47 protein-coding genes and 3 pseudogenes are annotated in these 46,549 nt (G+C 59.8%); 28 read left to right on the top strand and 22 right to left on the bottom strand.

What is annotated here, in order from left to right; all coding sequences use genetic code 11:
• Positions 1–110: 110 nt before the first annotated feature.
• A complete protein-coding gene (locus Q7C20_RS22385; protein ID WP_375070295.1) occupies positions 111–986 on the bottom strand; it encodes a LysR family transcriptional regulator in 876 nt (291 codons plus the stop codon).
• Positions 987–1,066: 80 nt separating this feature from the next.
• On the opposite strand from Q7C20_RS22385, the gene Q7C20_RS22380 reads away from it, so the two are divergent.
• Positions 1,067–1,774, top strand: coding sequence for a CTP synthase (locus Q7C20_RS22380; RefSeq protein WP_375070293.1), 708 nt, complete (start codon positions 1,067–1,069; stop codon positions 1,772–1,774).
• Positions 1,771–2,094, top strand: a complete 324-nt coding sequence (locus Q7C20_RS22375) for an antibiotic biosynthesis monooxygenase family protein (RefSeq protein WP_375070291.1) — start codon at positions 1,771–1,773, stop codon at positions 2,092–2,094. The genes Q7C20_RS22380 and Q7C20_RS22375 overlap by 4 nt, the downstream gene beginning before the upstream one ends.
• A 66-nt stretch (positions 2,095–2,160) precedes the next feature.
• Here the strand turns inward: Q7C20_RS22375 and Q7C20_RS22370 are convergent, their stop codons facing one another.
• Positions 2,161–2,484, bottom strand: a complete 324-nt coding sequence (locus Q7C20_RS22370; RefSeq protein WP_375070290.1) for a DUF2025 family protein — start codon at positions 2,482–2,484, stop codon at positions 2,161–2,163.
• Between the two features lie 231 nt (positions 2,485–2,715).
• On the opposite strand from Q7C20_RS22370, the gene Q7C20_RS22365 reads away from it, so the two are divergent.
• The 3 genes from Q7C20_RS22365 to Q7C20_RS22355 all read left to right on the top strand — a co-directional run bounded on the left by Q7C20_RS22365 (position 2,716) and on the right by Q7C20_RS22355 (position 5,586).
• On the top strand, positions 2,716–3,843 hold the full coding sequence (locus Q7C20_RS22365; RefSeq protein WP_375070288.1) for a glycerophosphodiester phosphodiesterase: 1,128 nt from the start codon (positions 2,716–2,718) through the stop codon (positions 3,841–3,843).
• A gap of 91 nt (positions 3,844–3,934) precedes the next feature.
• Positions 3,935–4,240: a PepSY domain-containing protein gene (locus tag Q7C20_RS22360; RefSeq protein ID WP_375070286.1), complete on the top strand. Its 306-nt coding sequence runs from the start codon at positions 3,935–3,937 to the stop codon at positions 4,238–4,240.
• Positions 4,241–4,413: 173 nt separating this feature from the next.
• Positions 4,414–5,586 (top strand): ATP-binding protein, encoded by a 1,173-nt coding sequence (locus tag Q7C20_RS22355; RefSeq protein WP_375070284.1) that lies wholly within the window; start codon positions 4,414–4,416, stop codon positions 5,584–5,586.
• Here Q7C20_RS22355 and Q7C20_RS22350 read toward each other — a convergent pair whose 3' ends face one another.
• A complete protein-coding gene (locus Q7C20_RS22350; protein ID WP_375070282.1) occupies positions 5,587–7,215 on the bottom strand; it encodes a methyl-accepting chemotaxis protein in 1,629 nt (542 codons plus the stop codon).
• A 263-nt stretch (positions 7,216–7,478) separates the two neighbouring features.
• Between Q7C20_RS22350 and Q7C20_RS22345 the strand changes: the two genes are divergently transcribed.
• Entirely contained in the window at positions 7,479–8,501 is a 1,023-nt protein-coding gene (locus tag Q7C20_RS22345; protein WP_348060816.1) for a transporter, read from the top strand.
• 250 nt (positions 8,502–8,751) lie between these two features.
• Positions 8,752–10,368 carry an inorganic phosphate transporter gene (locus Q7C20_RS22340; RefSeq protein ID WP_375070280.1) on the top strand — a complete coding sequence of 539 codons (1,617 nt, stop codon included), beginning with the start codon at positions 8,752–8,754 and terminating at the stop codon, positions 10,366–10,368.
• A 124-nt stretch (positions 10,369–10,492) separates the two neighbouring features.
• On the opposite strand, the gene Q7C20_RS22335 is transcribed toward Q7C20_RS22340, so the two are convergent.
• The 3 genes from Q7C20_RS22335 to Q7C20_RS22325 are packed head-to-tail and all read right to left on the bottom strand — an operon-like array spanning position 10,493 to position 13,156.
• Complete coding sequence (locus tag Q7C20_RS22335; protein WP_375070278.1) at positions 10,493–11,467, bottom strand: biotin-dependent carboxyltransferase family protein; 975 nt, start codon at positions 11,465–11,467, stop codon at positions 10,493–10,495.
• Positions 11,464–12,342, bottom strand: a complete 879-nt coding sequence (locus tag Q7C20_RS22330; RefSeq protein ID WP_375070277.1) for an allophanate hydrolase subunit 1 — start codon at positions 12,340–12,342, stop codon at positions 11,464–11,466. Before Q7C20_RS22330 ends, Q7C20_RS22335 begins: the two co-directional genes overlap by 4 nt.
• A 55-nt stretch (positions 12,343–12,397) precedes the next feature.
• Positions 12,398–13,156: a 5-oxoprolinase subunit PxpA gene (locus Q7C20_RS22325; protein ID WP_375070275.1), complete on the bottom strand. Its 759-nt coding sequence runs from the start codon at positions 13,154–13,156 to the stop codon at positions 12,398–12,400.
• A gap of 105 nt (positions 13,157–13,261) precedes the next feature.
• On the opposite strand from Q7C20_RS22325, the gene Q7C20_RS22320 reads away from it, so the two are divergent.
• Positions 13,262–14,179 carry a LysR family transcriptional regulator gene (locus Q7C20_RS22320; protein ID WP_375070273.1) on the top strand — a complete coding sequence of 306 codons (918 nt, stop codon included), beginning with the start codon at positions 13,262–13,264 and terminating at the stop codon, positions 14,177–14,179.
• Positions 14,180–14,383: 204 nt separating this feature from the next.
• Here the strand turns inward: Q7C20_RS22320 and Q7C20_RS22315 are convergent, their stop codons facing one another.
• On the bottom strand, positions 14,384–15,280 hold the full coding sequence (locus tag Q7C20_RS22315) for a LysR family transcriptional regulator (protein ID WP_375070272.1): 897 nt from the start codon (positions 15,278–15,280) through the stop codon (positions 14,384–14,386).
• Between the two features lie 104 nt (positions 15,281–15,384).
• Here Q7C20_RS22315 and Q7C20_RS22310 point away from each other — a divergent pair, with 104 nt between their 5' ends.
• Positions 15,385–16,143, top strand: coding sequence for an SDR family NAD(P)-dependent oxidoreductase (locus Q7C20_RS22310; RefSeq protein WP_375070270.1), 759 nt, complete (start codon positions 15,385–15,387; stop codon positions 16,141–16,143).
• Between the two features lie 65 nt (positions 16,144–16,208).
• Here the strand turns inward: Q7C20_RS22310 and Q7C20_RS22305 are convergent, their stop codons facing one another.
• Positions 16,209–16,649 carry a multidrug/biocide efflux PACE transporter gene (locus Q7C20_RS22305; protein WP_375070268.1) on the bottom strand — a complete coding sequence of 147 codons (441 nt, stop codon included), beginning with the start codon at positions 16,647–16,649 and terminating at the stop codon, positions 16,209–16,211.
• A gap of 89 nt (positions 16,650–16,738) precedes the next feature.
• Between Q7C20_RS22305 and Q7C20_RS22300 the strand changes: the two genes are divergently transcribed.
• The 4 genes from Q7C20_RS22300 (at position 16,739) to Q7C20_RS22285 (ending at position 19,729) form a co-directional block, all read left to right on the top strand.
• The gene (locus Q7C20_RS22300; RefSeq protein WP_375070266.1) at positions 16,739–17,617 is read left to right on the top strand and encodes a LysR family transcriptional regulator; all 879 of its coding nucleotides are present in this window, start codon (positions 16,739–16,741) and stop codon (positions 17,615–17,617) included.
• Between the two features lie 95 nt (positions 17,618–17,712).
• The gene (locus tag Q7C20_RS22295) at positions 17,713–18,231 is read left to right on the top strand and encodes a GNAT family N-acetyltransferase (protein ID WP_375070264.1); all 519 of its coding nucleotides are present in this window, start codon (positions 17,713–17,715) and stop codon (positions 18,229–18,231) included.
• Positions 18,232–18,273: 42 nt separating this feature from the next.
• On the top strand, positions 18,274–18,528 hold the full coding sequence (locus tag Q7C20_RS22290) for a helix-turn-helix domain-containing protein (protein WP_348057851.1): 255 nt from the start codon (positions 18,274–18,276) through the stop codon (positions 18,526–18,528).
• A complete protein-coding gene (locus Q7C20_RS22285; RefSeq protein WP_375070261.1) occupies positions 18,521–19,729 on the top strand; it encodes a type II toxin-antitoxin system HipA family toxin in 1,209 nt (402 codons plus the stop codon). Before Q7C20_RS22290 ends, Q7C20_RS22285 begins: the two co-directional genes overlap by 8 nt.
• 60 nt (positions 19,730–19,789) lie before the next feature.
• On the opposite strand, the gene Q7C20_RS22280 is transcribed toward Q7C20_RS22285, so the two are convergent.
• Positions 19,790–20,272: a GyrI-like domain-containing protein gene (locus Q7C20_RS22280; RefSeq protein WP_375070259.1), complete on the bottom strand. Its 483-nt coding sequence runs from the start codon at positions 20,270–20,272 to the stop codon at positions 19,790–19,792.
• Between the two features lie 196 nt (positions 20,273–20,468).
• Here Q7C20_RS22280 and alaC point away from each other — a divergent pair, with 196 nt between their 5' ends.
• On the top strand, positions 20,469–21,680 hold the full coding sequence (gene alaC / locus Q7C20_RS22275; protein WP_375070257.1) for an alanine transaminase: 1,212 nt from the start codon (positions 20,469–20,471) through the stop codon (positions 21,678–21,680).
• Between the two features lie 153 nt (positions 21,681–21,833).
• Here alaC and Q7C20_RS22270 read toward each other — a convergent pair whose 3' ends face one another.
• Positions 21,834–23,186: a GntP family permease gene (locus Q7C20_RS22270; RefSeq protein ID WP_348057843.1), complete on the bottom strand. Its 1,353-nt coding sequence runs from the start codon at positions 23,184–23,186 to the stop codon at positions 21,834–21,836.
• An 84-nt stretch (positions 23,187–23,270) separates the two neighbouring features.
• A complete protein-coding gene (locus Q7C20_RS22265) occupies positions 23,271–23,804 on the bottom strand; it encodes a gluconokinase (protein WP_176998014.1) in 534 nt (177 codons plus the stop codon).
• 212 nt (positions 23,805–24,016) lie between these two features.
• Between Q7C20_RS22265 and Q7C20_RS22260 the strand changes: the two genes are divergently transcribed.
• The 6 genes from Q7C20_RS22260 (at position 24,017) to Q7C20_RS22235 (ending at position 29,467) form a co-directional block, all read left to right on the top strand.
• Positions 24,017–25,048 carry a LacI family DNA-binding transcriptional regulator gene (locus Q7C20_RS22260; RefSeq protein WP_375070297.1) on the top strand — a complete coding sequence of 344 codons (1,032 nt, stop codon included), beginning with the start codon at positions 24,017–24,019 and terminating at the stop codon, positions 25,046–25,048.
• Positions 25,049–25,455: 407 nt separating this feature from the next.
• Entirely contained in the window at positions 25,456–25,689 is a 234-nt protein-coding gene (locus Q7C20_RS22255; RefSeq protein ID WP_375070254.1) for a DUF6124 family protein, read from the top strand.
• A 191-nt stretch (positions 25,690–25,880) separates the two neighbouring features.
• Positions 25,881–26,513, top strand: coding sequence for a glutathione S-transferase family protein (locus Q7C20_RS22250; RefSeq protein ID WP_375070252.1), 633 nt, complete (start codon positions 25,881–25,883; stop codon positions 26,511–26,513).
• Positions 26,514–26,529: 16 nt separating this feature from the next.
• Entirely contained in the window at positions 26,530–27,267 is a 738-nt protein-coding gene (locus Q7C20_RS22245) for an NAD-dependent epimerase/dehydratase family protein (RefSeq protein ID WP_375070251.1), read from the top strand.
• A 141-nt stretch (positions 27,268–27,408) separates the two neighbouring features.
• On the top strand, positions 27,409–28,824 hold the full coding sequence (locus tag Q7C20_RS22240; protein WP_375070249.1) for an MFS transporter: 1,416 nt from the start codon (positions 27,409–27,411) through the stop codon (positions 28,822–28,824).
• Positions 28,825–28,957: 133 nt separating this feature from the next.
• Positions 28,958–29,467, top strand: a complete 510-nt coding sequence (locus tag Q7C20_RS22235) for a hypothetical protein (protein ID WP_375070247.1) — start codon at positions 28,958–28,960, stop codon at positions 29,465–29,467.
• Between the two features lie 164 nt (positions 29,468–29,631).
• On the opposite strand, the pseudogene Q7C20_RS22230 reads toward Q7C20_RS22235, so the two are convergent.
• The 3 genes and pseudogenes from Q7C20_RS22230 to Q7C20_RS22220 form a co-directional block, all read right to left on the bottom strand.
• A pseudogene (locus Q7C20_RS22230) lies at positions 29,632–30,048 on the bottom strand (methyl-accepting chemotaxis protein); the annotation flags it as partial.
• A gap of 126 nt (positions 30,049–30,174) precedes the next feature.
• Positions 30,175–30,846: pseudogene (locus tag Q7C20_RS22225) on the bottom strand (PAS domain-containing protein); the annotation flags it as partial.
• Between the two features lie 273 nt (positions 30,847–31,119).
• Positions 31,120–31,989 carry a LysR family transcriptional regulator gene (locus Q7C20_RS22220; RefSeq protein ID WP_375070245.1) on the bottom strand — a complete coding sequence of 290 codons (870 nt, stop codon included), beginning with the start codon at positions 31,987–31,989 and terminating at the stop codon, positions 31,120–31,122.
• Between the two features lie 96 nt (positions 31,990–32,085).
• On the opposite strand from Q7C20_RS22220, the gene gstA reads away from it, so the two are divergent.
• Entirely contained in the window at positions 32,086–32,688 is a 603-nt protein-coding gene (gstA, locus tag Q7C20_RS22215; protein ID WP_375070243.1) for a glutathione transferase GstA, read from the top strand.
• A gap of 261 nt (positions 32,689–32,949) precedes the next feature.
• Here gstA and Q7C20_RS22210 read toward each other — a convergent pair whose 3' ends face one another.
• Positions 32,950–33,879 carry an aliphatic sulfonate ABC transporter substrate-binding protein gene (locus tag Q7C20_RS22210; protein ID WP_348057827.1) on the bottom strand — a complete coding sequence of 310 codons (930 nt, stop codon included), beginning with the start codon at positions 33,877–33,879 and terminating at the stop codon, positions 32,950–32,952.
• A 106-nt stretch (positions 33,880–33,985) separates the two neighbouring features.
• Positions 33,986–34,195: pseudogene (locus Q7C20_RS22205) on the bottom strand (RNA polymerase subunit sigma); the annotation flags it as partial.
• A 622-nt stretch (positions 34,196–34,817) separates the two neighbouring features.
• On the opposite strand from Q7C20_RS22205, the gene Q7C20_RS22200 reads away from it, so the two are divergent.
• Positions 34,818–35,255 (top strand): GNAT family N-acetyltransferase, encoded by a 438-nt coding sequence (locus Q7C20_RS22200; RefSeq protein WP_375070241.1) that lies wholly within the window; start codon positions 34,818–34,820, stop codon positions 35,253–35,255.
• Between the two features lie 59 nt (positions 35,256–35,314).
• The gene (locus Q7C20_RS22195; protein ID WP_375070239.1) at positions 35,315–36,133 is read left to right on the top strand and encodes a class I SAM-dependent methyltransferase; all 819 of its coding nucleotides are present in this window, start codon (positions 35,315–35,317) and stop codon (positions 36,131–36,133) included.
• Between the two features lie 72 nt (positions 36,134–36,205).
• Here the strand turns inward: Q7C20_RS22195 and def are convergent, their stop codons facing one another.
• From def to Q7C20_RS22180, 3 genes are all read right to left on the bottom strand, one after another.
• Positions 36,206–36,745: a peptide deformylase gene (gene def, locus Q7C20_RS22190; RefSeq protein ID WP_348057821.1), complete on the bottom strand. Its 540-nt coding sequence runs from the start codon at positions 36,743–36,745 to the stop codon at positions 36,206–36,208.
• Positions 36,746–36,748: 3 nt separating this feature from the next.
• On the bottom strand, positions 36,749–37,699 hold the full coding sequence (locus Q7C20_RS22185) for a YihY/virulence factor BrkB family protein (RefSeq protein ID WP_348057819.1): 951 nt from the start codon (positions 37,697–37,699) through the stop codon (positions 36,749–36,751).
• A gap of 178 nt (positions 37,700–37,877) precedes the next feature.
• Positions 37,878–38,063, bottom strand: a complete 186-nt coding sequence (locus Q7C20_RS22180) for a CsbD family protein (protein WP_375070236.1) — start codon at positions 38,061–38,063, stop codon at positions 37,878–37,880.
• 198 nt (positions 38,064–38,261) lie between these two features.
• On the opposite strand from Q7C20_RS22180, the gene Q7C20_RS22175 reads away from it, so the two are divergent.
• Positions 38,262–38,639, top strand: a complete 378-nt coding sequence (locus Q7C20_RS22175; protein ID WP_348057815.1) for a hypothetical protein — start codon at positions 38,262–38,264, stop codon at positions 38,637–38,639.
• A gap of 174 nt (positions 38,640–38,813) precedes the next feature.
• Here the strand turns inward: Q7C20_RS22175 and fadD1 are convergent, their stop codons facing one another.
• Positions 38,814–40,505 (bottom strand): long-chain-fatty-acid--CoA ligase FadD1, encoded by a 1,692-nt coding sequence (fadD1, locus tag Q7C20_RS22170; protein WP_375070234.1) that lies wholly within the window; start codon positions 40,503–40,505, stop codon positions 38,814–38,816.
• 383 nt (positions 40,506–40,888) lie between these two features.
• Entirely contained in the window at positions 40,889–42,577 is a 1,689-nt protein-coding gene (fadD2, locus tag Q7C20_RS22165; protein WP_375070232.1) for a long-chain-fatty-acid--CoA ligase FadD2, read from the bottom strand.
• 209 nt (positions 42,578–42,786) lie between these two features.
• Here fadD2 and Q7C20_RS22160 point away from each other — a divergent pair, with 209 nt between their 5' ends.
• Complete coding sequence (locus tag Q7C20_RS22160; protein WP_375070230.1) at positions 42,787–43,731, top strand: alpha/beta hydrolase; 945 nt, start codon at positions 42,787–42,789, stop codon at positions 43,729–43,731.
• A 58-nt stretch (positions 43,732–43,789) separates the two neighbouring features.
• Complete coding sequence (locus Q7C20_RS22155) at positions 43,790–44,260, top strand: MaoC family dehydratase (protein WP_348057807.1); 471 nt, start codon at positions 43,790–43,792, stop codon at positions 44,258–44,260.
• Positions 44,261–44,317: 57 nt separating this feature from the next.
• Here the strand turns inward: Q7C20_RS22155 and Q7C20_RS22150 are convergent, their stop codons facing one another.
• Complete coding sequence (locus Q7C20_RS22150) at positions 44,318–44,785, bottom strand: PA2169 family four-helix-bundle protein (RefSeq protein WP_375070228.1); 468 nt, start codon at positions 44,783–44,785, stop codon at positions 44,318–44,320.
• Between the two features lie 205 nt (positions 44,786–44,990).
• Between Q7C20_RS22150 and Q7C20_RS22145 the strand changes: the two genes are divergently transcribed.
• Complete coding sequence (locus tag Q7C20_RS22145) at positions 44,991–45,227, top strand: DUF3820 family protein (RefSeq protein ID WP_010208204.1); 237 nt, start codon at positions 44,991–44,993, stop codon at positions 45,225–45,227.
• Positions 45,228–45,241: 14 nt separating this feature from the next.
• Positions 45,242–46,417 carry an aminotransferase class V-fold PLP-dependent enzyme gene (locus Q7C20_RS22140; RefSeq protein WP_375070226.1) on the top strand — a complete coding sequence of 392 codons (1,176 nt, stop codon included), beginning with the start codon at positions 45,242–45,244 and terminating at the stop codon, positions 46,415–46,417.
• The last annotated feature ends 132 nt before the right edge of the window (positions 46,418–46,549 follow it).

The following is a 46,549-nucleotide window of genomic DNA, read 5'->3' as shown; positions in this document are numbered from 1 at the left end:
GTGGTGGGGCGAAGACCTTTTGGTTACTTTTGGGGCGTTTGCCAAAAGTGACCCGCTGTAAGAGCGGAACCATAAGCAGCCATCACCGCAGCAACGGATATGTACTCATATCAAAGCCTCACACACCGCCCCAACTCATCAAACAACGTCACCACCGACCGCAGCGCCCTGCAATCAGGCCGCGTCAACAACCACAACGCAGTATCCCGCCCCGGCAAAGCAGCCCCCAACGGCTCCAACCCCTCACCCAACAGAAAATCCGGCAACGCCGCCACCCCCAACCCCGCACGCACCAGCTCAGTGACCGACAACATACTGTTACAGCGATAACTCGGCCGCACCCCCGGCAACTGCTCACGCCGCCAAACAACCGTCGGGTGATCCGGCAAAAAATCATCCGGCGCAATCCACGCCAAGTCGGCCAGCTCCCGGCCTGCATGCTGCCGCGCAAACCCCGCGCTGGCGCACACCTGATACCTCACCACCCCCAAACAACGCCCCACAAGGTGCTCGGGCGGCGTCTTGGTCAAACGCAAAGCAATGTCCGCATCGCGACGGCTCAAGTTGGCGAAATCATTAGACGTACTCAACTCCAGCGTCAACGCCGGATAAGCCGGCATAAACTGCGCCAGCGCCGGTAACAGCAACCCTTGCAGCACCGAGTCGGTACAGGTCAGACGCACCGTCCCGCTGATCACCTCCCCGCCCTGCTCCACACCCACCCGCGCAGCCTCCAGGGCTTGTTCAGCGCATTCGGCCTGCTGCGCAAGGTTGCTGGCCAGGCCCGTGGGCAGATACCCCGCGCGGCTTTTTTCAAACAGCGTCTGGCCCAGCGCAGCCTCCAGCCGCCGCACCGCACGAAACACCGTCGACACATCCACCCGCAACAACGCCGCCGCCCGCCCCAGCGTGCCACCGCGCACCAGCGCGAGCACCAGCGACAGGTCAGCGTAGTCAATTTGATAGTGCGTGGCTGCATTGAGCATATGGGTAAACGCCAATATTGATTGCGTGAGCGCCAATCTATAGTGCCCACCAAGACACCACAAGCCATGGGACGTACACGATGAAAACCACCACTTTGCACCTCGCCCTGATCGGCGATTACAACCCTGACGTGGTTGCTCACCAAGCCATTCCCGTCGCCCTGCAACGGGCGGCCGACAGCCTGGGCGTCAACGTTCACGTGCAATGGCTGGATACGGATTCGCTCACCTCCACCACCCCGCTGCATGCCTTCGACGGCTTCTGGTGCGTACCCGCCAGCCCCTACCGCGACACCGACGGCGCACTGCGGGCGATCCGCTTTGCCCGCGAACAGCGGCGCCCTTTCCTCGGCACCTGCGGCGGTTTTCAACACGCGGTGCTGGAATATGCCCGCAACGTATTGTGCTGGGCTGATGCCGAACACGGCGAACTGGCCCCGCAGGCAAAACGCGCCGTCATCACGCCGCTGACGTGTTCACTGGTTGAGGCCACCGACACCGTGCGCCTGGCGCCATACACCCGCATTGCCGACGCCTACGGCACTGCCGATATAGAGGAAGGTTACCGCTGCCGTTATGGGATCAACCCCGAATTCGCCAGCGCGCTGCTCGACGGCAATCTGATTGCCACTGGCCATGACTCGGCGGGTGACCTGCGCGCCGTCGAGTTGCTGGACCATCCATTTTTCGTCGCCACCCTATTTCAGCCGGAACGCGCAGCGCTCAAGGGCATCACGCCGCCATTGGCGATTGCGCTGCTCAAGGCGTGCCAGGCGGTGTCGGCATGATCGCCACCACGCCCGCGCCGCCGTACTACGCGGTAATTTTCAGTTCACTGCGCACCGAGGGCGACCAAGGCTACGGCCAGGCCGCCACGCGCATGCTCGAACTGGCACGCGAGCAGCCGGGATTTCTCGGGGTGGAGTCAGCGCGGGAGGATGGGCTGGGGATCACCGTGTCCTATTGGGACAGCGAAGCAGCGATTCTGGCCTGGAAACAGCAGGCTGAGCATCGAGCGGTGCGTGAACAAGGGCGTACCACTTGGTATTCGGCGTTTCATACGCGTGTTTGCAAGGTCGAGCGGTCTTACAGCTTCAACGCCGTTTAAAAACGGTGGGAGTTGGCTTGCCAGCTCCCACCGTTTGATCTTCGTTTGACCTGCAAAAATGTCGAGCTAGCTCACCAAACTGCGCAACGCACTGATCTGCGGGATCTCCACCCGGCGCATGTACGCGCGTAGCGGCTCGGTAATGTTGATGCGCTCATCAATATTGTGGTCCAGCAGCAACTGAATACGCTCGCGCGACAGAGTCATGGTGTGCTCCGCAGCCGGCAACCAGACAAATTCAGCGGTGGGAATAATGCCGTCATCGGCCACGTCCATGCCGAAGGCATCTTCGCTGAAACGCACGATGTAGTGGCCGGTCTTGCGGTTCAGGCCAACAAAACCGTGGAGGTCGTCGGCAGCCTGGCAGATGAGTTCGGATGTGATGCGCATGGTAAACCTCACTGAAAAGTCCCACAGGGACTGGAAAGATGGTTTACACGCGTGGCAGAAATGACTGCCCTCTAACGGGGCGGCTTCGGCCAAGAGTACTGCAACACTGCACAAAAAAACCAAGAAAATGGGCCGTGCGCACGTTATTGTCGGTTTGGTGATAGCGCCTTTCGCAATCAATTGTTAAAAAGGACGCCTTCTCAAAGTTACCTCCACGAAAGGACTTCGCATATGCCTGTCACGTTTACCAAGAGTGCCTTGCTGCTCGCCCTGATGCTCGGCTTCTCCCAGGCACAGGCCGCCGACCCGATCAGCCCGGCTGAATTGGCAACAAACGAAGGCATTCCGTACCCGGCCGTCATCGCCCACCGTGGCGCGTCCTTTGATGCCCCCGAATCCACCGCCGCTTCCTACAAGCTCGCCCGCGACCTCGGCGCCGACTACCTGGAAATGGACCTGCAACGCAGCAAGGACGGCGTGCTGTTCGCCCTCCACGACAACAACCTGCAACGCACCACTGACGTGGCCACCAAGTTCCCAGACCGCAAGGACGCCCCGGCCAACGAGTTCACCTGGGCCGAACTGCGCACCCTGGACGCTGGCAGCTGGTTCAACGCCGCCTACCCGGACCGCGCCCGCCCGGCTTTCGTCGGCCTGAAAATCCAGAGCCTGGACGAAATCATCAAGATCGCCGAAGGCAACCCGCAGCACAAACCCGGCCTGTACATCGAAACCAAGGAGCCCAAGCAGTTTCCGGGCATCGAAGCCGACCTGAAAAACAAGCTGCTGGACAAAGGCTGGTTGAGCTCCGCCGGCTCCAAGCTGGGCAAGAGCAACACTGGCGTGGGCCAGGGCAAAGGCCGCGTCGTGCTGCAAACGTTTGAAAAAGACAGCTTGAAAGAGCTGCAGAAAGAAATGCCCAACACCCCGAAAATCCTGCTGTTGTGGGTTGGCCCAGGCAGCATCGAGCCAAAGTCCACGCAGACGTTCGCTGAGTCCGGCGAAGCCACCAAAGCCGCCTACTACGCCAAGCAAGAGCCAAAAGACGCAGCCGAGTTCGAAAAATGGGTCGACGAAGCCAAGAGCCTCGGCGCCATCGGCACCGGCCCTTCGGCTGAGCTGACCAACCATGGTGATCAGAGCTACACCGACCTGGTGAAGCCTGAAATGAACAAGCTGACCCACGACAAGGGCCTGCTGGTGCATGTGTACACCGTGGATGAGCCGGTGGACTTCGACAAAGTGATGAAGGCCGGGGTCGATGGCATCTTCACCAACCGCGCCGCCGAGCTGCTGAAGTACTTCAAGCGCTGGCCGTCCTCGAGCGTGTCGGACCTGCTGAAGGACAACGGCTACTGAGTCGCTGGTGTCAGTGCGCCATTAAGGATGAATTAAGTTGCGCTGGTTAATCTGGCGCCACTTAAACAGCTCACCCACAAGGACACTGACCATGAAGACACTGACTGCCCTGTTCGCCGCTACCGCCCTGACCCTGACTGCCGGCCTGGCCCAGGCTGATGTCCGTCCGGACCAGATTCCAGCCCTGCTCAAATCCGGCGATGTGATGGCGTTCGAGAAACTCAACGCCGCTGCCCTGGCCAAACACCCCGGCGCGACCATCGCCGACACCGAGCTGGATCACGAAGCCGGTCGCCTGGTCTACGAAACAGACCTGACTGACACCGCCGGCAAGAAGTGGGACGTGAAGCTCGACGCCAAAACCGGCGAAGTGCTGGAAAACAAGCAAGACACATAATTCCAACGCCAAAAAAACCGCGTCACTTTTAAGAGTGACGCGGTTTTTTTATGCGTGCTCGTCAGCTAATTGTAGGAAAAGCACCTAATACGCTGAATGAAATTACACCTACAAGGTGTAAGGTCGCTAAAATCCCCCTCTATAGCCAGCACCTTTCGGATCGAGATTACTTAATGGGGCAAAAAGCCGCCGACATTGCCACCATTGGCCGCATCAGCGCTGTACCTGCGATGCTCAAAGTCATCAGCGACATGACCGGACTGCGCTTTGCGGCCGTCGCGCGCGTCACCGAAGAGACCTGGACTGCCTGCGCCGTGCTGGATCAACTGGAATTCGGCCTTGGCGTCGGTGGCGAGCTGGACCTGACGACCACCCTTTGCCACGAAATTCGCGGCTCGCACCGCTCGGTAGTGATCGACAAGGCCAGCGAAGACCCGCTCTTTTGCGACCATCACACCCCGCGCATCTACCAATTCGAAAGCTATATTTCGGTGCCGGTTTTCCGCACCGACGGACGCTTCTTCGGCACCATTTGCGCGCTAGACCCCAACCCCGCCCAACTGCGCAGCAGCACGATCCAGTCGACCATGGAATCGTTTGCGCGGGTGTTGTCGCTGCAAATCGAAGCCGAGGAAAACCAGCAGAGAACCGAAAACGACCTGCTGGAAGAACGCGGCACCGCCGAGCTGCGCGAGCAATTTATCGCCGTACTCGGCCATGACCTGCGCAACCCGCTGTTCGCCATCAACTTTGGCGCCGAACGGCTGTTGCGCAAGCACCCAAACCCGACCACCGACCCGCTGGTGCGCCACATCCTCACCAGCGGCCGACGTGCTGCGCAGTTGGTCGAAGACGTGCTGGATTTCGCCCGGGGCCGCATGGGCAGCGGTATTCCACTTCACTTGGGCGACTGCAAGGATTTGCAGGAGGCGCTGCAACATGTGGTGTCCGAGGTGCAAAGCGTGCACCCGCAGCGCCTTATCTATGCCGATATCGGCGACCTGCGCGGCGTGTACGGCGACCGCAACCGGCTGGCGCAATTGCTCTCCAACCTGGTGGCCAACGCCATCCACCACGGCAGCCACGATGGCCCGGTGGAAGTCACCGCGCACATCGAACGCGGCCATTTCAACCTGACAGTGAAAAACCCCGGACAGATCGACGATCAGGCCCTGCCGCAATTGTTCCAGCCTTATTCACGTCCGACCCACCATACGCCCCAGGCCGGCCTGGGCTTGGGGCTGTATATCGTCAAGCAGATTGCTGACGCCCACGGCGGTGAACTGAGCGTGTCTACCACCGAACAGCAAGGCACGGTTTTTACGTTCAGTTTGCCGACAGACTGATCAAGCACCCAAACGCGCGGTTACCTCATTCAGCTCACTCGACAACCCGCGCAAGTTCTGGCTCGCCACTTCGGTGCGCTGCACATTGTCCATATTCGTGGTGGCGACGGCGGTGATCTGCGTGATGTTGCGCGAGATATCTTCGGCCACCGAGGTCTGCTCCTCGGCGGCGGTGGCGATCTGGCGGTTCATGTCACGGATCGCTTCCACGGCTTGGGTGATATGGGTGAGCATCGCGCCAGCCTCGGTGACTTTCGACACGCTCTCATCGCTGCACGACTGCCCGCTCATAATCGCCTGCGCCGCATCCACCGCGCCGGTTTGCACGGCATGAATAATCTGGTTGATCTCGATGATCGATGCCGCCGTGCGTTGCGCCAGGCTGCGCACCTCATCGGCCACCACCGCAAAACCACGCCCGGCCTCACCAGCGCGTGCGGCTTCAATGGCCGCATTGAGAGCAAGCAGGTTGGTCTGCTCGGCGATCCCACGAATCACCTCCAACACTTTACCGATGCGCACGCTGTCGGTTTCGAGGCGGCGGATGATAGTGCCTGTGTTGAGGATTTCGTTGCGCATCTGGCCAATGGTGGCGATGGTGACCTGCATCACTTCACCGCCCTCCCGCGCCGATTGATCCGCCTCATCGGCAGCACGCGATGCGCTGGCCGCGTGGCGTGCAACTTCCTGGGCGGTGGCCGACATTTCAGTCATCGCCGTGGCCACCTGATCGGTGCGGTTAAATTGATCATGGGTGCCGGTGGCCATTTGCCCGGCGATCGAGTTCAACTCGCCGCTGGCGCCGACAAGGTCCGTGGCGCTGCGTTGCAGGCGGCTGAAGGTTTCGGCAAGGAAATCTCGCAGGGTATTGGCGGCGGCGGCCAGATGGCCCAATTCATCCTGGCGGCGACTGGCGACACGTTCGGCAAAGCGGCCGTGGCTCAATTGAGTCACGTAGTCGATCAAACCGCGAATCGGCAAGATCAAGTTACGGTTGATCAGCCACAAGCTGAACAGACCGATCAACACACCTGACAGCAACATGATGGCCAGCCCGACCATGACTGTGCGCTCGGCGTAAGCGCTGATGGCCACCGATTGCTTCGCGCCTTGCTCGCGCAAGTCACTGACTAACGCGCTCATCTGCTCGCTGGTGGCGCGGTCCACACCCTTGACCGCAGCGTCACCCGCGCTCGCTTCGGCGCCGGCAGCCAGGTAGGCATCGCGCCCTTTCTGATAAGCCACGCCCAGTTGTTGGTGCGCCTGACGCAAGGTTTCGATGCGCTGGTTCAGCGCCGCGTCGTCATGCGTGTGAGTCACCAGACGCGCGAGGATGCCTTGCACATCGCGCTGCCGGTCCTGGAACTGGCCCCAGTATTTCTCCATGTCTTGCGGTTGCTTGCCGCGCAGCAACACGTTTTTCCATTCCTGTACCTGCACTTTGAATTGCAGGTTGGCCTCATCGATTAATTGTGAGGTGAGCAGCGGCCCCTCGATCAGGCTGCGATAACTCTGTACGCCATTGGAAAGGAAGTTGAAACAGGCCAGGGCGATCAACAACATCGCCAGCAGGCTGCCACCGAGCAGCGACAAGATCTGGGCTCTCAAGGAGGTTCGCAAAACATTCATCGGGAAAAGCCTCGATACAAGGGAAAGGGTGCATGCACGCCGTAACTTCCTTGTTATCGAAACCACCGCCTATTCACAGCAGTTCGTTATGCCTTGAATCGGCCATTCCAGACGCTTCTTGAACGGTTGCTGACAAACGGTCAATAAAATGTCACCGCGTCGAAATAAATTCAAAACCGTCACAAAAATGTCAAATTTCCTTGCAATGATTCGCACACGCGAACCTGTGAAACGTCCTACAGGCGCTCTTTCTGCGAGCCTCCATGAACCACAGCATTGATCACAGCCACCAGGATCCCGATCTGTTTGGCTTGCTTTACGGTTTTCGTTTTCGCCCCGGCGAAAAGGGCGAGCAGATTGACTCAGCCACGGCGCTGGCCGCCTTGCAGGCGCCGCAAGACCCGGAAGAATTCCTCTGGTTGCACCTGAACCTGGCTCACGCCGCGTGCGAGCGCTGGATGCAGGCGCACCTGTCGTTGCCGGAGGAGTTTTTCGAAGCGTTGCACGAAGGCTCGCGCTCAACGCGCATCGAACACGTGGACTCGGCCTTGCTGGCGGTGGTTAACGACGTGGTGTTCAATTTCAGCAGCATGGTGTCCTCGGATATTTCCACGCTGTGGGTGTGCGCTCGCAGCCGCTTGCTGGTGAGTGCGCGCCTGCAACCACTGCACTCGGTGGACAAACTGCGCTCGTCGGTGAAGGCCGGTGAACGCTTTCGCTCACCGCTGGAGTTGCTGGTGCATCTGCTGCGCGACCAGGGCGAAGTGCTCACCCAGATCGTGCGCAAGACCAGCATCAGCGTCGACCATATCGAAGACCAGTTGCTGTCCTCGCACCTCTCCACCAACCGCGCCGAACTCGGTGCCGCACGCCGGGTGCTGGTGCGCCTGCAACGCCTGCTGGCGCTGGAACCGGGCTCGTTGCTGCGCCTGCTCAACCGCCCGCCGCAGTGGCTGCAAAAGGAAGACGTGAAGGAGCTGCGCAAATCCACTGAGGAGTTCGCGCTGATCATCAACGACCTCACGGCCCTCGGTGAGCGCATCAAGCTGTTGCAGGAAGAGATCGCAGCCAACCTCAATGAACAGAGCAACCGCACGCTGTTTACACTGACCGTAGTGACGGTGCTGGCGCTGCCGATCAACATCATTGCCGGATTTTTCGGCATGAACGTGGGCGGTGTACCGCTTTCAACCGACCCGGAAGGCTTCTGGATTCTGGTGGCGCTGGTGGCAACTTTCACCGTAATTGCCGGGCGCTGGGCCTTCAGAAAGCGCAAAGACTATTAACCTGGAATGCAATCAAACTGTGGGAGCTGGCTTGCCTGCGATGGCCATCTATCAGCCACTTTTTCAGTGCCTGACAGCCAGCAATCGCAGGCAAACCAGCTCCCACATTGATTGCACTATGACATTAGTTATGCAGTGTTTATTGGACAAGTGGCACCCCCAATTCCCCAAACACTGACTCACCGCAGCATCTCTGTAACATTCTGCAATGATCATGACAAACATCCTTCACAACACTGGATGCTCCGGCATGGCCACCCCTTCCCTGACTGCCTCCAATACCGCTTCACCCACAGACGCCAAACCACGGCTGGACAAAAAACCGGGCCTGGTGACGGTGATCATGTTCTTCGCCGTGCTCGCCATGGGCCTGCTGTTTACCGCCTACAGCCTGATGCACGACATGCACGAACTCGGCACGGTGGTCACCACCTGGACGCCGTTCCTGCTGCTCGGCGTGGCGCTGTTGATTGCCCTGGGTTTCGAATTCGTCAACGGGTTCCACGACACGGCCAACGCCGTCGCCACGGTGATCTACACCAACTCGCTGCCACCGCATTTTGCGGTGGTGTGGTCGGGGTTCTTCAACTTTCTCGGGGTGCTGCTCTCCAGCGGCGCGGTGGCGTTCGGCATCATCGCCTTGCTGCCGGTCGAGCTAATTTTGCAGGTAGGCTCGTCGGCGGGTTTCGCAATGATCTTCGCCCTGCTGATCGCCGCCATCCTGTGGAACCTCGGCACTTGGTGGCTGGGCTTGCCGGCTTCGTCTTCGCACACGCTGATCGGCTCGATCATCGGTGTCGGCGTCGCGAATGCCTTGATGCACGGGCGTGACGGCACCAGCGGTGTGGATTGGGGCCAGGCGACCAAGATTGGTTACGCGCTGCTGCTGTCGCCGCTGATCGGTTTTGCCTTTGCTGCGTTGTTGTTGCTGGCCCTGCGCGCCTTTGTGAAAAACCGCGCGCTGTACAAGGCGCCGAAAGGCGACACCCCGCCGCCATGGTGGATTCGCGGCATGCTGATCGCCACCTGCACCGGCGTGTCGTTCGCCCACGGTTCCAATGACGGCCAGAAAGGCATGGGCCTGATCATGTTGATTCTGGTCGGCACCCTGCCGATGGCCTACGCGCTGAACCGCGCCATGCCCGCCGAGCAATCGATGCAGTTTGCGGCAGTGGCTGAAGTGACCCAGGTGGCCCTGGTGAAAAGCGCGCCGCAACCGTTGGCAGGTGACCCGCGCCCGATTCTTTCGACCTATGTGCGCACCAAGGAAGCCACGCCGGAGCTGGTGCCTGCCCTCGCCGCGCTGGCCGGGCACATCGGTGACGAAGTAAAAGGCTATGGTTCCCTGGCCAAAGTGCCCGCCGAAGCCGTCGGCAACGTGCGTAACGACATGTACCTGACCAGCGAAACCATTCGCTTGATGGACAAGGGCAAGGTCGGCAACTTTGACGCTGACACCCTAGGCAAGCTGAAACTGTTCAAGGAACAGCTCGATAATTCCACGCGCTTTATTCCGCTGTGGGTGAAGATCGCCGTGGCCATCGCCCTGGGCCTTGGCACCATGGTTGGCTGGAAGCGCATCGTGGTGACGGTGGGCGAGAAGATCGGCAAGACCCACCTGACTTACGCCCAAGGCGCCTCGGCCGAAATGGTGGCCATGCTGACCATCGGCGCGGCAGACATCTATGGGTTGCCGGTGTCGACGACGCACGTGTTGTCGTCGGGTGTGGCGGGCACCATGGTGGCCAATGGGGGTGGCTTGCAGATGAGGACCATCCGCAATCTGGCGTTGGCGTGGGTGCTGACGTTGCCGGCGGCGATTTTGCTGTCGGGCAGCCTCTACTGGCTGTTCACCAAACTGTTCTGACCCAACAGAGGTTCAAAATGTGGGAGGGGGCTTGCTCCCGATGGCGGTGGATCAGTCAGCTTATCTGTAGCTGACCCACCGCTATCGGGAGCAAGCCCCCTCCCACATTTGGTTCTGCGTTACGTCAGTTGTTGAAGAGTCCGGCCATCGCTTTGAGCCGTTTTTTGTAAACCCGCCGCGCCTCCAAGGCTTCCTCCAGTGTCACCGCCACAAACCCCGCCCGTTGATTCGGCTGCATCTGCCCGATCAAATCCAGGTCCGCACTGATCACCGTGCCAATCATCGCGTACCCACCGCCCGACACCGCATCGCGGTGCAGCACAATCGGTTCCAACCCCGCAGGGACTTGAATCGACCCGATCGGGTAGCAACTGTCGACGATATTCGATGGATCCGACCCCGCGCCAAACGGCTGCTCCCGTGGCTGAAAGCTCAACGCACTGCCGCCCTTGAAGCGGTAACCGATGCGGTCCGCCTCGGAACCGACCGTCCAGGGTTCGGCAAAAAAACTGCTCTTGGCCGCAGAAGTCAGGCGCTCGTAATACAGCCCCGGCACCACGCGCAAGGTCACATCGCCGCCCACCGAGCGGCGCAAGGCCATGGGCAAACTGTTGCCCGCGCGGCCCTGGCCGCTGGCCTCGCCGATGGGCAATTCATCGCCTTCCTGCAAACGCCGCCCCTGAAACCCTCCGAGCGCGCCCAGCGTGTAGGTCGAGCGGCTGCCGAGCACCAGCGGCACATCAATGCCTCCGGCCACCGCGAGGTACGTCCGCGCGCCGGCCTTGGGAAATTCAAAACGCAGCACCTGCCCGGCGCGTACCTGGAACGCGGTGTCCTGGTGCACCACTTCGCCGTCCAGGCGCGGCGACATCAAGGCACCGCTCAGAGCCACCAGCGCGTCCTCCTGGAACTCAAGCTCAGGCCCGATCAGCGTGCATTCCAGGCCCGCCGCGCCGACCGGGTTGCCCACCAGGTGGTTGGCCGCACTCAAGGCGTATTGGTCCAACGCGCCGGAGGGCGGGATGCCCAAGTGGTAATAGCCTTCGCGGCCCAGGTCTTGTACGGAGGTGGCGAGGCCGGGTTTGAGAACCTTGATCATGCCAGCGCCTCCTGCAGGGTTTTCGGGTAGCCGATGGGATCGGCGAGAAAGGCGTCGAGGGAGAATTCCACCGGGCGAATCCGCAGGTCGAAACGGCCCGCGTCTACCTCCGCGACAGCCAGGTCATAGGCATCGCGGTCAATAGGTTTGAACTGCACGATGTCGCCGGGGCGGAAGAACACCATGTGTTCCTTGAGGTAGGCCAACTGCTGCGCCGGGTCGTAGATCGGTGCCGGGGTTACGCCGAACATCTGGTAACCGCCGGCGCCGCGTACCGAGTAGATGCAACCAAAACAACCGCCATGGCCGAGGGTGAGTTTCGGCGTGTCGGTGCGCGGGCGCAGGTACTTGGGCACCTGCAACTGCCGCGCGCGCGCGACCATCTGGAACATGAACGGCAGGCCCGCGACAAAGCCAACCATCGACACAAACCACGGCGCGCCACTGTGAGCGGCGATGAATGCGTCGACGTCGGCCAGCCCGTTAATGCGTGCGGCGTATTCCAGGTCAGTGCCCGTAGGGTCTTGGTGGCGGTCGCGAAAGCGCATCAGGGTTTCATGGGTCCAGGGGTCGTTGTAGAGCACCGGAATTTCGATAATGCGCGTGTGCAAGGTGCGTTCGGTCACGGCCTGGGCTTCGGCGCTTTGCACGGCGTCGAGCAGCACATGGGGCGCAATGCGGTCGGGGTCAAAGCGAATCTGGAACGACGCATTGGCCAGGCACACATCCAGCACACCTTCCAGGGCCAGGCGCTCGACGGCGCGGGTCACCGCCATGCCTTTGAAAAAGGCCTCCAGGGACATGCTGTCGCTGACCTCGGCAAACAGGTGTTCATCACCGCCGAAGCTGTAGCGAATGGGGGACGTTTGAGCCATGTCTGTTCCTCTTGGAATCATTGTAGAAAGGCAGGCAAAAAATGACGGATCGATCTTATTGGGGGGTTCTGACGTCAATGCCCGCCTTGTCCAGAGCTTCACGCGTGGCTTCCACCAGTTCCAAGGCGCCGGGGGTGTCGCTGTGCAGGCAGATGGAATCGAATTCAATAGAAAGGTCTTCGCCCTCTACCGTTTTTACCAACCCGGTCTGACATGCACGCAAGACGCGCGCCGCCACCGTTGCCGGGTCCAATGCACGAACAGTGCGGGTAAACACGATGGAGCCCGTAAGGTCGTACTCACGGTCAGCGTAAAACTCGCGCACTACCGGCTGCCCCAGTTCGGTGGCAACCCGCCAGATGACCGAGTTCGGCATGCAGTACAGCAACAGCGTCGGCTCGATGATTTGCAGGTTTTGCACCAGCAACCGCGCCGCTTCTTCGTCACGGGCCAGGTGCATGTAGAGCGCGCCGTGGGGCTTGATGTGTTGCAGGGTCACGCCTTGGGCACGGGCGATTTCCCGCAGGGCGCCGAGTTGGTAGAGCATGTCGTCCACCAATTCCTGGGCCGGTGCGTTGATGTGCCGACGCCCGAACCCGACCAAATCCCGAAAGCCCGGGTGCGCGCCGATGGCCACACCCAGTTGCTTGGCGCGCTCGACGGTGCGGCGCATGGTGCCGGGGTCGCCGGCGTGGAAGCCGGTGGCGATATTGGCTGAGCTGATATAGGCCATCAGCTCGGCGTCGACGCCGTCGCCAATGGTCCAGGGGCCGAAGCCTTCGCCCATGTCTGAATTGAAATCCACTGCCTGCATCGGGGCTGCTCCGCCAAAAAGGTGATGGCTGAAAGTAGGCCGCGGCTTGACCCCTTGGGAAGATCTATTATCAGATGGCCCATCTTCTGAAAAACAGATAAAGCCATGTCCCTGACCTTGCGACAAGTCCGCTATTTCATCGCCACCGCCGAAATCGGCCAGATTTCCCAGGCGGCGATTCACTTGAACATTTCCCAGTCGGCGGTGACCACCGCGATCAAGGAGCTGGAAGCCATGCTCGGCGTGCAGCTGTTCGTGCGTTCGGCCCAGGGCATGAACCTGACCGACGCCGGGCGGCACTTTCTGAACCGCGCTTATGTGATCGTGCGCAGTGTGGACGATGCGCTGAACAGCCCTCTGCCGGATTACCGCGCCAGCGGCGTACTGCGTGTCGCCGCCAGCTACACCGTGTTGGGTTATTTCCTGCCCCACCACCTGCAACGCATGGAGCACTGGCACCCGGACGTGACCATTGAAGTGTTCGAGCAGGAGCGCCAGGCCATTGAGCACGGCCTTCTCGACGGCCAATTTGACATGGCCGTGGTACTCACCGCCAACCTGACCCACCCGGATATCGTCTCCGAAATCCTCTTCAACTCGGAACGCCGCCTGTGGCTGCCCAGCCATCACCCGCTGTGCGACCGCGGCGCCGTGAGCCTGGCGGATGTGGCCCGGGAACCCTACATCTTGCTCACCGTCGACGAGGCCGAACACAGCGCCATGCGCTATTGGGAACACGCCGGGCAAACGCCTGACGTGCGGCTGCGCACCAGTTCGGTGGAAGCGGTGCGCAGCATGGTCGCCAACGGCAGCGGCGTGGCAATTCTGTCGGACCTGGTGCACCGGCCCTGGTCACTGGAAGGCAAACGCATCGAAACATTGACCGTGACTGACCCGGTCACACCGATGAGCGTGGGCCTGGCCTGGCACCGCGAGCGCGCGTTTACCCCGGCGATGCAGGCGTTTCGTGATTACTTCCACGACGCCTTCCTGGCGCCGCAGCAATTGTCGGCGCGGCGCTAGTCACTGTGGCGACTGGATTTGCTGTGGCGAGCGGGCTTGTTGTGGCGAGCGGGCTTGCCCCGCGTTGGGCTGCGCAGCGGCCCTGAAACCAGGCTCAGAGGAGTGTCTGACCTACCGCATTCTTCTATTTTGGGGCCGCTTCGCAGCCCAACGCGGGGCAAGCCCGCTCGCCACAATGACCGTATTCACCTTAGCTGACGGGCGTTAGAGCTGGGATTGCAAGGTGGCGGCCAGCCAGTCCATAAACACCCGCACTCGCTGCGGCAGATGCCGCTGACCCGCGTAAAGCAACGACACATCCAGCGCCGGGGCCGGGTACTGCGGCAATACCGCCACCAGCTCGCCGCTGGCGAGTAGATCGCGAACGCCCAGGGCTGGCACCTGAGTAATGCCGAAGCCGCCCACGCAGGCCGCCCTGTAGGCATCGGTGCTGTTAACCGTAACCCGCCCGGCCATGGGCACTCGCTGCACTTTGTTGCCCTGCACGTATTCAAACCCCGGCGAGCGCGAGCCCAAGGGGCGCACGTAATGCACCAGATAATGATGGGCCAGGTCGGCCAGAGTTTCGGGCTTGCCGTAGCGTTGCACGTAGCCTGCGCTCACGCAGTTGATCATCGGCATGTTGCACAGCAACCGCGCGACCACCGACTGGTCGGGCTGCGCGCCCACGCGTAATACGCAGTCGAACCCTTCGGCGAGCAGGTCGACCTGGCGGTCGGTGCTGCTGACTTCCAGCTCGATCAACGGGTGCGCGTCCATGAACGCTGGCAGGCGCGGCAGGATCAATTCCCGCGCCATCACGTTGGGCATGTCCACGCGAATACGCCCGCTGAGCTGCGCCTCGTCCTGGCGAAACAGGCCTTCGAGTTCTTCCATGTGCGAGAGCAAATCCTTGCTGCGCTCGTACAACACTCGCCCGTCCTGGGTCGCCTGCACCTTGCGCGTGGTGCGTTGCAACAAGCGCGCGCCGAGCAGTTCCTCCAACGCCTGCACATGCTCGGACACGGTAGAGCGCGGCAAGCCCAGGCTCTCTCCCGCTTGAGTAAAACTCGACAATTCAGTGACCCGCACGAAGGTGCGCAACAGCTCAAGCTTGTTCATGGGATTGTTCGCCTTATCCGGCCAGTGTTTCCGATATAGCGCTGTTTATCACGTTATGGGCGGACAAATACACTCAGTCCCACGATCACTCAGAGGAATCCACCATGTCTCGTAAAATCGCACTGATCACTGGCGCCAGCCGCGGCCTCGGTAAAAGCGCAGCATTGCACCTGGCAGCCCAAGGCGTCGACATCATCGGCACTTACCACAGCGCTGCGGCCGAGGCTCAAGCCGTGGTCGAACAGGTTGAAGCCTTGGGCGGTCGCGCCGCCATGCTGCAACTGGATGTGGGCCAGAGCGGCACCTTCAATGACTTTGTCGGCGAAGTCGGCCGCGTCCTCAAGGATGTTTTCGCACAGGATCACTTCAACTTTCTGATCAACAACGCCGGTGTGGGCGCGCATACCAGCTATGCCGACACCACCGAAGAACAGTTCGACACACTGGTGGCGATCCACTTCAAGGCGCCGTATTTCCTTACGCAAAAACTGCTGCCGCTGATCAGTGATGGCGGGCGCATCATCAATATCTCCAGCGGCCTGACGCGCTTCACCCTGCCGGGGTCTTCGGCCTACGCCTCGATGAAAGGTGCCGTGGAAGTGCTGTCGCGCTATCAGGCCAAGGAGTTGGGCCCGCGCGGGATCACCGTCAACACCCTGGCGCCCGGCGCGATCGCCACCGACTTCAACGGCGGCACCGTACGCGACAACACGCAGGTGAACAGCATGGTTGCCAACAACACGGCCCTGGGCCGCGTCGGTTTGCCGGACGATATCGGCGGCGCGCTCTCGGTTCTGTTGGCCGACGGCAGCAACTGGATCACCGGGCAGCGCATTGAAGCCTCGGGTGGCATGTTCCTTTAAACAGGCTGCGCCAGCCTTCATGCCTGCAGATTCCTGACAGGCGTTTGTTGATTTCGTGGCCTCGTTCACGCTTGACTCGGCACACGTTGCTGTACGACTTTTTCCCGAATCACGTCATACACCCAGTGATACACGTAGGTGTACGGCAGGAAAAACAGCAACACGCCGATGTCGAGGATAAACGCCTGCATCAGGCTGATGTTCATCCACGCCGCGATCAGCGGCACGGCGACAATAATCAGCCCGCCTTCAAACATCAGCGCGTGCAACACCCGAGTCCGGGCGCCACCGGACAATTGCAGGCGCACTTTCAAGCGGTCAAACAGGCTGTTGAAAATGATGTTCCAGGTCAGCGCCAGCAGGCTGAGGCCCAAGGTTACCGCACCCATTTCCAGGGCAGGTCGGCCGGTAATCCAGACCAACAGCGGCGTACAGATCAACAAGGCCAAGCCTTCAAACCCCAAGGCTTGGCAAACGCGTTCAGTAATCGACTTGTTAGGGCTCATAACCAGCGCTCCGTGAGTGACGATGGTTGCCATGATTACCCTTTGACTCGATACTTCATAACCAATTACCATCGACCAAGGCGATAGTCATGGCTTCAAACGAAGTGCTGCAGGCGTTTGTGCAGGCCGCCACCCAAGGCTCGTTTTCTGCGGCGGCGCGCAAGCTCGGCAAAAGCCAGTCCACCGTCAGCGCGGCGGTGGCAAGCCTGGAGATTGACCTGGATGTGGTGCTGTTTGATCGCAGCAGCCGCAAACCGACGCTGACGCCAGCCGGGCATGTGCTGCTGCAACGGGCCGAACAGGTGCTGGAAGCCAGCAGCCGATTAGAGATGGCGGCGAGCCAGTTGTCGCAAGGGTTGGAGCCGAAAGTCAGTATCGCCATGTCCGACACCTACCAGTCGGAGCGCTTCGAAATCGCCCTCAAGGCTTTTGAACAACGCTACCCGGACCTGGAGCTGGAATGGCTGATTGCCGAGTGCGAAGACTTGATCGACCTGGTGCAAAGCGGCCGGGCGCAGATGGCGTTTATCGAGGCCCAGGAGATCTATCCACCCGACCTGAGCCGTGCCCCGGTGGCGGAGCGCGCGGAACTCGCGCTGTTCGTCGCCCCCACGCATCCGCTGGCCAGCCTGCAGGGCATCGACCCGCAAACCTTGCAGCAACACCGCGAACTGCGCCTGGCAAGCGTCATCAACCCCAACGAGATACGCCCCACTGGCCGCGTGTGGTCGGCACCGAGTTTTCTGATGCTGATGGAGATGGCTCAACTCGGTTTCGGCTGGGCGGCGCTGCCGCGCTGGCTGGTGGAGCGGTTTGGCAATGCGGGCTTGGTTGAACTGACAGTGCGCAGCTGGCCACGCTCGGTGGCGGTGGATGTGCTGTGGTCGCGCCACCATCCGCCGGGGCCTGCGGGGAGCTGGATGTTGGGGCTGATGCTCGAGTCATCGATTCCAGACCCGGCACTTTAAACATGTGGTACACCTCGGGTTGAAAAACCCGGAAGCCCGCCTGCGGCAAACCCGATAGAATCCAGCCTCTTTGTAGGATTCTGGATGCACCCCCGATGGAAACCCGCCTCGTCCCCTATGAGACGCTGAGCCTCGTGCAAAAACAGCAACTCGACACCCTGCAAGTGCACCCCGAACAGCTGGCGTATTCCGGGGATATCTACTGCGCGCTCAACAGCCTGCTGGTCAATCCCAACCCTGCCAGCGTCAAAGGCTTCGCCCTGCTCGCCGACGCAATACCCGTCGCCTTCCTCCTGCTCAAACGCCCGCCGTGCCTGCCCCATTGGGCGGATGAACACAGCGCCACGCTGCACGCGCTGCAAGTGGATCGCGCGCAACAGGGCCGAGGGTTTGGCAAGTCGTGTTTGCAGGCACTGCCCGAGACGGCATTGCAGGCGTGGCCAGAGATCAAGGCGCTGGAGTTGTCGGTGGACGCGGACAATGTGGCGGCGATGCGTTTGTATCTGGGGGCTGGCTGGGTGGATAACGGGGAGGCGTATAAGGGCAGAATCGGGTATGAGCGCAGGCTGAAATGGGTATTTGGTCGGGGCAATATTGACAACAATAAAATGTAACGTATACGTAACTTATGATTATCAAGGTAATGAATACGTGACATGGACACTTCCGTTATTACTCAGCGACTCGGTCAGCAACTAAGAGCCCTGCGCCTCAATCGTGGCTATAAACAGGCGGATCTGGCGAAGTTGGCGGGGATTACCCGGCAAAAACTGATCGACATTGAAAAAGGAAGCCTTTCAGTGTCGATGAATGCCTATGCCCGGGCCATCGCAGCCTTGGGCAGCGAATTCAAATTGGTACCGGTAACCCTGCCAACGCTGGAGGAGCTGGAGGATTTGTTCAATGAATAACCCTCATTTGCGCGTGCATACTCCTCAAGGCGAAAGCGGTAGTGTGCTGGTGAGTGCCGAAGACTATTTGTTTCGCTACGGCTCCGAAGCGCAGGCACAAAACGCAGTCAGCCTGACGATGCCGGTTCGGGCAGAAGAATATCGCCGCCGAGAACTCCACCCCATCTTCCAGATGAACTTGCCGGAAGGCTACGTGCTGGAGCAATTGCGCAATCGCCTCGCCAAGACCGTGAAAGTCGACCCCATGCTGTTGTTGGCATTGTCGTGTAGCAGTGCCCCGATCGGCCGGGTGTTTGTGTCGTCAGACCAGGTCAACGCGTTGATCCAGCGCAACAGCCCTCCCGCAACGGGAGAGAATCTCGACGAAATTCTCGCCTGGGACGGCGCGGAAGATCTGTTCGTCGAACTGGTAGACCGCTACATCCTGCGAGCGGGCATTTCCGGCGTACAGCCCAAAGTGCTGGTGCCGGAAAAACCTCAAACGCCCGATCAAAAATTCACCTCAAAAACAGACGATCTGATCATCAAAAGCGGGCGCGAAGAGTTTCCGGGGTTGGCCATTAATGAATACCTGTGCATGTCAATTGCTCGGGACGCTGGCCTTCACGTGCCGCCGTTTTACCTGTCTCAGAACCACAAATTGTTCATCATGCGACGCTTTGACCGGGACGAGCAGCTCAACCCGTTAGGCTTCGAAGACATGACTACGCTCATGGGCCTGTCTACCGAACAGAAATACACCAAGAGCTACGCCGCCGTTGCCAAAGCCGTGCGCGTGTTCTGTTCACCAGAAAACATCCATAGCTCGCTCGCGCAATTGTTCGACAGCGTGGCACTGAGTTGCATCGTGGGTAACGGCGATGCTCATTTGAAGAATTTCGGCGTGCTTTACAGTGATCCAATCAAAGCGGACACGCGGCTCGCGCCGGCTTACGACATTGTGAACACCACTGCCTATATTCCCGAAGACTCGCTCGCGTTGACTTTGTCCGGTAACAAATCTCTGTTTGCCTCACGTTTGGGCATTCTTGAGTTTGCGCGAACCTGCGAAGTCGAAAATCCCGAAGCGCGCATCCAGGCGTTACTTCAAACCCTGGAAGTGGTGCTCAAACGCGAAGACGAGTACTGCCGGTTAGCCCCCGAAGTCGCGAGAGCTATCCGACAATCTGCGCAGGGTTACCAAAACAGCTTCGGCGGCTGAATGAGTTCCCTGGAATCATCCCAGGACAAGGTAACTCCCATGCTTCTACAGGGGCGGCGGTCAGCCTCTTTCGCCAACCGGCAACCAGATTTCCACGCTGCCAGTGCCTTTGCGCGCATCAAAATCGGCGCTGTAGCGCTCGAAATCTGCGCCCATCACTTTGTAGCCCGAGTGCGGCAGCCATTCGAACATGATGCGCTCGTACGTCTGCTCAAGCGCCTGCACCGGCCCGTGATGGGGGAACACGGCATAGTTGAGCGGCGGAATTTCGACGCACTCGAAGTTGCCGGGCACGTCGCTCTTGCCTGGCACTTCAACCCCGGCCAGGTAATCGAATTCGCCGTGGCTGGGGTTATGGCACACGCCGTAGGTCACGCCGCCGACGCGCTTTTTGATGTCTTTGATACAGGTGTCGAACAGCTCCCACAGCTTGGGGATATCACCAATGGTGGCCTTTGAATAACGCCCTTTTACACCGGCGATGACCAGTGCCTTGCCGGCTTCCATGCGTGGCTCTAACGGTTGTTTTGTCTGCTGATCCATACGAACAGTCTCCTTCTTATGAGGGAACAAACCCGCATCGAGTATAGGGGGATATCCACCCTGCACTCCAAGCAGAAAATTTTCCTACGCATCTGGACAACTGGCCATCATCGACCGTATTGTCTGCTCCGCAGGCCACCGCAGTGGCCGACGTCGCTCGGACGGTTCCGGGCGCTTACGTACTCTCGAGGCAACAATGGCCGACCAAGGTTTGCCGCGCCGCTTTGCGCGCATAGATCGACTCCCCCCTTACGTTTTTAATATCACTGCCGAGCTGAAGATGGCTGCGCGTCGGCGCGGCGAAGACATCATCGACTTGAGCATGGGTAACCCTGACGGCCCGACTCCACCGCATATCGTGGAAAAAATGGTCACCGTCGCCCAGCGTGAAGACACCCACGGCTACTCCACCTCCAAAGGCATTCCGCGTCTGCGCCGGGCGATTTCGCGCTGGTACAAAGACCGTTATGAGGTGGACATCGACCCGGAAACCGAGGCCATCGTGACCATCGGATCCAAGGAAGGCCTAGCGCATTTGATGCTGGCCACCCTGGACCAGGGCGACACCGTCTTGGTGCCCAACCCCAGCTACCCGATTCACATCTACGGTGCCGTGATTGCCGGCGCCCAGGTGCGTTCGGTGCCGTTGATCCCTGGCGTGGACTTCTTTGCCGAGCTGGAACGGGCGATTCGCGGCTCGATTCCCAAGCCGAAAATGATGATTCTGGGCTTCCCGTCCAACCCCACCGCGCAGTGCGTGGAGCTGGATTTCTTCGAACGCGTGATTGCGCTGGCCAAGCAATACGACGTGCTGGTGGTGCACGACCTGGCCTACGCCGACATCGTCTATGACGGCTGGAAAGCCCCGTCGATCATGCAGGTGCCGGGCGCCAAGGACATTGCGGTGGAATTTTTCACCCTGTCCAAAAGCTACAACATGGCGGGCTGGCGCATTGGCTTCATGGTCGGCAACCCGGAACTGGTCAACGCCCTGGCGCGGATCAAGAGTTACCACGACTACGGCACCTTCACCCCGCTGCAGGTTGCGGCTATTGCGGCGCTGGAAGGCGACCAACAGTGCGTGAAGGACATCGCCGAGCAGTATCGCCAGCGACGTAATGTTTTGGTGAAAGGCCTGCATGAGCTGGGCTGGATGGTCGAGAACCCGAAGGCGTCGATGTACGTCTGGGCGAAGATTCCCGAAGCGTACGCCGCCATGGGTTCGCTGGAATTTGCCAAGAAACTGCTGCTGGAAGCGAAGGTGTGTGTGTCGCCGGGGATTGGTTTCGGGGAGTACGGCGATGATCACGTGCGCTTTGCGCTGATCGAAAACCAGGACCGGATTCGCCAGGCCGTGCGCGGGATTCGCGGGATGTTTCGGGCGGATGGTTTGGTTAGCAAAGCCTGACCATTAACCACCTGAAAAAACCCAATTAATGTGGGAGCTGGCTTGCCTGCGATGCAGACACCTCGGTGTTTCAGATGTACCGAGGTGATGCTATCGCAGGCAAGCCAGCTCCCACATTTGGCACGGTTCCCACAGTAGTTCAGGCGGTGTGGCTTACACCACCAACGACAGCAACATGATAAAGATCAGCGCCACCACCGACAGAATGGTCTCCATCGCCGTCCAGGTCTTGAACGTCTCGACCACGGTCATGTTGAAGTACTGCTTCACCAGCCAGAACCCCGCATCGTTGACGTGAGACAGCACCAACGAGCCCGCCCCCGTCGCCAACACCAGCAGTTCACGGTTAACCCCCGGAATCATCCCCACCACCGGCACCACAATGCCCGCGCCGGTAATGGTCGCCACGGTGGCCGAACCGGTCGCCACACGAATCACCGCCGCCACCAGCCACGCCAGCAAAATCGGGTTGATTTGCGCGTTCACCGCCATATGGCCGATCACGTCACCCACGCCGCTGGTTACCAGCATCTGCTTGAAACCACCACCGGCTCCGATGATCAGGATGATCGCGGCGGTTGGCGCAAGGCTGGCGTCGAGCAGCTTGAGGATTTGCTTGGAGTGAATGCCCTGGCGATGGCCGAAGGTGTACAGCGACAGCAACAACGCCAGCAGCAGTGCGGTGATCGGGTGGCCGATCATGTCCATCCAGTTGCGAATGGCGTGGCCGTCCGGCAGCGCGACGTCAGCGAAGGTTTTGAGCAGCATCAGGAACACCGGCAACAGCACGGTGATCAGGGTGATGCTGAAGCTTGGCAGGTTCTTGTTTTCTGTCTCGCGGGCCAGTTGGTCGACCAGTTCCTGGGACGGGTTGCCCGGGATGTACTTGGCGATAAACGTACCGAAGATCGGGCCGGCAATGATGGCGGTCGGCAGGGCAACGATCAGGCCGTACAGAATGGTCTTGCCGATGTCCGCGCCAAACACGCCGATGGCCAGCAGCGGGCCCGGGTGCGGTGGCACCAGGCCGTGGACTGCCGAAAGACCGGCGAGCAACGGGATACCGATCTTGATCAGCGACACGCCGGTGCGGCGCGCGACGATAAACACCAGCGGAATCAGCAACACAAAGCCGATCTCGAAGAACAGCGGAATGCCCACCAGGAACGCGGCGAACATCATGGCCCACTGGACTTTCTCTTTGCCGAAGGCGCGGATCAGGGTCTGGGCGATCTGATCGGCGCCGCCGGATTCAGCCATCATTTTGCCGAGCATCGTGCCCAGCGCGAGGATGATGCCGACAAAGCCGAGCACTCCGCCGAAGCCGTCCTGGAACGCCTTGATGATCTTGTCCACGGGCATGCCCGAGGTCAGGCCGAGAAAGCCGGCCGCGATGATCAGTGCAATGAACGGATGCACCTTGAACTTGGTGATCAAAAAGATCAGCCCGATGATTGTGACCACTGCGTCTAGCAGCAGGTAGGACTCGTGGGACATGCCAAACATGGGGGGTCTCTCCTGTTTGTTGTTGTTATTAAAGCCGGTGTTGAATTTTTCGCCGGGGATAGCGCTATCTTTTCCGGCAAAAAATTAATGGGTTGGTTCAAAGCCGTGTTGCAGCCACCAGGCATTGGTTTGCTCGGCCAGCTCCTCAACGCTGTCTTCGCTGGCGTTCAAAGCCAGGGTCAGCGGCTCGCCCACGGGCGATTCAAGGGTGGCGAACTGGCTGTCGATCAGGCTTGCCGGCATGAAATGGCCGGGGCGATGGGACACACGGTCAGCGGCGACGGCACGGGTCAGCTCCAGAAACACAAAACCCAGGCCCGGCGCAGCTTCGCGCAGGTGGTCGCGGTATTTCTTTTTCAGGGCGGAACAGGTGAGCACCGGGTGTTCGCCGGCTTTTAGCGAACGGCGCAGTTCATCGCAGAGGATGTCGAGCCAGCCGGCGCGGTCGTCGTCGTTAAGGGGGTGGCCGGCGCTCATCTTTTCGATGTTCGCGGCGGGGTGAAAGCTGTCGCCTTCAATGGCGGTGGCGCCGTTGAGGCGGCACAGGGCTTCGCTGACGCTGGACTTGCCACAGCCGGAAACACCCATGATGACTAGGGCAGTAACAGGTTGACTCATGAAACACCTCAGGACGCAGATAGCGCTACCTTTGCACGCTGTAAGGCTAGTGCAAAAACAGGCTTTTCCCGCGCCGTCTTGTCATTTTTATGGAGTGACGCGTGCATCCGCTCCAATCATTTGAACGGGATCAGGCAACCCAACGTTCAAGCATTTGCAGCCATTTGGAGACAGCGCTACCTTAGTGCCTCGATTTTTGTTTGGCAAGCCGCCTGATGACCTCCAAGAACGATAAAAAATTGCGCACCACGGGTCGCCCGACCCTTAACGAAGTTGCCCGCTTGGCCGGCGTCAGCCCGATTACCGCCTCCCGCGCCTTGCGTGGCATCAACACCGTAGCCACCGAACTGGTGGAAAAAGTGCAGCGGGCCGCTGCCGAACTGAACTACGTGGTCAACCCTGCCGCCCGCGCGTTGGCGTCGGCGCAGAGCCATTCAGTGGTGGTGATCGTGCCGTCGCTGTCCAACCTGTTGTTTATCGAAACGCTGGAAGCCATCCACCAAGTGCTGCGGCCCAAGGGCTTTGAAGTGCTGATCGGCAACTCCCATTATTCGCGCGACGAAGAAGAAAACCTGCTGCGCAACTACATGGCTTATCAGCCACGCGGCTTGCTGTTGACCGGGTTTGACCGCACCGAAAGCGCACGACGGATGGTCGAGGCCAGCCATGTTCCCTGCGTGTACATGATGGACCTAGACCCGAATGCCGGAGTGAACTGCGTAGGGTTCTCGCAGTTGAACGCCGGGGAGACGGCGGCAGCGCATTTGCTGTCCCGTGGGCGCAAGCGCCTGGCGTATATCGGCGCGCAGCTGGACCAGCGCACCTTGCTGCGCGGTGAGGGTTTCCGCCGCGCATTGCAGCAGGCGGGCATGTATGACCCGGCGCTGGAATTGCTGACGCCGCGCCCGTCGTCCGTGGGTTTGGGCGGCGAGTTGTTCTTGCAGTTGCTGGCGGCGCATCCGGATGTGGATGCCATCTTCTTTGGTAACGATGACCTGGCCCATGGCGCGCTGCTGGAAGCGCTGCGCCATGGCATCAACGTGCCGGAACGCGTGGCGGTGCTGGGGTTTAACGACTTGCCGGCGTCATCCTTTATGGTGCCGCGCTTGAGCAGCATCAGCACACCGCGTGAAGCGATCGGGCGCAGGTCGGCGGAGCATTTGTTGACGATCATGGCCGGCAACAAAATCGCCAAGCCGGTGGTGGATATGGGGTTTGAGTTGCAAGTGCGCGAGAGCACGTAGCGCAAACACCGCGATTCTAAAGACCTGCTCGGTTAAACAGGTGGGAGCTGGCTTGCCTGCTCCCACATTTTTGACACTGCGCGCTTGAACTGTAGGACGTCTGTAGGACCCGGCTGACATTGGGGTAAGCGCCTTGCCCCGTTGCCTACGCTTACGTCAGAATCGGCCGGCTTGTGCGCTTGGGTCGGGGGCCACTAAGGTTGGCCGGTCGCCGAATTTCTCGGTGATCGGGTTTAGTAGCCTGAATGTCCCCACACTATATGCATAAGCCATCATGGTGGCTGTGCGTAGGGCGCCTTCGGGCGCGCCGGGTTTGTGTGGGATTACCGGTCTACTAACCTGCGTGCAGCTGCCACCCAATCGTTTAGTAGCGAAAAGGGTGAAGGCACAAGTCAGGTACTTCAACTATGCAAAGCGTCAATCCCCCGAATACGCTCTTCACCGTCATCCCCGATACCCCTACCGAAACCCTGCTGATCAACGGCTACGAAGCGGTATCTTCCGTCACCACATTATTACTTGACCTGTCCGACGACCTCACAGGCAAACAGCGCGATGTCGCCTTGGCGATTCATCAATTAAGCGAGCTGAGCGTACTGCTGGTCGGCCAGGCCATGGATCAGCAAACACCGCGAATCTAAAGCCCTGCTCGGTTAAACAGGTGGGAGCTGGCTTGCCTGCGATGGCGGTGAGCCAGCTAACACTTCATTGCCTGACACACTGCCATCGCAGGCAAGCCAGCTCCCACATTTTTGACCCTGCCCGCTTGGAAGCATCGCCGTGGCTGGCGGCCCCTGTTAGATTGGCTGCTCTCCCCCGCAAGGAAAGCACCATGGGACATTCTCTGAAAATCTTGGGTCGCACTTCTTCCATCAACGTGCGAAAAGTCTTGTGGACGTGCCAGGAACTGGGCATCGACTACACCCGCGAAGACTGGGGCATTGGCTTCAAGCCCACTCAATCGCCTGAATTTCTGGCCCTGAACCCCAACGCTCAGGTGCCGGTGTTGATCGACGATCACGGCGTGCTGTGGGAATCCAACACCATCTGCCGCTACCTCGTCGGTCTTTACCAGCGCTACGACCTGCTTCCCGCCGAACCTGCGCCACGCGCGCGGGTCGAGCAATGGGTGGACTGGCAAGCCGTCGAGCTCAATCGCGCCTGGGGCGACGCCTTTACCGCGCTGGTGCGCAACAATCCGAACGGCCTCGACGCGGCGCAGATTGCCGCCGCCGTAAAGCAGTGGAACGACAAAATGGGCCTGTTGGAACAGCAGTTGGCGAACACCGGCGCCTATGTTGCCGGCGACGAGTTCACCCTGGCCGATATCCTCATTGGCCTCTCGGTGCACCGCTGGCAAAACACACCCATGGAGCGCCCGCCCTACCCCGCCATCGCGGCGTATTACGCGCGCCTCAGCGGGCGCCCCGGCTTTAAAACATTCGCCCTCGACGGCCATAACTAACAACAAGGATTTCACCGTGAAAGGACTCAACGTATTACTCACCGGCGCCTGCGGCAGAATCGGCAAGACGTTTTTCGACGCCTCAAGAGACCGCTACCGCTTCACCCTCACCGACCGTATCGCACCGGATTTCGCCCTCGGCGAGCACCGTTTCATCAGCGCCGACCTCAGCGATAAAACTGCGCTGGCCGCCTTGCTCGAAGGCATCGACGTGGTCGTGCACCTGTCGGGCATCCCCCACGCCAGCGCCTCGTTCGACGAACTGCTGCCGAACAACATTCTCGCCACCACCTACCTGTTCGAAGCCGCCGTGGCCGCCGGCGTGCAACGCGTGGTGTTCGCCAGCAGCGCGCAAACCATCGAGGGTTACCCGGTAGACCGGCAGATCACGCCCGGCATGCCGGTAATGCCCGCCAACCTGTATGGCGTAAGCAAATGCTACGGCGAGGCACTGTGTGGTTACTACGCGGCGAAAACCGCGCTGTCGACGATTGCCCTGCGCATCGGCGCCTTCGAATTCCCCGAAACCCACGACCTCAACAATGCGCGCGACCTCAGCGCCTGGCTCAGCCCGCGTGACGCGGTGCAGCTGTTGCAACGTTCGGTGGAGGCCGAGGGCGTGAAACACTTGATCGCCCATGGTATTTCCAATAATCGTTTCAAGCGCCTGGACCTCAGCGAAACCACGCGGGTGCTGGGCTATCAGCCAGTGGATGACGCCTTCCAGACCTTCGACATTCCCGTCACCGACTGAGACCCTGCGCCATAAAACCTTGGAACCTGAGGTTTTGGCGCAATAAATCGGCGAATGTGTGGCCGGCCGCACGCAATTTCACAAGCGCCGATTTCCGTTAGCCCGCTAAGATCCCAGGTCACCGCCCCTGGAATTCGCCCCATGTCGACTCTTACCGCCTCAAATACCGACGGCATCGACCCGGTTCGCGCCGCCCATATCAGTGCACGCATCGACCGCCTGCCGGCCGTCGCCACGATCTGGCGCCTGGTGGCGCTGCTCTCGATCGGTGGTTTTTTCGAGCTGTATGACCTGTTCCAGACCGCCTACATCAGCCCAGGCTTAATCAGCGACGGGATTTTCCACACCGGCAGCGAGGGCGTGTTCGGCTTCTCCGACCAGGCGGCGTTTGCCTCGGCGACCTTCCTCGGCCTGTTCCTCGGCGCCAGCCTGCTCAGCCCCATCGCCGACCGTTTCGGGCGCCGGGCGATCTTCACCTTTGCGTTGATCTGGTACACGGTAGCCACGGTGCTGATGGGCATTCAGACCTCGGCGCTGGGCATCATCTGCATGCGCTTTCTGGTGGGCATTGGGCTGGGCATCGAACTGGTGACCATCGACGCCTACCTCTCGGAACTGGTGCCCAAGCGCATGCGCAGTTCGGCGTTTGCCTTTGCGTTTTTTATCCAGTTTCTGTCGGTGCCAGCGGTGGCGTTGATGTCGTGGTGGCTGGTGCCCCAGGCGCCGTTCGGCATTTCCGGCTGGCGCCTGGTGGTGTTGAGCAGTGCGGTGTTTGCGCTGTTTATCTGGCAACTGCGCAAGCGCTTACCGGAGTCGCCGCGCTGGCTGGCACAAAAAGGCCGCTTCGATGAGGCCGGCAACATTCTGGACACGATTGAGGAACGCTGCCAAAAGGATCACGGCAAGCCGCTGGATGATCCGGAACCGGAAGCCATCAGCGTGCAAGGCAGCGGGCGTTTTGCCGATATCTGGCAACCGCCCTACCGTCGCCGCGCGTTGATGCTGATCGTGTTTCATGTGTTCCAGGCCATCGGCTTTTTCGGCTTCGGCAATTGGCTGCCGGCGTTGCTGTCGGGCCAGGGCGTCAGCGTGACCCACAGTTTGCTCTACGCCTTCATTATCACCCTCGCCTACCCGCTGGGGCCGTTGCTGTTTGTAAAGGTGGCCAACCGCTTCGAAAACAAATGGCAGATCGTCGGCTCGGCCATGGGCGCGATGATTTTCGGCAGCCTGTTCGCTCTGCAAACCACGGCGGTGGGGCTGGTGATTTGCGGGGTAATGATCACCTTCTGCAACGCCTGGCTGAGCTTCAGTTACCACTCCTACCAGAGCGAACTGTTCCCCACCAACATCCGCGCGCGGGCGGTGGGGTTTTGCTATTCGTTCAGCCGTTTGTCCACGGTGTTCAGCAGCCTGTTGATCGGTTTTATCCTCGAACACCTGGGCACGCCGGGGGTGTTGGCGTTTATCGCCAGCAGCATGTTGATCGTGATGATTACCATCAGTTGGTTCGGGCCGCGCACGCGTAACCTGGCGCTGGAAAACATCGCCGACTGACGGCAACGGTTCGCCGCTGGCGGGACAACTGTTGCCGCGGCGGCGGCGCCATCCCCAATAAAACCGGGGGCATCACCTTCGGCATGCTAATTGCTCCACCTGTGGGACCGAACCTATCCGCAGGTGAATGATCATGCTGGTTAACAACAATCCCCAGGCCCAGGCGACGATCCAACAGCTCAAGCGCTCCGACATGGACCCGGCCAACGCCGCCGCCAGCGCGCTCTACAGCGGCGCCGCGCAAGCTGCGCAGCAAAGCGTCACCGTGCCGACTGCACAGACCGACCTGAACAAGGCCAACGACCGCGTCGACGAAGCCTTCGCCAAGACCCGCGTGCAGTTGCAAGCGAGCACAACGGCCACCGCGCCGACCACGGGTTTACCGGCCACCGATTCCACCAGCGGCACCGCGCGCGCTGAGTTCACTGAGTTCATGAATAAATCCCCGGCCGAACGCATCCGCGAGCAATTGCTCAAGGAGCAGGGTTTGACCGAAGCGCAAGTGCAGGCGATGCCGCAGGATAAGCAGGACGCTATTTCCAAGGAAGTGGCTGATCGGGTGAAGCAGCAGGCCCAGCAGCAGGTAGCGGCAAAAGCCACTGACCCTGCGCAGTCGGTGAAAGAAACCCTGGCGGCGATCTAACAGACACCACTGAACCAATGTGAACGCTGGCTTGTGTGGGAGCTGGCTTGCCTGCGATAGGATCAACTCGGTTTACCTGATACACCGAGGTGCCTGCATCGCAGGCAAGCCAGCTCCCACACAAGCCAGCTCCCACAGAGGCAGGTTTCACATTAAGCGTGTGTTTACTGCAGTTGCAGGGTGGAGTTGAACTGACTGATCGCATCCACCACATGCCGTGACCCTTGCTGAATCTCCAGGATCACCTGCCCCGCCTCGTTCGCCAACTCCACCCCCAGCCCCGTGCGGGTCAGGCTCGACTGCATGCTCGACACCGCACTCACCGACAGGTCGTGGTTCCTGCGCACCACGTCGACAATCTCCACCGTGGCCTGGCTGGTACGCGCCGCCAGGCTGCGCACCTCATCGGCCACCACCGCAAACCCGCGCCCGTGTTCACCGGCCCGCGCGGCTTCGATGGCCGCATTGAGCGCGAGCATGTTGGTTTGCTCGGCAATGCTGCGGATGGTCTGCACCATAGAGCCAATGATGTCCGACTGCTTGCTCACCGCATCGATGCTCTGCGCAGCCTCGTTCAGGTCGTGGGAAATTTCTTCGATGATCTGCACGGTTTGCTGCACAACCTCCGAGCCCTTGCGCGCGCAAGCGTCGTTTTGTACCGAGGTGGCGTGGGCCGAGTCGGCGGCAGTGCGCAGGGTGGTGACTTGGTCGGTGATGTCACTGGCGAATTTCACGACTTTGTACAGACGCCCGTTGGCGTCGAAGATCGGGTTGTAGGACGCTTCCAGAAACAGGGTTTTGCCGTACTTATTCTTGCGTTCAAACCGGTGTGAGTGGTATTCGCCGCGATTCAGCGAGGCCCAAAACTCCTTGTACGCCGGTGACTCAACCTCGGCGCGGGGGCAGAACAGGCTGTGGTGCTGGCCGATGATTTCTTCGCGAGAGTACTGCACGGTGCGCAGGAAATTGTCGTTGCCGTTGAGGATTTGGCCTTGCGGGCTGAACTCGATCACCGCCATGGAGCGGCTAATGGCGTCGATCAGGCTCTGGTTTTCATGTTCGTGGTGCACGCGCGCGGAAATATCCGACGCCACTTTGATCACACTTTGCACCTGATGGTTGCTGTCCAGCACTGGCATATAGCTGGCTTCAAGCCACACTTCTTCGCCGCGTTTGTTCAGGCGCGTGAAGGTGCCACTGAGCGACTCGCCCCGCGCCAGGTCGCGCCACAGCGTGGTATAGGCCTCGGTTTGGGTGTAGGCCTCGTCACAAAAGATTCGATGATGCTGGCCGCGAATTTCCTCGACGTTGTAACCCATGGCGTTGCAGAAATTGTCGTTGGCATCGAGGATCACACCGTTGCGGTCGAACTCGATCATTGCCATGGAACGGCCGATGGCGGCGATTTTGGCATTGGCTTCGGTAAGGGCGCAGGAGAAACGCTGGATTTCTTGCAGGTCGAATTTGCGCTGGCGGTTAAACATGGTCAGATCACCCTTGATTCCCGGCGCCCGAAAGGCGCATTCCATTCAATTGTTGGTTAGTGCTGGCAAACCTTCATGGGGAAATAACCATCCGAAACGCTTTTATACGCCAAACGTAATCATCGGTTCTGGGTGAGCATAGACAGGGCTTGGCGCTATGCAAGGCCACTAGTCAGCCAGCATTTTTAGCAATGCATTGACCGCCGCAGATGGCGCACGGCTGGGTGAGCCGACCAAAGCAAACTCGCGGTGCAACGGCACCGTCAGCGGCATGACGCGCAGGCCATTGCGCTGGGCTGGCAAGGCCATTTCCGGCACCAATGTAACGCCGACGCCTTCGCGCACCAGGCTGTAGGCGCTGTTCCATTCGCGCACTTCCACGCGGACATCGCGCAGCGTCAGCCCTGCCGCCGCTCCCAGGCTGCGCGCGTTGGCGGTGCAGCCGCCGGTGGCGAGGACGAAGGGTTGTTCCAGCAGCTCGGCCAGCGTCACCGTCGCATCAAACGGGCGCTGTGCGAGAGGATGGCTGACGGGCAGCACCGCCATCCAGAAGTCACGGCCCAACACCGTAGCGTTGCGCTCGGGCTTGGGGTTAAGGACCACGCCGAGGTCGATCAGCTCGGCGTCGAGCAAGGTGTGCACTTCGCTGTCGGTGACGTCCAGGGTGGTGACCTCGATACCCGGATTCAACTGACGGAAGCGCTGCAACAGCGGCGTCAGAAACGTCGCCAACACCATGGGGAAACTGGCGATGCGAATGCTCCCACGCAGCAAGGGCCGCGCTTCATCCACGGTGGCGCGAATGCTCTGTAGCGCCGCCATCATCACCCGCGCCTGCTCGATCACGCTTAGCCCCAGCGCAGTGGGCAACGTCTTGCGCGGTTCGCGGGTAAACAGTTGCGCACCCAGCGTGGCTTCCATGGACGCCATGGCCTGACTGGCAGCGGACTGGGTCATGCCCACCCGCTCGGCGGCGGCGGTAATGCTGCCGTGATCGGCCACGGCCACCAGCAGGCGCCAGTGCATCAGGTTCATCATGGCAGTAGCTGTCCTTATGGATAGGGTCTGAAGGTTTAATTTTACGCACGGTGCCATGGCCGTGAGACTGGCGCAAATCCTACCGAGTAGCCCTAGATGAAACTGTATTTCTCCCCACACGCCTGTTCCCTCGCCCCGCATATCGCGTTGCGGGAACTGGGCGTGCCATTTGAGCTGGTGCAGGTGGATAACCAGGCGAAAACCACCGCCGATGGCCAGGATTTCCTGCAGATCAACCCCAAGGGTTACGTGGCGGCGCTGCAGCTGGATAACGGTCAGGTACTGACGGAGGCGAGTGCGATCTTGCAATACCTGGCCGATTTGAAGCCGCAAGCAGGGTTGGCGCCGGTGAATGGCAGCTGGGAGCGTGTGCGGTTGCAGGAGTGGTTGAATTTTATCGCCAGTGAAATTCATGGCGGGTTGGCGGTTTTCTTTAATGACGCGATTCAGGGTGACGTGCGGGCGATGTTCCTGGCCACGTTATTCAAGCGTTTTGCGATTCTGGTGCGCACGCTCGAGAAGCAGGATTATTTGTTGGGTGAGCAGTATTCGGTGGCTGATGCGTATTTGTTCGTGGTGCTGCGCTGGGCGGCGTTTCACGCGATTGACCTGGGAGAATGGCCGGCGTTGGCGGCGTTTCAGCAAAGAGTGGGGGAACGGTCAGCTGTAGCCGCTGCACTGGCCGCCGAGGCCGGCTGACCTGCAATTCACTTAGGCGGCGGGCTTGTCGTGGCGAGCGGGCTTGCCCCGCGTTGGGCTGCGAAGCAGCCCCATTCAAGACCACCCTGCTTTTCCAGATGTACCTAGGTGAATGGTTTTAGGGCTGCTTCGCAGCCCAACGCGGGGCAAGCCCGCTCGCCACGACAAGCCCGCTCGCCACAACAAGCCCGTTCATCTCAACAAGCCAGCTCATCCACAACACGTCAGTTCATCCTCAAGAAGCCCGCTCGCCACATACACTCACGGGCCCTTGAACACTATCTGCTGCACATCGACCTTCTTCGGGATCAGGCCGTTGGCGAAAAACAGGTCGGCCGTGCGCTGCTGGTTGGCCACATCCACGGCTTCCAGAGGGCGGATCGGCGCGGGCGAGCGGTGTTCGAAGTAGCTTTTCACCACCGCAGGTTGCAGGCCGAGGGTCTTGGCCATCAAGGCGATGCTCTGCTCCGGCTGGTCGAGGGACAGGCGCTGGGCCTTGGCCAGGGTCTTGATAATGGTGGCGATGGCCTGGGGGTGCTGTTTGGCAAACGGGCTGTTGACCACGAAGAAACTGCCGGCCGGGTTGAGGCCCTGGCCGTCTCCCAACACACGGGCAGCCCCGTCAACCACGGCGGCCGAGTAGTACGGGTCCCACACCACCCAAGCATCGACTTTGCCCTGCTCAAACGCGGCACGCCCGTCGGACGGCGACAGGTACACCACGTTCACGTCCTTCCACTGCAAACCGGCGCGCAGCAGGCTCTTGAGGAACAGGTTGTGCGCGCTGGAGCCTTTGAGCAGTGCCACGCGTTTGCCCTTGAGTTCGGCCACGCTCTGGATCGTGCTGGCTTTTGGCACCAGTACCGCTTCGGTCTTGCCGTCGTTGGGCTCCACAGCGAAGTACTGCAAATCAATGCCGGCGGCCTGGGCGAAGATCGGCGGAATGTCGCCGATATTGCCGATGTCCAGGCTGCCGCCGTTCAGCGCTTCGATCAGCGGCGGCCCGCCGAGGAATTCGACCCACTGCACTTGAGTGCCGGGCAGTGCCTCTTCAAAGAGTTTGTGCTCACGGGCGAGCACCATGCTCACCGAGCTTTTCTGGTAGCCGATGCGCAATGTGCCGGGGTCAGCCGCTGATGCCAGGCCAGAAAACACCATTGAAGCCAGGATCGTGCTGAAAAACTTAAGCATATCTACCACCTCTGATCGTTCATCGGTTACAGGCCTGCCTCGACGCTGGCCGCCACGTCCGCCAGCGCCCAGCGACTTGGCGCGGCGGCTCACGCTTCTCGCCCATCTGCGCGAGGGTGGTGTTGAGCAAGGCGCGGGGCTGGCGGATGGGCGTCAGACTCGGCGAGTTCAGCAACTGGGCGAAGGTGGCGGCGGCGATGTCTTCGGCGTGCGCACGGGAATCAACGTGGCGGTGCAGACGGCTGCACAGCCAGTCGTAATGACTGCGGAATAATCCGCCCACGTAACCGTGGTGAGAAATGTCGGCGCCGGACATGGTGGCTCCCTCTGAGTAGGCTGCGCGTTATGTCCGGTGTTCCGGTGGGGGCGATCCTAGCAAGACCGTTTATTCTTTAATAATATTTAAAAGGCATTTTTATATAACTTAAAGCATGCCGGGGAGGACCTCGCGCAGGCCGAGATTTTCGGCCGGCTATATCTGGCTGATACCGGCGAATACTGTGCCTGTGGCGAGCGGGCTTGTCGAATCGTCGCACCGCCCGCGTTGGGCTGCGCAGCGGCCCCAAAACCAGCGGCCGAGGAGTATCTGACTCACCGCATTTTTCCTTTCTAGGGCCGCTGCGCAGCCCAACGCGGGGCAAGCCCGCTCGCCACAGGGACAGTGTTCGCCCTTAACGGGCTGGTAAAACCCTGAAAGGGCGGGTTCTAAGCGTCTAACTCAGTGACCGAAAAGGCCGGTCTCGGACTTTTTGGTTTTCTTGTCGGCGCGTTTTTCATCGGCGGTCTTTGCCGGTTTTTTCTTCGCGGCTTTCTTTGAATCCATACCTTTGGCCATGATGCGTGCTCCACTGAAAGGGGATGTAGCACTGGGTATACCACCTATTGCCCGCCAGAAGGCGCTTATAATCCGCGGCCCTCGATTACGTTTGCTGAACCTCATGCCCGAGCTGAATATTGAACTGCTGGCAGAGCCGTTGTGGCCGCTGCTGAACAAGTTTTATCGCCACCACCATTCGTCGATGAAAGCGCTCAAGGGCGGGCGTTTGTGGGTAGCTCGGGAGAGTGAGATTGTGGCCGGGTTGTGCCTGACGCCCGTGGTGGGCGGGCAGTGGTTGACCGGGGTGTTCGTGGCCCCGGCGTATCGCGGCCAGGGGTTGGCGGCGCGCTTGATTCTTCAGGCCGTGGCGTCGTGCGAAGGGACGGTATGGTTGCTGTGCCATCCCGACCTGGAAGCGTTGTATCAACGCATGGGGTTCACGCAAGACACGCTGTTGCCACAATCGCTGAGCGAGCGGCTGGTGCGCTACAAGCGCAACAAGCCGATGATCGCGATGGGCTTAGACCGTTTGGTGAGGTCGACTGTGGATAATGTGTGATCAGCCCGCGCAGGGCACGTGCTAGCCTCAATCGCACCGTGGCCCCTTCCAGGACGATCATGAAAAGCACACTTGCAGCGCTGTCCCTCACCGCCCTCCTCTTCCCGGCCTTGAGCCAGGCAGCCGACGCCCCGATCAGCGCGCAGCAATATGCCAGCGTGCTCGCCGGCAGTTGGCGCGACCCGGCCAACAGCGCCCGCGACGGCTATCGCCACCCGCAGCAGACTCTGGAATTCTTTGGCCTGGGCGCCCGGCAGCGCGTTCTTGAAATAACACCCGGCGGCGGTTGGTACAGCGAAGTGCTGGCGCCGTTGCTCAAGGATCACGGGCACTACATTGCCGCCGTACAAGCCGCCAGCAGCAGCGCTTACGCGGCGACCTCCGAAGCCAACCTGAAAAAGAAATTCGCCGCCGACCCAGTGCGTTATGGCAAAGCCGAGGTGGTCGAGTTTGACCCCAAGGCCCCGGTGTTCGGCAAACCCGATTCGGTGGACGCCGTACTGACCTTTCGCAATGTGCATAACTGGGTGGACGCCGGCACCGCACCGGCCACGTTCAGCGCGTTTTACACGGTGCTCAAACCCGGTGGCGTGCTGGGCGTGGAAGATCACCGAGCCAAGGATGGGGCGGATCTGGCGGCGATCAAGAACAGCGGTTACCTGACCACCGCGCAAGTGGTGAAGCTCGCGACGGATGCCGGGTTCAAACTGGCCGGGCAGAGTGAGGTGAATGCAAACCCGAAGGACACCAAGGATTACCCGGGAGGGGTGTGGACGTTGCCGCCGTCGCTCAAGCTTGGGGAGCAGGATAAGGCCAGGTACCTGGCGATTGGGGAGTCGGACCGGATGACGTTGCGGTTCGTTAAACCTGCCAAATAAGCCGATTCAACCCAAAACAACTGTGGGAGCTGGCAAGCCAGCTCCCACAGTTGTTTTGGGTGTGTCAGAGGGTTACTCGTCCGCCGCGGGATCCATTTCCGGGAACATCACTTCGATATACCCGAACTTGCTGAAGTCGGTGATCCGCGACGGGTACAACCGACCAATCAGGTGATCACACTCATGCTGCACCACCCGCGCATGAAAACCCTCGGCAATCCGCGTGATCGGCTCGCCTTTGGGATCAAACCCTTCGTAGCGAATTTCCTGATACCGGTCCACCGCCCCGCGCAAGCCGGGCACGGACAGGCAACCTTCATAACCCTCTTCCATCACTGGGCTCAGCGGCGTAATCAGCGGGTTGATCAGGATGGTCTGCGGCACCGGCGGCGCATCCGGGTAGCGCTCGCTGGCCTCAAAACCAAAAATCACCAGTTGCAGGTCAACGCCAATCTGCGGTGCGGCCAAGCCTACGCCGCCCACGTGTTCCATGGTCTGGAACATGTCATCAATCAATTGCCACAGCTCGGGGCTGTCGAACATTTCCGGCGGAACCGGCGGTGCAATTCGCAGCAGGCGCTCATCGCCCATTTTCAGGATTTCACGGATCATCGATCAGGCTTCGTCAGTGGTGGGCTTGGAGTGGTCACGGCCTAGGCCGGAGACGTGCTGTTTTTCATCTGTGCCGGCGTGCTCATCGAACTCCTTTTCACCAGGGTCCTTGCCTTCGGCCGACATGTGTTCGATCACCGCGTTCATCTCAGCCCCCAGCAGCAACACGGCGGCAGAAATATAGAAGTACAGGAGCAGGACGATGATCGCGCCGATACTGCCATACATGGCGTTGTAATCGGCAAAGGTTTTGACGTAATAACCGAAGCCCAGGGAGGCGACGATCCACACCACCACGGCCAGTACCGAGCCTGGGGTGATGAAGCGAAATTTCTGCTCGACGTCGGGCATCACGTAATACATGAGGGCCACGGCGAACATCAGCAAAATCACGATCAGCGGCCAGCGCACGATGGTCCACAGGGTGACCACGAATTCCTGCATACCAATCTGCCCGGCCAGCCATTCCATGACCTGCGGGCCGAGTACCATCAGCGCAGCAGCGGCGAGCAGCATGCCGGCGATGCCGATGGTGTAGAACACCGACAGCGGGAAACGCTTCCAGATCGGTCGGCCTTCAACCACGTCGTAGGCGGCGTTCATCGCGCTCATCATCAACCGCACACCCGCGGACGCAGTCCACAGCGCGATCACGATACCCACCGAGAGCAAGCCACCCTTGGATTGCTGTAGCTGGTCGATCACCGGGTTGACCTGCTCCAGCGCCTGGGGCGGCAATACCAGTTCCGACTGCAGACGCAACCAGCTGAAAAAGTCCGGCAGGTGCAGGAAACCGATCAACGCAATCAGGAACAGCAGGAAGGGAAACAGCGAGAACAGCATTTGGTAGGCCAGCGCCGAAGCGTACGTGGGCATCTCGTCATCGAGAAACTCGGTGACGGTGCGCACCAGCACTTTATGGAGCTTGAGGCCTTGTAAAACCGGAAAAATCATAGCGTCTCCTTTCGCCGCAAAAGGTAGAGTTTGTGGGCGACTCAGGGGCCGTTTTCTACATCAAGGTAGCCTATTTGGCGACCTTGAAACAATTTCGAACTTTAACCGCATCAGGTGACACAAAAACGGCCATCCGTGGATGGCCGTTTGGCTGCTGAAACCAGCCAGCGAATCAGGGTTACTTGGTCGCTTTTTTTACCGCGTCCTTGGTGTCACCCACCGCTTTTTCGACTTCGCCTTTCTTTTCCTGCACTACGCCTTCTGCGCGCAGTTTGTCGTTGCCGGTGACTTTACCAACGCCTTGCTTAATGTTGCCGACCAGCTCGTCCTTCAAACCTTTTGCCTTATCCGATGTGCTGCTCATGGTATTTCTCCTGGAACAATCGATGGTTTTTGGTCATTACGTAACGATTGACCCAAGGCATTTGCGCAGAGTTTCAATTATTTTCAGCGAGCATTTCATCGCCATGAACAGGTTTGGCTTTATGTTTTGCGGCCAACCCACGAGAATGCGCGGCACATTCAGGCTATAACGCTGAATAACAGATCCCGTAGGAAGGTTATGAAACTCAATAAAGCACAGGCTATCGCCCGCAGAAACCTGGAACTGGGCGGTGCCGTACTCGGCATGAACAACTGCCACTTCACGGACCTGGACCGCAAACGCAACATCTGGTGGTTCGACCTGCCGGTGGGCCGTATTTCGGTGGGCCAGTACGAGTGGCTTCACTTGTTGATGCACAACGCCGAGACCGACCAGTTGCTGCACCTGAAGGTGCCAACGGCGTTTATGCGCGAAAAGCTTGAAGGCTTGGTGGTGCGCAACGCGGGCAAGCGCAGCCCGGAAATCACCCTGGAGCTGAGTGCAGACAAGGATTCGTTCCTGAAGGATGTGCGCCCGGCGGGTGCGGGTGTGAGTTTCGCGCAGTTCGCCCTGTAACAATTCGGTTAAACCTGTGGGAGCGAGATTGCTCGCGAACGCGGTGGTTCAGCCAGTAAATCTTTATCTGACCCACCGCATTCGCGAGCAAGCCCGCTCCCACATGGGACTGCATTTCAAATCGGCTAATCAGCAAGTCGTAAAAAACCCCGCATTCGCGGGGTTTTTTTCGGTTTACTTTTTAAGACCGAGCTTCTTCAACTCTTCATCCCGCAATTCACGGCGCAGGATCTTGCCCACGTTGGTGGTCGGCAATGCATCGCGGAACTCCACGGCCTTGGCCACCTTGTAGCCGGTGACGTTGGCGCGCATGTGTTCCATCACCTGGTTTTTGGTGAGGGTGGCGCCTGGCTTGACCACGATGAAAATCTTGATGTGTTCCCCGGACTTTTCGTCCGGCACGCCGATGGCTGCACACTGCAACACGCCCGGCAGGGTCGCCAGCACGTCTTCGAGTTCGTTGGGGTAGACGTTGAAACCGGAGACCAGAATCATGTCTTTCTTGCGATCCACGATACGCATGTAGCCGTCCGGCTGGATGATCGCGATGTCGCCGGTCTTCAGCCAGCCGTCGCTGTCGAGCATCTCGGCGGTGGCGTCTTCGCGCTGCCAGTAGCCCTTCATGACTTGCGGGCCCTTGATGCACAGTTCACCGACTTCGCCCAGCGGCAGCTCGGTGCCGTCATCCGCGATGACTTTGCACAGGGTCGAGGGCACCGGGATACCGATGGTGCCGATCTGGGTGTGCTGGATCGGGTTGACGCTGGCCACCGGGCTGGTTTCGGTCATGCCATAGCCTTCGCAGATGCCACAGCCCGTTACGTCTTTCCAGCGTTCAGCGGCCGCCAGTTGCAGGGCCATGCCGCCCGAGAGGGTGACTTTGAGCGCGGAGAAGTCCAGCTTGCGGAAGCCTTCGTTATTGCACAGCGCCACGAACAACGTGTTGAGGCCGACAAAACCGCTGAACTTCCACTTCGACAGTTCCTTGACCATCGCCGGCAGGTCGCGCGGGTTGCTGATCAGGATGTTGTGGTTGCCGATCAGCATCATCGCCATGCAATGAAAGGTGAACGCATAGATGTGATACAGCGGCAGCGGCGTGATCAGGATCTCGCAGCCTTCGTTGAGGTTGGAGCCCATCAGCGCCTTGCACTGCAGCATGTTGGCGACGAGGTTACGGTGGGTGAGCATCGCGCCCTTGGCAACGCCCGTGGTACCGCCGGTGTATTGCAACACGGCGACATCGCCGCTGGCCGGGCTGGCATCGTTGACCGGCTGGCCGTGACCCTTGGCCAGCACGTCGTTGAACTTGATGGCGTTGGGCAAGTGGTACGCCGGGACCATTTTTTTCACGTACTTGATGACGCTGTTGATCAGCAAGCGCTTGAGCGGCGGCAACAGGTCGGCGACTTCGGTGATGATCACGTGCTTGACGGCGGTCTTGGGCACGACCTTTTCCGCCAGATGCGCCATGTTGGCCAGGCACACAAGGGCTTTGGCGCCGGAGTCGTTGAATTGGTGTTCCATTTCCCGCGCGGTGTACAGCGGGTTGGTGTTGACCACGATCAGGCCGGCTCGGATAGCACCGAACACAGCGACCGGGTATTGCAGGACGTTGGGCAGTTGCACGGCGATTCGATCGCCTGGCTTCAAGTCGGTGTGCTGTTGCAGGTACGCGGCGAAGGCACCGGACAATTCGTACAATTCACCGTAGGTGATCGTTTTGCCCAGGTTGCTGAAAGCCGGTTTGTCGGCGAAGCGCTGGCAGGACTGTTTCAGTACCGCCTGAATATTTGGATACTCGTCTGGATTGATGTTTGCAGCAATCCCGGCGGGGTACTTATCCTTCCAAAAGTCTTCGTTCATGGAAGCCCACTCCTCAGCGACGCGAATTCATCATCGCATTTGATGCGATTATTATTGGTGTATGTTTTTTTAGGTGAATCTGGCGCTTTCAAGCAGGCCGAGACGTCACAAAGCGCGCCGAGAGTAGCAGCTTTGCCAAGGGCCGCCTAGAGCCAAAAGAGGGCTCTACAGTCATAAACATGACTGTCCTACAATATTTGGTCACACTTTAAATAGCAGTAAATTCACCCAGCAAAAGGCTCTGGAATGGGACTTACAGGGCGATTAACAACAATGTGGGAGCTGGCTTGCCTGCGATGGCGGTCTATCAGTCGATACATCCGGTGACTGAAAGATAGCTATCGCAGGCAAGCCAGCTCCCACATTTTTAACGGCGTTTTATGTCAGGCGATGTCGCGCAATTCCCTGCGCAAAATCTTGCCTACCGGCGTCATCGGCAACGAGTCCCGCAACACAATATGCTTGGGCACTTTGTACCCGGTGAAGTTGGTCTTGCAGTACGCCTTCAACTCTTCAAGGCTCACGCCCTGGGCGCGCGCCACCACGAACAGCTTCACCGCCTCCCCCGTGCGGTCATCCGGCACGCCGATCACGGCGCAGTTGGCCACGGCCGGGTGCGCCATCACCACCTCCTCGATCTCGTTGGGGTACACGTTGAAACCCGAGACGATGATCAGGTCTTTCTTGCGGTCGACGATGCTCACGAAGCCGTCGGTGTCGATCACCGCGATGTCACCGGTCTTGAGCCAGCCCTCGGCGTCGAGGGTTTCGGCGGTGGCAACCGGTTGCTGCCAGTAGCCCTTCATCACTTGCGGGCCCTTGATGCACAGCTCGCCCCGCTCGCCCAACGGCAACTCGCGCCCTTCGTCATCAATGACTTTCATCGCCGTACCCGGTACCGGAATGCCCACCGTGCCCAAACGCGATTTGCTGCCATACGGGTTGGTACTCGCCACCGGTGACGTTTCCGTCAGGCCGTAACCTTCGCCGATGGAGCAACCGGTCAGCGTCTTCCAGCGCTCGGCGGTGGCCTTGACCAACGCGGTGCCGCCGGAGTTGGTGATCTTGAGGTGGGAGAAATCCAGGGTCTTAAACTGTGGATGATCCATCAGCGCCACAAACAGCGTGTTCAGCCCAAGCAGGGCAGAGAACCGCCACTTTTTCAGCTCCTTGATAAAGCCGCCGATGTCGCGCGGGTTGGTGATCAGCACGTTGTGGTTGCCGCTCACCATCATGCACATGCAGTTCGCTGTGAAGGCGTAGATGTGGTACAGCGGCAGCGGCGCAATCATCACCTCCTGCCCTTCCTTCATCAGCGGCTGGCCGTCATCGCCGACCTGGGACATGCACGCCCGCGCCTGCTGCATATTGGCCACGAGGTTGCCGTGGGTCAGCATCGCGCCCTTGGCCAAGCCGGTAGTGCCGCCGGTGTATTGCAGCACGGCGATGTCGTCCAGTGTTACAGGATGCCGGGTCAGCCCGAGGCCTGCGCCCATGCGCAAAGCGCGCTTGAACGACAAGGCGCGTGGCAGGCTGTAGGCCGGGACCATTTTCTTGACCTTGTCGACCACGGTATTGATCAGCCAGCCTTTGGCGGCGGGCATCAAGTCGCCCATTTTGGCTTCGATCAGGTAGTCGATCTCGGTGTCGGCGCATACTTCCTGCACCCGTGAACCGAACAGGTTGAGGTAGACCAGCGCCCGCACGCCGGCGTCCTTGAACTGGTGCCGCATTTCACGCGGGGTGTAGAGCGGGTTGGTATTGACCACGATCAGCCCGGCGCGCAATGCGCCAAACACGGCAATCGGGTAATGCAGCACGTTGGGCATCTGTACCGCGATGCGCTCGCCCGGCTTGAGGTCGGTGTGGTTTTGCAGGTAGCCGGCGAACGCCGCACTCTGGCGCTCAAGCTCGGCGTAAGTCAGGGTGATGCCCATGTTGCTGAACGCCGGACGGTCGGCAAAGGCCTTGCAGGAACGCTCGAAAACTTCGATCACCGACGTGTAAGTGCTCAGGTCGATGTCGCTGGGAACGCCAGGGGCGCGTTTGTCATTCCAGAAATCAGGTTGCATTATTCTTGTCCTCTTACCTGAGTGTGTCCGGCCGCTTTTCTGTAGCGATAAAAAGCGGAGCTTCGAGGACGTTAGCAGCTATAACCAAACAGGCAAATACACTCGACTGTGTCATTTATTGTATGAATCTTGCTCCCAACGTGTAGGCAGATACCCCAGCCCCTGGCCGATGCGCATACACTGCAACGACCCCGAGCAAAGGAAGCGCCATGAACCACAGCACCTTCTGGCTGACCGCGAATGACCGCAGCCGCCTGTACGTCAATCAATGGCTGCCGCAAGGCCCGGCCAGGGCGATGATCATGCTGTCCCATGGCATGGCCGAGCACAGCGGCCGCTACGGGCGCCTGGCTGCAGCGTTGTGTGGCGCAGGGTTCGGTGTGTACGCGCTGGACCAGCGGGGCCATGGCCGCACCGCCGACGAAGGTACCCTGGGGCTGTATGCCGAAAAGGATGGCTGGAGCAAAGTGGTCGGCGACCTGGCCAGCCTTAACCAACACATCGCGCATCAACAGCCCGGGCTGCCGATCATCCTGCTCGGCCACAGCATGGGCAGCTATATTGCCCAGGCCTACCTGTTGCACCACAGCGCGAGCTTGAATGGCGCGATTCTCAGCGGTTCGAATTTCCAACCGGTGGCGCTGTACCGTGCGGCGCGGGTGATTGCGCGCCTTGAACGGGCGCGCCAGGGTATGCGCGGGCGCAGTGCGTTGATCGACTTTCTGTCGTTCGGCTCATTCAACAAGGCGTTCAAACCCAACCGCACAGCGTTTGACTGGCTCAGCCGCGACCCTGCCGAAGTCGATAACTACATCAACGACCCGCTCTGCGGCTTTCGCTGCACCAACCAGCTGTGGGTCGACCTGCTCGGCGGCTTGCAGCAAATCAGCAAAGCGTCCAATCTCGCCCAGATTGATCCGGGCCTGCCGATCCTGGTGATCGGCGGCGAATGTGATCCGGTGAGTGAGGGCAAGCGTCTCAACAGCCTGACCCACGCGCTGCGTGGCGCTGGCTGCCAACACGTGCAGTTGAACCTTTACCCGCAGGCGCGACACGAACTGTTCAACGAAACCAACCGCGATGCCGTTACTGCGGATGTGCTGACGTGGCTCGACCAGGCTCTGACGCTGCGCAGGCCGGCCCACTGCGAATAACTAATTCGTTTAAAATCAGATTATTACATTACCGTTTAGCCACAGGATGCACCTTTAGATGACTCAGGTTACCAACACCCCGTACGAAGCCCTCGAAGTCGGCCAAACCGCAAGCTTCAGCAAAACCGTCGAAGAGCGTGACATCCAGCTATTCGCCGCCATGTCCGGCGATCACAACCCGGTGCACCTGGATGCCGAGTACGCCAAGGCGACCATTTTCAGAGAGCGTATCGCCCACGGCATGTTCAGCGGCGCGTTGATCAGCGCGGCGGTAGCCTGCGAGTTGCCCGGGCCGGGCACCATCTACATCGGTCAGCAGATGAGCTTTCAGAAGCCGGTAAAAATTGGCGACACCCTGACGGTACGTCTGGAAATCCTCGAGAAACTGCCGAAGTTTCGCGTGCGCATTGCCACCCGCGTGTTCAACCAGCGTGATGAGTTGGTCGTAGACGGCGAAGCGGAAATTCTGGCACCGCGCAAACAGCAGGTTGTGACGTTGACCGAGTTGCCACCGATCAGCATCGGCTGATTACCGGTTGCAAAAAAAAGCCCCGCATCTGCGGGGCTTTTTCTATTCAGCTACGGCTCAAGACTGAGCGCGAGCCTGGTTACGCAGGGCTTTAACCTGGTCGTGGTTGCGTTGTACGCCGTGGAACTGACGCTCAACCAGGTCACGAATGCCCAGCAGGTTGTGCTTGTTGATCTTCTCGATCGCTTCTTTGTAAGCCTTCAGTGCGTGGTCTTCACCGCGCTCGGCTTCGTTCAGGACGGCTTCTTCGTCTTTACCGGTAACCATCGACTTCACGTCGACCCAACCACGGTGCAGAGCACCGGCGACGCTGCCGGAATCTTCCGGATCGCCACCCAGGGCACGCACGGCGGTTTTCAGTTCAGCGGCAGCGGTTGCGCAGTCAGCGGAACGTTTGGCGAACAGTGCTTTGAGCTCAACGTTCTTGATATCTTCGGCGCACTCTTTGAAGCCTTTCTGACCGTCAATGCTGGTCTCGATCAGGTCGTTCAGCACGGAGATGGATTCTTTATTGATGTCAGTCATTTTTCAATTTCCTTATGCGGGTTAGAAGGTTGACTTAATGATTGCAGCGCCCGTGCCAGGTTTTTAAAAATTTATTTATCGTTTATTTTCAACAACTTAAGAATTATTGAACCATCTGTATCTACGTAATTTGCATGATCTGTCATTTGGCCTTCATGCAGAATGCCTGTATTTTCGAAGGCTTAGACTTAACTGCTTGAAGCCCATGAACCCCGAAAAACTCGAACTGCTGATTACCCGCGAAATGCCCTTTGGCAAATACAAAGGCCGGATCATCGCCGACCTGCCTGGCCCCTACCTGAACTGGTTCGCCCGCGAAGGTTTCCCCCACGGCGAACTGGGTGGCTTGCTGGCATTGATGCAGGAAATCGACAGCAATGGCCTGTCCGAACTGCTGGAACCCCTGCGCGCCAAACACGGCAAACCTGCCCCTCGCCACTAAACAAGAGCCGCGCCATGCTACGGAATGCAAACAACGAACGTCATTGGCAAGCCATCGCCCAGCGCTATGAACTCGAGCCCGGCCCGATCAATCTGGAAAACGGCTACTTCGGGCGCATGAGCCGCGACGTAAGGGCGCAGTACCTGGAGCACGTTGCGTTTATCAACCGCAGTAATTCAGTCTACGTGCGCCAGCGCTTCGAGCAGGGCGAGAACGTCGAGGTCCGTCGGCAACTGGCCGAGTTGATCGACGTGGACCCTGACTCGGTGGCCTTCACCCGCAATGCCACCGAGGCCTTGCAGTCGTTGATCCGCAATTACAACGGCCTGCGACCGGGCGACCAGGTGCTGATCAGTGACCTGGAGTACGACACGGTCAAGGGCGCCATGCGCTGGTTGGCGGGCGTTCGTGGTGTGGAGGTGATTGAACTGTCCCACGTGCACCCGGCCAGTTTCGACAGCCTGGTGCAGGCTTATCGCGATGCTTTTGTGCGCTATCCGCGCCTGAAATTGATGGCGCTGACCCATGTTACCCATCGCACCGGGCTGGTGATGCCGGTTGAGGCAATCGCCCGGGCAGCACGGGAGCATGGGGTGGATGTGATCCTTGATGGGGCCCATGCGTTGGGGCAGATCGAGTTCAACCTGCCCGAGTTGGGTATCCAGTTTGCCGGTTTTAATCTGCACAAATGGATCGGTGCGCCGTTGACGTTGGGCTTTCTGTATATAGCGACGGAGCGCTTGGCGGATATCGACCCGGACATGGGTGAGTTTCACTACCCGGCCAGCGATGTGCGTGCGCGGACGTCGTACAGCACGCCGAATTTTCCTGCGCTGATGACGTTGCCGTTGGTGTTTGAAGAGCATCGCGCGTTGGGGGGGTCAGCGGCCAAGGGCGCGCGGGTGAATTACCTGCGGGATTTGTGGGTGAGTCAGGTGCGGCCGTTACCGGGGGTTGAGGTGCTGACGCCGGATGATCCGCGGTTGTATTGCGGGATTACGGCGTTCAAGTTTGTTGGGCGGGATCAGCAGGCGATGGCTGACTGCTTGCTGCGCGATTACGATGTGTTTACCACTACGCGTGTTGGGGCGGCGTTTGGCAGTTGTATTCGGGTGACGCCGGGGTTGGTGACGTCGGCTGGGGATATCGGTGTGTTGGTCAGGGCTGTTACTGAGTTGAGCTTGGGTTAGGCGCGCTGGTGGGTTGTGGGTGTGTATATCCGTTGCTGCGGTAACGGCTGCTTATGGTTCCGCTCTTACAGCGGCTCACTTTTGGAAAGACCCAAAAGTAAGCAAAAGGTCTTCGCCCCACCACTCGGCACC

It is taken from the genome of Pseudomonas sp. AMR01, from assembly GCF_041946035.1.
In the GTDB taxonomy this organism is placed as follows: domain Bacteria; phylum Pseudomonadota; class Gammaproteobacteria; order Pseudomonadales; family Pseudomonadaceae; genus Aquipseudomonas; species Aquipseudomonas antarctica_B.
This window is presented reverse-complemented; position numbering and strand designations above follow the sequence as displayed.

Coding starts and splice junctions, on each gene's coding strand:
- Q7C20_RS22385 (WP_375070295.1), bottom strand. CDS start 986: ATGCTCAATGCAGCCACGCACTATCAAATTGACTACGCTGACCTGTCG.
- Q7C20_RS22380 (WP_375070293.1), top strand. CDS start 1,067: ATGAAAACCACCACTTTGCACCTCGCCCTGATCGGCGATTACAACCCT.
- Q7C20_RS22375 (WP_375070291.1), top strand. CDS start 1,771: ATGATCGCCACCACGCCCGCGCCGCCGTACTACGCGGTAATTTTCAGT.
- Q7C20_RS22370 (WP_375070290.1), bottom strand. CDS start 2,484: ATGCGCATCACATCCGAACTCATCTGCCAGGCTGCCGACGACCTCCAC.
- Q7C20_RS22365 (WP_375070288.1), top strand. CDS start 2,716: ATGCCTGTCACGTTTACCAAGAGTGCCTTGCTGCTCGCCCTGATGCTC.
- Q7C20_RS22360 (WP_375070286.1), top strand. CDS start 3,935: ATGAAGACACTGACTGCCCTGTTCGCCGCTACCGCCCTGACCCTGACT.
- Q7C20_RS22355 (WP_375070284.1), top strand. CDS start 4,414: ATGGGGCAAAAAGCCGCCGACATTGCCACCATTGGCCGCATCAGCGCT.
- Q7C20_RS22350 (WP_375070282.1), bottom strand. CDS start 7,215: ATGAATGTTTTGCGAACCTCCTTGAGAGCCCAGATCTTGTCGCTGCTC.
- Q7C20_RS22345 (WP_348060816.1), top strand. CDS start 7,479: ATGAACCACAGCATTGATCACAGCCACCAGGATCCCGATCTGTTTGGC.
- Q7C20_RS22340 (WP_375070280.1), top strand. CDS start 8,752: ATGGCCACCCCTTCCCTGACTGCCTCCAATACCGCTTCACCCACAGAC.
- Q7C20_RS22335 (WP_375070278.1), bottom strand. CDS start 11,467: ATGATCAAGGTTCTCAAACCCGGCCTCGCCACCTCCGTACAAGACCTG.
- Q7C20_RS22330 (WP_375070277.1), bottom strand. CDS start 12,342: ATGGCTCAAACGTCCCCCATTCGCTACAGCTTCGGCGGTGATGAACAC.
- Q7C20_RS22325 (WP_375070275.1), bottom strand. CDS start 13,156: ATGCAGGCAGTGGATTTCAATTCAGACATGGGCGAAGGCTTCGGCCCC.
- Q7C20_RS22320 (WP_375070273.1), top strand. CDS start 13,262: ATGTCCCTGACCTTGCGACAAGTCCGCTATTTCATCGCCACCGCCGAA.
- Q7C20_RS22315 (WP_375070272.1), bottom strand. CDS start 15,280: ATGAACAAGCTTGAGCTGTTGCGCACCTTCGTGCGGGTCACTGAATTG.
- Q7C20_RS22310 (WP_375070270.1), top strand. CDS start 15,385: ATGTCTCGTAAAATCGCACTGATCACTGGCGCCAGCCGCGGCCTCGGT.
- Q7C20_RS22305 (WP_375070268.1), bottom strand. CDS start 16,649: ATGAGCCCTAACAAGTCGATTACTGAACGCGTTTGCCAAGCCTTGGGG.
- Q7C20_RS22300 (WP_375070266.1), top strand. CDS start 16,739: ATGGCTTCAAACGAAGTGCTGCAGGCGTTTGTGCAGGCCGCCACCCAA.
- Q7C20_RS22295 (WP_375070264.1), top strand. CDS start 17,713: ATGGAAACCCGCCTCGTCCCCTATGAGACGCTGAGCCTCGTGCAAAAA.
- Q7C20_RS22290 (WP_348057851.1), top strand. CDS start 18,274: ATGGACACTTCCGTTATTACTCAGCGACTCGGTCAGCAACTAAGAGCC.
- Q7C20_RS22285 (WP_375070261.1), top strand. CDS start 18,521: ATGAATAACCCTCATTTGCGCGTGCATACTCCTCAAGGCGAAAGCGGT.
- Q7C20_RS22280 (WP_375070259.1), bottom strand. CDS start 20,272: ATGGATCAGCAGACAAAACAACCGTTAGAGCCACGCATGGAAGCCGGC.
- alaC (WP_375070257.1), top strand. CDS start 20,469: ATGGCCGACCAAGGTTTGCCGCGCCGCTTTGCGCGCATAGATCGACTC.
- Q7C20_RS22270 (WP_348057843.1), bottom strand. CDS start 23,186: ATGTTTGGCATGTCCCACGAGTCCTACCTGCTGCTAGACGCAGTGGTC.
- Q7C20_RS22265 (WP_176998014.1), bottom strand. CDS start 23,804: ATGAGTCAACCTGTTACTGCCCTAGTCATCATGGGTGTTTCCGGCTGT.
- Q7C20_RS22255 (WP_375070254.1), top strand. CDS start 25,456: ATGCAAAGCGTCAATCCCCCGAATACGCTCTTCACCGTCATCCCCGAT.
- Q7C20_RS22250 (WP_375070252.1), top strand. CDS start 25,881: ATGGGACATTCTCTGAAAATCTTGGGTCGCACTTCTTCCATCAACGTG.
- Q7C20_RS22240 (WP_375070249.1), top strand. CDS start 27,409: ATGTCGACTCTTACCGCCTCAAATACCGACGGCATCGACCCGGTTCGC.
- Q7C20_RS22235 (WP_375070247.1), top strand. CDS start 28,958: ATGCTGGTTAACAACAATCCCCAGGCCCAGGCGACGATCCAACAGCTC.
- Q7C20_RS22220 (WP_375070245.1), bottom strand. CDS start 31,989: ATGATGAACCTGATGCACTGGCGCCTGCTGGTGGCCGTGGCCGATCAC.
- gstA (WP_375070243.1), top strand. CDS start 32,086: ATGAAACTGTATTTCTCCCCACACGCCTGTTCCCTCGCCCCGCATATC.
- Q7C20_RS22210 (WP_348057827.1), bottom strand. CDS start 33,879: ATGCTTAAGTTTTTCAGCACGATCCTGGCTTCAATGGTGTTTTCTGGC.
- Q7C20_RS22200 (WP_375070241.1), top strand. CDS start 34,818: ATGCCCGAGCTGAATATTGAACTGCTGGCAGAGCCGTTGTGGCCGCTG.
- Q7C20_RS22195 (WP_375070239.1), top strand. CDS start 35,315: ATGAAAAGCACACTTGCAGCGCTGTCCCTCACCGCCCTCCTCTTCCCG.
- def (WP_348057821.1), bottom strand. CDS start 36,745: ATGATCCGTGAAATCCTGAAAATGGGCGATGAGCGCCTGCTGCGAATT.
- Q7C20_RS22185 (WP_348057819.1), bottom strand. CDS start 37,699: ATGATTTTTCCGGTTTTACAAGGCCTCAAGCTCCATAAAGTGCTGGTG.
- Q7C20_RS22180 (WP_375070236.1), bottom strand. CDS start 38,063: ATGAGCAGCACATCGGATAAGGCAAAAGGTTTGAAGGACGAGCTGGTC.
- Q7C20_RS22175 (WP_348057815.1), top strand. CDS start 38,262: ATGAAACTCAATAAAGCACAGGCTATCGCCCGCAGAAACCTGGAACTG.
- fadD1 (WP_375070234.1), bottom strand. CDS start 40,505: ATGAACGAAGACTTTTGGAAGGATAAGTACCCCGCCGGGATTGCTGCA.
- fadD2 (WP_375070232.1), bottom strand. CDS start 42,577: ATGCAACCTGATTTCTGGAATGACAAACGCGCCCCTGGCGTTCCCAGC.
- Q7C20_RS22160 (WP_375070230.1), top strand. CDS start 42,787: ATGAACCACAGCACCTTCTGGCTGACCGCGAATGACCGCAGCCGCCTG.
- Q7C20_RS22155 (WP_348057807.1), top strand. CDS start 43,790: ATGACTCAGGTTACCAACACCCCGTACGAAGCCCTCGAAGTCGGCCAA.
- Q7C20_RS22150 (WP_375070228.1), bottom strand. CDS start 44,785: ATGACTGACATCAATAAAGAATCCATCTCCGTGCTGAACGACCTGATC.
- Q7C20_RS22145 (WP_010208204.1), top strand. CDS start 44,991: ATGAACCCCGAAAAACTCGAACTGCTGATTACCCGCGAAATGCCCTTT.
- Q7C20_RS22140 (WP_375070226.1), top strand. CDS start 45,242: ATGCTACGGAATGCAAACAACGAACGTCATTGGCAAGCCATCGCCCAG.